The sequence below is a fragment of the Sinomonas sp. R1AF57 genome (assembly GCF_002224485.1).
In the GTDB taxonomy this organism is placed as follows: Bacteria; Actinomycetota; Actinomycetes; order Actinomycetales; family Micrococcaceae; genus Sinomonas; species Sinomonas flava.
Genome location: NZ_CP022463.1, coordinates 1,067,986 through 1,125,656, shown reverse-complemented (window position 1 = coordinate 1,125,656; position 57,671 = coordinate 1,067,986). Strand labels below are relative to the sequence as shown.

Here is a 57,671-nt window from a genome sequence, read left to right as displayed (position 1 = left end):
GTCGACCGCGTCGACCGGCGGGGCGCTATGGGTCGCCTGATTCGGGGCCGGCCGCGCCGCAAGGCCAGGGGCAAGCAGCACCCCCGCCACGACGGCAGCCACGAGGACGGTTCCCGAGGCGGCGGACGCGATGAGCGCACGACGCCGCCGCCTCGCCCCGGGTGCCCCGGCGCCCCCCGCAGCGTTGGCAGCCTCGGGCCCGGCAGTGGTCGGGTGTGGGCGCTGGACGGGCCGCCGTAGGGCAGTGTGGTCCTGCTCCCCGCGCAGCACCGTCGCATCCCCGCGCAGCACCGTCGCATCCCCGCGGAGCACGGTGTCGCCAGCGCCCAGCTGCACCGAATCGTCCGGTGCACGCGCCGAGTCGTCCCGCCCGGGCGCCGCATCGCCCCGCGGCACCGTGGGTTCGGCGAGGCCGGTCGTCGAGTCGTCCCTCGCCGCGGTCCGGCCGTTCCCTGTGCCAGGCCGAGTTCGAAGGACGGTGGAATCCTCCGCGGGCGGGGGCGCCGCAGCCGCAGTCTCCGGGGCGCGCTGGGCCCCTGCCCACGCGCGGGCGGCGCGCCCGGCGGCCGGGTCGGCCCGGCGCCCGGCCTCCTCGGCGCCCTGGGGGCTGATGGACACAATGCCGCGCACCCGGGTCTGCTCGAAGGCGGAGTCCGGGTCGTCGTCGTCCGTGGGTTCCTCGAGCACCTCGAACGGCGTCACGGAAAGGTTCAGCTCGCTCTGGATCCGCTGGAGCGCGAGCGCGAAGGTGTGGGCAGACGAGTAGCGGCCCTCGGGCGACTTGGACATCGCCGTGGACAGGACGAGCTCGAGGGACCCTGGCACGTCGGCCCGGCCGATCGGGGGGACCGGGGAGGAGTGGATGCGCTGGACGAGCGAGCGCTGCGAGTTGTCCCCGCCCGGGACGACGAACGGCGACCGTCCGGCGAGGAGCGTGTAGAGGGTGGCGCCGAGGGCCCACACGTCCAGGGCGACGCCGTCGACCGCGCCGCCGCGGAAGGACTCGGGCGGCGACCATGGGATCGACATGCCCATGTCGGAGTCCCCGCCGCCCTCGACAGTGCCCGAGATGCCGAAGTCGGTCAGCGCCGGGCGGTTGTAGTCGGTGACCAGGATGTTGGCGGGCTTGATGTCCCGGTGGGCGATGCCGGCCCGGTGCGCCGTCTCGACGGCCGAGGAGACCTGGATGCCGATGGCGAGCACCTCGTCGACGCTGAGCGGCTCGCGGCGGTAGCGGATGTCGAGGCTGGGCCGGGAGCAGTACTCCATGGCGAGGTACGAGTGGCCGTCGGCGGTGGTCTCGGCCTCGTAGATCGTCACGATGTACGGGTGCGAGGAGAGCTGGGCCATGAGGTTGGCCTCGGACTCGAACTGCCTGCGTGCGCTCTCGGTGCGAAGGTCTGAGACGAGGACCTTCACGGCGACCTTCCGGCGGGGCCGGTCCTGCTCGTACAGGAACACGTCCGAGAAGCCGCCCGAGCCCAGCAGGCTCAGGTAGCGGAAGCCCGGCAGCTGCGGCGGCGGCGCTGGCGGCCGTTTCGAGCTCACGGCACCGCCTCGAAGCGCAGCGTGACGCCGTCGCCGAGATCGGCGATGTCGCCGTCGAGCACGATCATCATCTCGCCCTGCGCGAGCCGCCGCGGTGCCTGCCCGGGCCGCTCCAGGACGGTCCCGTTGGTTGCCTTGAGGTCCCGCACCATGACGTGCCACCCCTCGAGGCGCACCTCGAGGTGGTTGCGCGAGATGTCGCCGGAGGGGCTCGCGACCGACACCAGCCGCGGCATGCCCCCGCTCGCCACCCGCGAGACGGACGGCTGCCGCCCGACCACGAGCGGCTGGCTCAGCTCGACCACCTCGCCGTTCGAGAAGCGGACCCTGCCCAGGGCTGGGCGCGGCAGCTGCTCGGGCTCGCCCGAGATCGGGTCGCCGCACGCGGCGCACTGGGCGTACGACGGCGGGTTCGCGTGCCCCTGCGGGCAGCGGCGTCCGACGACGAGCGGCCCCGTTCCGCGCTTGCCTTCGGACGACGCCGGCCGGGCCGCCTCGCCTGCCGGCCGGCCCTGGGACTCGGGCGGGACCGTGAGATCCAAGGCGTCGACGTCGCTGCGCATGACCGTCTCGCCGTCGTGGTCGCCGAACAGCTCGGAGGTGATGGAGCGCTCTGGAGCGGCGGGGCGCTCGGGGACGACGGGGCGCTCGGGCCGGTCGGCGGGGGCGCCCCACGGCACCGAATCGATGAGCGACGGCGGAGTCCAAGGCGCGTGCTCGGGGTCGGCAACGGGTTCAGGCCCGGCTGCCGGCTCGGGTTCGGGCGTGCCAGTGGGAGGCATGACCGTGGGTGCCACCGTGTCCGGGCCGAGGCCGATGTCGTCTCCGACATCGTTGTCGGGGACGGCGTCGGTGTCCTCGGAACGGACGGCAGCGTCCTCGACCGAACGCAGGACCGTGCTCCCCCACAGGTGGTCGTAGCCGGAGGTTGTGGTCGGGAGCTCCTCATCGGGGACCGCGGAGGGCGCCTCCGCCGCCTCGGGCGCCTCCGCCGCCTCGGAGGCCACCGTCATCTCGGGCGCCACGGTGGCTTCGGGAGCAAGAGTGGCGTCGGGTGCCACAGCGTCGGGCGCGACGGCGTCGGCGACGCTCGTCGCGTCAGGGGCCGGAGGCGCGGGCGCGTGTGCACTGGCCGAGACGACGACGGCGTCCGCTCCCACGGCACCGGCCAGGAGAGGGAGCTTCCGTCCCTCTTCGCCGTCCTGAGAGGCCGCGCCCCGCAGCTCGACCGCCGACCACGTCGCGAACGCGCGCTCGAGCCACGTCCCCACCTCGGCGCCGCTGACGCGTTCGGCGCCGGTCGGCGTCGTGACGGTGGCCTGGACGTCACCGCGGACGAGCAGCCGGAGCCGGTCCCCGTGCTCGGCGATGCCGAAGGACGGGAGCCGCCCCACGCCGAACTCCGCCGTCAGCGAGTCGAGGACGGCGTAGAGGTCTGCGCCCTCCGACGCGAGCGTCTCCCAGAGGCGCCCGAGGATGGCGTCCGGGAGCGTGGCGGGGACGAGGACGGTGAGGGACCCGCGCACGAGGAGCACGGCGTCGTGCCCAGGCCTGTACTCGCGATGGCCGCCGTGGTCACGCCCCGTCATCGGTCGCCCCTTCGTCTGGCCCATGCTCTATTGCCGGCCCTGCATCGGTGGCCGGCCCGGCGCAGTCCGCGTCGCGGTCCCGCGTGTCCTGCCCGGGGGCCAGTCGCGGCGCCGTCTCCGGCAGGCCGAGCTCGCTGGCGGTGTCACGGACATCCACCACGATGACGGTGACGTTGTCGCGTCCGCCGGCCTTGATCGCGGCGTCGATGAGGGCTTCGACCGCGTCCTGAGGGTGCTGGCGGGTCATGAGGACGCAGTGGATCTCCCCGTCGCGGAGCTCGCTGGTGAGTCCGTCCGAGCAGATGAGGAGCCGGTCTCCGTCCTCGACGGGCAGCAGCCAGAAGTCCGCCTCGGCGTCCTCCCCGGTGCCGAGCGCCCGCGTGACGACATGCCGCCGCGGGTGGACCAGCGCCTCCTCGGGAGTGATCTCGCCGGCGTCGACGAGCTCGCGGACCTCGGAGTGGTCCACGCTGATCTGGTCGAGCTGGCCCTGGGCCGAGAGCCGGTACGTGCGGGAGTCGCCCACATTTGCCACGAGCCAGTAGGGGACCGAGGAGATCTCGATCAGCACCGCCCCGGTGAGCGTCGTGCCCGCCCGGGCTCCCGTCGCCTCACGGATGCGCCAGTCGGCGCGCTCGATGATCTGCTGGATGTCCTGGGCGGAGGCGCTGTGCGTCCCGGGCTCGAGCTCGGGCGCCTCCCGGAGCGTGTCGACAGCGAGCTGGCTCGCGACCTCGCCCGCCTCGTGGCCGCCCATTCCGTCCGCGACCATGAACACGGGGTCCTGGGCCAGGAACGAATCCTCGTTGAGCTCCCGGCGCAGGCCCCGGTCTGTGCCGAATCCCACGGTGAGGGTCAGCCGGGGCTCCAGCTCGGACGAATGTCCCTCGGTCATGCGCGGCTCCTGCCCACAGAGAAGAAGTAGTCGCCGAAATGCACGACGTCCCCGGCGTCGACCTCCACCGGCTGACCGGCCGGGGCCGGCGACGAGCCGCCGTCACCCCGGACGATGCGCGTCCCGTTCGTCGACCTGCGATCCTGCACCCAGACCCTGCTCCCGTCGCTCCATACCGCCAGATGCGTCTTGGAGACGCTCTTCCCCGGGTCGTCCACCGCGAGGAGTTCCTGGACCGTCTCTTCCTCGTACCCTGCGGGGTTGCGGCCCACCAGCACCGGCCCTCGCAGCGCGACGCGCCGCCCGTCACTGAAGCTCAGCACGACCTCGTCCGCGCCGCCGGACCGCTCGCCCACAGCCCGGGAGAACCGCGTCTGTCCCACCTCGGTGTCGGGGTGCACCGCGGCGTCGGGTTGCAGGGCGGCAGAGTGCTGGCGGTCGGCGCGGGGCACGGACGACGGCGCGCTGGTCACCGGGGCCGCGCTGGTCACCGAGGCCGCACTGGTCACGGGGGCCGCGCTGGTCACCGGGACCGGGCTGCGCACCGGCATGGGCGAGGCCACCTCCTGCACGGCGGGGAGCTCGGGCCGCGGCGCGAACGAGGCGGGTCCATTGATGCCGCCGGTCGTGAGGGGGTCCCGCCCTGCCCGGACGTCGAACACGAAGGTGCGCGCGGCCTTGTCATGCCAGCCCTGGCGCTTGCTGTTCGGGTCGAACGCGTTGGAGACGAGGGCGAGCACGATTCCGACGAACGGGATGAGGCAGATGAGCCCGAAGACGAGGTTCCGGACGAACACCGCACCCCAGCCCGGGGCGAACCCCTCGAGGCTGCTCGTGCGCAGGCCGAGCATCGCCTGGCCGGGGGTCTTCCCCGTCTTCGCCTCCCACGCCCAGCAGAACACCCAGAGGGCGAGCCCGAGCACGCCGCCCACCACGTACCAGACGGTGGCGGCGAGGAGGGCCTGCTGGTCGGCGCTTGTCGGGTAGCGGCTGCCGGAGAGGCTCAGGAGGGACGCGGCCCCGAGCGCGAACGGGACGAGCTGCAGGAGCCACGCGATCCCGAGGTCGACGAGCTTCGCGCCCGCCCGTTTGCCGGTCGACGCATTGGCCAGCTCGAGATTCACCACGGTCCCCACCATCCCCTCACGTCGGTGCCCCTCACGTCCCGGCCGCTCGTGCGTCGGCACTCCCGGGACCGGGCCAGCTGCGTGCCGGCGTGGAGCCGGGGTACCGCAGGTGGGGCAGTAGAGCGCCCCCCGCCGGACCATACTGCCACAGGCGGCGCACACGTCAGCGCTCACGGCATCCCCTTCGTCGTGCCGCGCGGTCCGCGTCGCCGCGCCAGTGCCACGGCACGCCGGGCCGCGAGGAACACGCTGGCCTCGGCCACGAGCGACCGCGGCGAGTACTTGGCGCGCTGGCGGCGCCAGAAGCCCACCGAGCCGTGCATCCTCTCGAGCGAGCCGTCGACGTCGGCCCAGTACGCCTCGATCTCGGCCTCGCTCGGGTTCCCCGCCCCGAACACGGCGGCGTCCGCGCGGTGGGCGAGCGCCGTCGTCGTGCGTGCGGTGTCCGGGAACGCCTCCCCGAGGGCGACGGCGGTCTCCCGCCGCGTGCTGCGCGCGTCGAGGCTCGCGCCGAGGTCCGTCGCGGCGTCGGTGACCTCGCTCCAGCCGCCGCTCACGCGGTCCGCCGCGCGCTCGGCACCGAGGCGCCTGCGACGCCGGCGCAGCTTGAGCCACGCGATGAGCAGCAGCGGGAGCGCCAGCACGGCGACCGGGATGAGGCCGATGCCGATCACGGCGAGGATCGGGCCCAGGAGGAGCCAGAGGTCGTTCTTCTTCTCCTCGTCGTCCAGCACATCCGGGCGCGAGTCCGGCGGCAGCTCAACCGGGGCCTGGGGCGGGGGCGGGGGCTGGAGGACCTGGGGGCGCGGCTTCGACTGCGCCTGCGGGTCCGGCGGGATGGGGACGTTGTCCTTGGGCGGCGTCGGGTCGAAAGCAACCCACCCGTACCCGGCGAAGGCCACTTCGACCCACGCGTGGACGTCCTTGCCCTTGATCTCGAGCTTGGCGCCCGCGGGCTGCGGCTGCTCGGGGTAGAAGCCCATGACGACCCGGGCGGGAATGCCCAGTTCGCGGGCCATGAGCGCCATGGTCACCGCGTACTGCTCGTCGTCGCCGACCATCTGCTTGGCGGTGAGCATCGCCCGGAGCCTGCCGGCGCCGTGGCCGGACAGGCTCGGCACCTGCCCCTCCGCGATGAGTCCGTTGCTGAAGGCGCCGAACTTCTGGAAGTAGGACTCGAGGGTGCGCACCCGCTCGATCGGCGTCTGGCTGTCGGCGAGGATGTCCCCGGCCTTCGCCTGGAGCACCTGCGGCACGCCGTCGACCGTGGGCAGGGTCGTCTTGGCGAACTCGGCCTGCGCGAGCTGGGCGTCGTCGGGGCGCTTCGGCTCCTCGACCTGGACGGTGTAGCGGTCGCCGTCGGCGAGGCCCGCCGTGGTGATTGCGGTGTCCGTGAGCGGGTTGAAGTAGAGCCCCTCCCCCGCGGCGCTGTCCGGGTCCGCGAAGGCGATGCCCGTCGTCGTGCGCCCGCTGGGCAGGAAGTAGCCGCGGTAGCCGCCCACGGTGACGTCGAGCGCATAGCGGGTGCTGCCGGTGCCGGACGCGTCGGCGGCGGCGATCGACGCCGCGTCCCCGACCTTGGCGAAGCTGCCCGACCCGCTCTGGTCTACGTTCGCGACGGTGCCGTCGTAGGAGTCGAGCGCGGCCAGGCGCACGCGGCCGCCCTCGGGCAGGCCCGCGACCGTGAAGAGCGTCGTGTCGCGCTGGTCCTTCACGAGGCTGCGGAAGCCCGCGAGCGGACTGATGTAGCTGCGCGGGTCGAAGGGGGGCACGACCCGGTCGCGGAGCACGTCGCGCTGGGCGCCGGCCGTCAGCGCAGGCGCTGCGAGGAGGCTCAGCGCGGCGGCCACGGCGACCATGGCCGCGCCGAGTCCTGCCCGGCGGAGCCGGCTTGCCCTCGCCGATCCCGCGTCCGGCACAGTCGTCTCGCCGGAGACCACCTGGGTGGTCCGGCCCCGCTCTGCGTGCCGGCGGAAGGACGCCCAGATGACGCCGACGACGGCGAACGCGACGCCGCGCGGGAGGGCGAGGAACGCCTCGTTGGTTCCGAACGCGATGCCGATGGCGAACAGGGCTGCGAGCGGGAGCAGGGGCCAGTACGGCCGGCGCACGCGCCACGCGGTGAGGCCCGCGGCCAGAGTGCATGCGAAGGCGCTCAGGTAGGGGACCACGAGCATGCCGGCACCCGTCCCGAGCGGGGCGGCGACGGTGAGGTTGTCCTTCCACGACACGACGATCCCGAGCAGGAGCGTCCGCAGCGAGGCGAGGGTGGGCACGACGCCGGCGGCGGACTCGTCGGGGGTCGCGACAAGGCTGCCCACGAGGAGGTAGGCGAGGAAGGCGGCGGCCACGGTGACGAGGACGCCGAGCCGGAGCCGCGCCGAGGCGAAGGCGACTCCGAGGCCCAGGACGGCCCCCGCCACGCCCGCGAGCAGGTAGTGGAGATCGCCGCCGTACGCGAGGTGGAACCCCGCGATGGCGAGCCCCGCGAGGACGAGGATCGCCGCGGCGTCGACCGCCTGGCGGAGGCCCGCCCGCTCGGCCCTCATGCAGCGGCCTTCCGCAGCACGGGGGCGAGCTCGTCCAGGGCCCCGACGGTGAGGACGTCCAGGTCGGCGATGCTCGCACGGGCAGGGGCCGCTCCGGTGTGGCAGCGGATCGCGAAGGTCCGGATCCCCGGCGGGATCGCGGCGCCGGCCGCACGCAGCTGCGTGGGGGTCACGTGCGCACCGACCACGAGGAACACCACCGAGGCGTTCGGCACGGCGTCTGCGGCCATGCGGGCGGCGTCGACTGCGGTGGGCCGCATGGCTGCGGCCTCGAGGCGGGTCAGGTCGTCGAGGAACCGGCGGGGGCTGTCGGTGCGGAGGGGGCCGCGCTGCGTCAGTGCGCTGAGCTCGCGCTGCTCGGCGAGGGCCTGCCGCCCGATCGACCCGGCGACGGAGACTGCGAGCTCGAAGTCGTCTTCGTGCTCGTACTCGCCGAGGTTCGCCGAGAGGCACACGGCGAGGTGGGCCCTGCGGGTCTCCTCGAACTGGCGGACCATGAGCGTGCCGGTGCGGGCGGTGGTCTTCCAGTGGATGTGGCGGCGGTCGTCTCCGGGCACGTACTCGCGCAGGGCGTGGAAGGACACGTCGGAGCTGGCGAGCTCGTTCGTGGGCAGGCCCTCGAGGTCCCGGATGAAGCCCGCGGCGGAGGTTCCGAGCACGGTCGTGCGGGGGTGGACGTAGAGGTCCTGCGGGTCGGTCCAGGTCACCTGCCGGCGCAGGAGGCTCAGCGGATCCGCCCGCACCGAGCGCACGGGCCCGACGACGATCACGGCCCGCCGCTGCGTGGGGATGGTGAACAGCTCCTCGTGCGGGACGCCCGGACGCATCCGCGGGAGGTGGAACAGCGCCGTGACGGGGCCGACGGGGAGCTCGAGGAGCGAGGGCAGGACGGGGCGCTGGGCGGTGTTGACCACCTCGATGCTGCCGACGGCGTGGTCCCCGACCGCCACACGGGTGCGGGCGAGGTCGAGCGAGACGGCGTAGGTGCTGCGGCCGAGGACGAACGGCACCGAGACGAGGAACAGCGCGACGCCCAGCAGCGCGGCTGCGGTCGCCTCCTGCCATCCCCAGGCTGCGCCGGCGACGGCGAGCACCGCGGTGGCAGCGGCGACGAGCCAGCCGAGCGGGCTCACGGTCGACGCGACCGGGTCGACGCGCCTGCGGTACAGCGCAGCGGCGCGGGCAATCCAGGGCGTCGCGGCGAGCGTGACGAGCTCCCCTGCCTCGCGCAGGGGGCGGAGCCGGATCCGCACGGCGTCAGACGGCGGCGCGCGACTGCGGCGCTGCGACCTCGCCGAGGACGCGCTCGAGCACGCGCTCAGCGGTGACGCCGGCGAACTCGGACTCGGGGTCCATGACGAAGCGATGGGTCCACACGACAGGGGCGAGGTCCTTGACGTCGTCCGGGAGGACGAAGTTCCGGCCGTCGGACGCGGCCCAGACCTTCGCGGCGCGGACCATGGCGATCGCACCGCGCACGCTCACCCCGAGCCGGGTCTCGGGGGCGTTGCGGGTGGCCTCGCACAGCCGCGAGATGTACTCGAGGACGGCCGTGTCCACGTGGTTCTGGGCCGCCAGCTCGGCCATCTCCGCCACCGCGTGGGTCGTGATGATCGGGCTGAGGTCCCGGGAGCGGTCCTTGACCGAGGAGCCGCCCAGGAGGCGCACCGTCGAGGCGTGGTCCGGGTAGCCGATCGAGGTCTTGATGAGGAAGCGGTCCAGCTGGGCCTCCGGCAGCCTGTACGTTCCCGCCTGCTCGATGGGGTTCTGGGTGGCCATGACCATGAAGGGCCGGCCGGCGTCGTAGGTCACGCCGTCGACGGTGACGCGGGACTCCTCCATGACCTCCAGGAGCGCGGACTGGGTCTTGGGCGAGGCCCGGTTGATCTCGTCGGCGAGGACGATGTTGGCGAAGATCGGGCCCTTGTGGAACTCGAACTGCTGGCTCCGCTGGTCGTAGATCGTCACGCCGGTGACATCGGAGGGCAGCAGGTCGGGAGTGAACTGGATGCGGGAGTTGGTCCCCTGGACGGTGGCGGCGAGCGCACGGGCAAGGGAGGTCTTCCCGGTCCCGGGGGCGTCCTCGAGCAGGATGTGCCCCTCGGCGAGCATGGCGGTGAACGCGAGGCGCACGACGTGCTCCTTGCCGAGCACCGCCTGGCCGACGTTGGCGGCGAGCCGTTCGAAGGTCTCCGCGAACCACGCGGCCTGTTCGGTCGTCAACGTCATGAGTTCCCCCTGGAAGTGGTTGTTCCTGCGTCCGGCCGTGCGGGCCCCGAGCCCCGGCCGCGACGTCCCGGAACAGCCTAGTGGGTCCCCGCGGGGGCCCGCGATGGGGAGGCCTCCCCGTCCCGGCCGGCCCCGGGGGCGCCGGTCAGTCGAGCACGATGCCCGGGCCGGTCCCGGGTCGCAGCGCGACGGGGTGGATCTCCCCGAACCCGCGCACGAGCTGCGGGGCCTGCGGGTCGAGCACGAACCGCTCGTCCTCCCCGAGTGCCTTCGCCGTGATGTCGTCGATGAGCACCTGGCCCGGATCGGCGATGGCCGTCAGCCGGGCAGCGAGGTTGACGGTCGGACCGTAGATGTCCCCCAGCCTGGAGAGGACGCGTCCCCAGACCATCGCGACGCGGCACTCGGGCAGGATCTCGTCCTCCGCGAACTCCCTGGCCAGGGCGAGCGCGATCTGGGCCCCGGCCACCGGGGTCTCGGCGATGTAGAGGACTTCGTCGCCGATCGTCTTGACGAGCCGCCCGCCGCCCACCGAGATGATCTCCGCGCAGCGGTTCTCGAAGCGCTGCACGAGCTGGGCGAGGGTCTTCTCGTTCATGCGGCGGGACAGCGACGTGTAGGAGACGAGGTCCGCGAAGCCGACGGCGCGCGCGAGCGGCAGCGGCGCGTCGTCCTCGGAGCCGTCGCGGCCTTCGGCGCTGCGCTCGAGCCCGGCCTGGGCCCGCAGCGCCAGGCGCTGCACGCCCGCGGTGAGCTGCCGGCGCCACGAGTAGACCAGCATCTCCTCGAGCGGGCCGATGAGCTCCGGGATGCGGTCGATGAGGGCCCTTCGAGCCTCGGCGTCGGAGAGTCCCTCCGTGGAGACCATGTCCTCGATGAGGGCCTCGACCTGCCACACCACCATGCGGTCCGTCATCTGGCCGATGGCGCGCGTGACCGAGATCGCGGCGTCCTCGGTCAGGACCCCCTCGCGGACCAGGCGCGGCATCACCTTGAGGTGCTCGAGGTCGGCCTGGGTGAAGGCGAGGTCGTCGTCGGTGAAGTTGGGCATGCCCAGGGCCCGCCAGAGCTTGCGGGCCGAGTACAGCGACAGCCCCACCCCGGCCGCGACCTCGCGGCGCTTGAGGGTCCGCTCGCCGCCGAGCAGCATCGCCTCGAGCTCCTTCGGGGAGATGCGCCGCTCCGGGGGCGGCGCCGGCTGGACCGCGCGGGACTCCTGCTCGCCGAGATCCTGCTCCTCGAACGCCGGCTCGTCGTACCCCGCCTCGTCAGGCACTGGCTCCTCCATCACTCCCCTCCCCTCATTCATCCCTCAGCTCCCACGGCAGCGACTCGTCGGTGAAGTCCGTGATCGTCTCGTCGTCGTCGATGGGCACCCACTCGGCGGCGGGGAGCTCCTCGATGGCGTCGAGGACGAACTGCCGGAAGCGGCGCACCTGGGGCACATCGGTCAGGGTGAGCTGCGCCGCATGGCCCGAAGCCAAGGTTAGCGTCCCTGACCCGAGCATCCCTTGGAGGACGCCCTGCCGGACGTCCACGTCCCGGACCATCGACAGGGGCATTTCCCGGTCCATGCGGCGGAGCCCCCGCTGGCGGCGCATCACGCGCCGGCTCGTGAGGACGTAGCTCACGGACCGCCACGCGACGACCCGGCGCAGGCAGTACCCGAGCGCCACCCACGCCGCGAGCGCCACGGGGACGAGCGGGAGCCACGCACGGGTGGCGGGCGGCACCCACGGCCAGAGGCCCTCGAGCCGCCCTCTCCAGAGCCATCCGGCGGCGAAGGCCGCGGCGCCGCAGACGGCCACGAAGGCGACCGCGGGCAGCACGAGCATGCGCGGCTGGCGGCGCGTGCGGACGATGAGCTGCTCCCCCGGCGTGAGGATCCTACGCATAGCCGCCGGCGGCGGGGCGGAGGTGCACGACGTCGCCCGCCGCCACGGCGTGCCGCGCACCGTCGTCCTCGACCACCAGCAGGGCGCCGTGCCGGTCGAGCCCGGTCGCCCGGCCTTCCAGCATGCGCCCGCCCGGGAGCTCGACGCGCACGCGCTTGCCGAGCGTGACCGTCGCGTCCTCGACCTGGCCCGCGAGCCCCCGGCCGCCTGCAAGCGGGGCGTCGGGGTCGCCGTCGACCGCGCAGAACTGCCGGTACCGCCGGGCGAACGCGGCGAGGTAGGCGGAGAGGACCCGTTCGCGGGGCAGGTCGCGGCCGGTGGCCACACGGACGCTTGTGGCGGTGGGAACAGGCAGCTCCTCCTGCGCCTGGCCCACGTTGATCCCGGTGCCGAGCACGACGGCGGGCGGCTCCTCGTGCGCGCCGGGTGCCAGCTGGGCGAGGATGCCGGAGATCTTGAGGCCGTCGACCACGACGTCGTTGGGCCACTTGACGCTGGCCTCGAGGCCGGCGGTCTCGGCGAGGGCCTCGCGCAGCGCGAGGGCGGCGAGCGGCGAGAACCACGAGTAGCTCTGGGTCGGCAGGGGCCGGCCGGCGCGGTTGTGGGGCCGCAGGAGGACCGAGACGGCGATGGACGTGCCCTCCGGGGACTCCCAGTGCCGCTGGAGCCTTCCCCGGCCGGCGGTCTGGTGGCTCGCTGCGAGCGCGGCGAGGTCGCCCCACTCCTCGGGTGCCTCGGTGGCGAGCCGGGTGAGCTGGGCGTTCGTCGAGTCGGCCTCGTCGACGATCTCGAGCCGGGACAGTCCGGCCTCACGCGCGACGTCGATCCCGAGGAGCGTCCTGTCGAGGGGTCCGCGGGCCGGGGTCTGCGCGTGTTCGTCCATGCGTGAATCCTACCGACGCCGCCTCTGCCGAAGGCTGCGGCACCGCCAGGCACGGGGCAACTCAGAGGAAGATGTCGGGAACCAGTCGGTCCTCGGGCGCGCCGAGGCTGTAGGGCGAGAAGTCGGTGACGCCGGAGGCGCGGAGGACGTCCTCGTCGATGAAGAAGTTCCCCGTCGTGGCCCGCGGGTCCGAGCTGAGGACGGCGTGGGCGGCGTCGGCCACGATCTGCGGCGAGCGGCCCGCGGAGGCGAGGGCATCGCCGTCGGGCATCGCGCGGATCGCCGCGGTGTCGATGAGGGTCGCGGGCCACAGGGAGTTGACGCCGATCCCCTCCCCGCGCAGCTCCTCGGCGAGCCCGAGCGTGGTCAGGCTCATGCCGTACTTGGCCATCGTGTAGGCGAGGTGCCGGCCTGCCCACGCCGGGTCCAGGTTCAGCGGAGGGGAGAGCGTGAGGATGTGGGCGCCGCCGCGCGACGCCGCGGAGGCGCGCAGGGCCGGGAGGGCCAGCTTGGAGAGGAGGAACGTGCCACGGACGTTGATGTCCTGCATCAGGTCGTAGCGCTTCATGTCCACCGCGTCCGTGCGGGAGAGGTCGATCGCAGAGGCGTTGTTGACGACGGCGTCGATGCCTCCGAAGCGCGTCACCGTCGCCTCGACCGCGCGAGCCACGTCCTCGTCGCTGCGCACGTCGCCGACGATCGGCAGGGCGTGCCCGCCCGCGGCCTCGATCTCCTCGGCCGCGGTGTAGACGGTGCCGGCGAGCTTCGCGTGCGGCTGGGCCGTCTTGGCCAGCAGCGCGATGTTGGCACCGTCTGCTGCGGCGCGCTTGGCGATCGCCAGGCCGATCCCGCGGCTGCCGCCGCTCATGAGGATCGTGCGGCCGGACAGGGACGCGGCGGAGCCGGGTGTGATCGAGGTCATGGGGACAGTGTAGGCGATGATGTTACCAGCGAGTAACAAGCGGTCCGCGCGATACCGTCCCGAGGCGGCCCACCGCCGTCGTGCGCCACGCGACCGCAGCAGACAAGAAATTGTAGGGTTCCTACAGCCGCCCGCCACGGACGCCTCACTAGACTGAGGTGACGTGTCCGCCGGTTGTGCGGAACCTACAGAGCACCCCGAGGGCGCATGGACCGACAGCTGGAGAGAGCGTGACCCACGACCTGACCACGACCGCAGGCAAGATCGCGGACTTCCGCGACCGGCGGGCGGCCTCGCTCGCGCCCTCGGGCCAGGAGGCGATCGAGAAGCAGCACGCGCGCGGGAAGAACACCGCCCGGGAGCGCATCGACCTGCTCCTGGACGAGGGCAGCTTCGTCGAGTTCGATGCCCTCCGCACCCACCACTCCACCGCGTTCGGCATGGAGAAGAAGAAGCCGCTCGGCGACGGCGTCGTGTCCGGCTACGGCACCGTGGATGGCCGCCTCGTCGCCGTGTACAGCCAGGACTTCTCCGTCTACGGAGGCTCGCTGAGCCAGGTCAACGGCGAGAAGATCGTCAAGGTCCAGGAGTTCGCGCTCCGCAACGGCTGCCCGGTGGTCGGCATCAACGACGGCGGCGGCGCGCGCATCCAGGAGGGCGTGGCCTCGCTGGCGATGTTCGCGGACATCTTCCGCAACAACGTCGCCGCGTCCGGCGTCGTGCCCCAGATCTCCCTCATCATGGGCCCGTGCGCCGGCGGCGCCGCCTACTCCCCCGCCCTCACCGACTACGTGGTCATGGTGGACAAGACGAGCCACATGTTCATCACCGGCCCCGACGTGATCAAGACGGTCACGGGCGAGGAGGTGGACATGGAGACCCTCGGCGGCGCGCGCCAGCACAACGCCACGACCGGCACCGCGACCTACCTCGCCTCGGATGAGGCCGACGCGATCGAGTTCGTCCGCGAGCTCCTCGACTTCCTCCCCTCGAACAACCTCGTCGAGGCCCCCGTGCTCGAGTCCGACCAGGAGCTCGAGGAGAGCCCCGAGGACGCCGCCCTCGACACCCTCGTCCCCGACGCCGCCTCGCAGGGCTACGACATGCGCACCGTGGTCGAGGGGATCGTCGATGACGGCCACTTCCTCGAGATGCAGTCCCTCTACGCGCCGAACGTGATCATCGGGTATGGACGCATGGAGGGCCACACAGTCGGGATCGTCGCGAACCAGCCGATCCAGTTCGCCGGGACGCTGGACATCGCCGCCTCGGAGAAGGCTGCACGGTTCGTGCGCCACTGCGACGCGTTCAACGTCCCGATCATCACGCTCGTCGACGTCCCGGGCTTCCTGCCCGGCAAGGACCAGGAGTTCCAGGGCATCATCCGCCGCGGCGCGAAGCTCCTCTACGCCTACGCCGAGGCCACCGTCCCCAAGCTCACCGTGATCTGCCGCAAGGCGTACGGCGGGGCGTACATCGTGATGGGCTCCAAGAAGCTCGGCGCGGACCTGAACTTCGCGTGGCCCACGGCGCAGATCGGCGTCATGGGCGCCCAGGGCGCCGTCAACATCCTGTACCGCCGCGAGCTCGCCGCAGCCGCCACCGACGAGGACGCGACGGCCGCGGGTGTCGACGCCAAGCGCGCCGAGCTCATCCAGCAGTACGAGGAGGAGCTCCTGAACCCGTACCAGGCCGCCGAGCTCGGCTACGTCGACGCCGTCATCGCGCCGTCGGAGACCCGCGTCCAGCTGCTGCGCGGCCTCCGCGGCCTGCGCGACAAGCACGCGTCCATGCCCGCCAAGAAGCACGGGAACATCCCGCTGTGAGCACGCTCCAGAACGCCCAGGCGCACGACGGCGGGGACTCGGCCGCCGTCGTCGGCCCACCGCCGCTCTTCTCCGTCACGAAGGGGAGCCCGACCCCGGAGGAGCTCGCCGCGCTCACAGCGGTGATCGCCGCCGCCGCGCCCGCGGAAGCCGTCGAGGCCCCCACGGCCCCGACCCGGCGCGAGCGCATCCGCCAGGCGACCCTGCGCCCCAGGCACATGATCGCCCAGCGGCGCGGACGGCTCTAGCCCGAGCCGTCTCTGGTCGAGACGGCTCGAGCCGTCAGCGGCTCAGCCGGCGTCGAAGCGCTCGCCGGTGCGCTCGTCGTCGTCCGGCTCAGGCTCGCCGCCCGAGGCGTCGGCGCCTGACCCGCCGCCGGAGATGGCCTGGCTGACCTCGGTCGGCTGGCCGTAGGTGCGGTCCGGGAGCCCCCGCAGGGCGCGCATCACGTCCTCGTCCGCGCCGCTCTTCTCGGCGGCGGCGACGAGCGTGTTCCGGTGGGCCGGATAGTCCACGCCGGCAAGGAACTCCTGCGTCTGGCTGGGGTCAGAATTCTCTGGCACGGTCCACTCCTCACGTCGGTACCGGCCCGGCGGACGGCCGGACCGGAGGCATCTGCCGGGAATCTCAGCCTCCCCGGAACACCGCCTTCGTACCCGCCAGCCCTCCCCGCAAACGGCCAGACGCCCCTGCCCGGCGGATGCGCAGGCGTCCTTTCACAGCCACGGGACGCGGGATAGGCTCGACGGGTGACGCAGAACCGCGACGAGACCACCACGACCGCCGCCCACCGCGAGCCCACCGCCGTCGACTCGATCGCGGACAGCTATACCGCGCGTCTCCTCGAGCTGGACCCGTCGCTCGCCACCGAACTCGGCTTCCCCGGGCGCGAGACGGAGTACCCGGACTACTCCCCCGCCGGCCACGAGGCGAAGGCCACTCTGGCCCGCGCGACCCTCGCCGAACTGGACACCGCAACAGCGGCCGACCCGACCGATGAGGTCACGCTCGACGCGATGCGGGAACGCCTCGGGCTCGCCCTCGAGATCCATGACAGCGGCTGGAAGCTGGCACAGCTGAACAACATCGAGTCCCCGGCACAGGGCATCCGGGCGATCTTCGACCTCATGCCCACGGACACGGCCGAGCAGTGGCGCCACATCGCGGGGCGGGCGGCCAATGTCCCCGCTGCCCTCGACGGCTACCTCGCCTCGCTGCGCGCAGCCGCCGCAGACGGCCGGGTGGCCGCCGCCCGCCAGGTCCGCACCGTCGTCGGGCAGGCCCGCGCGTACGCCGAACCGGGCACGGGGTTCTTCGCCCAGCTCGTCGGGGACGCCCGGCTGGGACAGGCGCCGGAATCCGCGGCGTCGTCCACGGCGGACGACGGCGGCGCGCCCCTCCCGGACGACGTCGCCGAGGCCCTCTCCCGCGGCTGCGAGGCGGCGTCCCGGGCGTACGCGGCCTTCGCGGACATCCTCGAGGCCGAGCTGCTGCCGCCGGCACCCGAGAAGGACGCGGTGGGCCGCGAGCGCTACGCCCTGGCCTCGCGCGAGTTCCTCGGCGCGGCGGTGGACCTCGAGGAGACCTACGCGTGGGGCGTCGAGGAGCTCGACCGGCTCATCCGGGAGCAGGAGCGCGTCGCGGAGGAGATCAGGCCCGGCGCCTCCATCGAGGAGGCGAAGGCGGCCCTCAACGCGGACCCCGCCCGCCAGCTGAAGGGCACCGACGCCCTCCGGGCGTGGATGCAGCGCCTGTCCGACCGCGCGATCGCCGACCTCGCGGACACCCACTTCGACATCCCCGCGCCGCTGCGGACGCTCGAGTGCCGGATCGCCCCCACTCACGAGGGCGGCATCTACTACACCGGGCCGTCCGACGACTTCTCCCGACCGGGCCGCATGTGGTGGTCCGTCCCCACCGGCGACGACTCGTTCACCACGTGGTCCGAGACGACGACCGTCTACCACGAGGGGGTCCCCGGCCACCATCTGCAGGTGGGCACGGCGACGTACCGGCGGGACATGCTCAACGCCTGGCGCCGCACCATCTGCTGGGTCTCGGGCCACGGCGAGGGCTGGGCCCTGTACGCGGAGAAGCTCATGGAAGAGCTCGGCTACCTCTCCGATCCGGGCGACCGCATGGGGATGCTCGACATGCAGCGCATGCGGGCGGCCCGCGTGGTGTTCGACATCGGCGTGCACCTCGAACTCGCGATGCCCGGGCGCTGGGGCTCCGGGCCGTGGACGCCGGAGAAGGGCTACTCCTTCCTGCGCGCCAACCTGCCGATCAGCGAGGGCCAGCTGCGCTTCGAGTTCACGCGCTACCTCGGCTGGCCGGGGCAGGCGCCCTCGTACAAGGTGGGGCAGCGGCTGTGGGAGCAGATCCGCGCAGACCTGGCCGAGCGGGCGGAGACGGCCGGGCACGGGTTCGACCTGAAGGAGTTCCATATCCGGGCCCTGAACCTCGGGTCCGTCGGCCTGGACACGCTCCGCCGCGCGCTGCTCGGATGACGGCCAGAGGAACGTGAGAATGCCCACAGCCCGTGAGGGAATAGCGTAACAAATGCCCGGGAAGCCGCAGAATTCCGCGGCGCCTGGGCAGGAGCAGGCGTCACACTCGACGTCACATTTCGCAATACAACCTTCGTCTGCTAATAATCCTCCCCCTACGGTGTTCCGGTGAGCACCTCCACCAGCACCCAGACCGGCGCGCGCCGGCTCCCGAAGTGGGCCACAGCCTTCGGCCCGCAGATCATCGCGGCGCTCGTCGTCGGCGTCGCCCTCGGCCTCCTGGCCAAGTACACCGGGCACACGGCGAAGACTCCGAACGCCCTCGGCGACACCCTCAAGACGATCGGGTCCAGCTACGTCTCGCTGCTGCAGACCGCCGTCGTCCCCCTCATCTTCACCGCGGTCGTGAGCTCGATCGCGAACCTCCGCCAGGTCTCCAACGCGGCCCGCCTCGCGTGGAACACGCTCCTGTGGTTCGCCATCACGGCGTTCGTGTCCGTGCTGATCGGGATCGGGCTCGGAGTCGTCTTCCAGCCCGGCGCCGGCACAGGCATCACCCAGGAGGCCAAGTACACCGGCAAGACCGGCGACTGGTGGGCCTTCCTCACCGGCCTGTTCCCGAAGAACTTCCTCGGCCTCGGCGCCAGCTCCACGGTGGCCGACGGAGGCGCCGTCACCACGAGCGTGAGCTTCAACGTCCTGCAGATCCTCGTGATCGCGATCGCCGTCGGCGTCGCCGCTCTCAAGGTCGGCGCGAAGGCCGAGCCGTTCCTGAACCTCAACGCCTCCGCCCTGGCCGTCATCCAGAAGGTCCTGTGGTGGATCATCCGCATCGCGCCGCTCGGCACGGTGGGCCTCATCGGCAACGCCGTGGCCGTCTACGGCTGGGACACCATCGGCGCCCTCGGCAAGTTCACCGGCGCCATCTACGTGGGCCTCGTCCTCGTCCTGTTCGTCCTGTACCCGGTGCTCGTGAAGTCCCACGGCCTCTCGGTCAAGCAGTACTTCTCCGGCGTGTGGCCGGCCGTGCAGCTCGCGTTCGTCTCGCGCTCCTCGATCGGCACGCTCCCGCTCACGCAGCGCGTCACGGAGCGCAACCTCGGCGTCCCCTCGGGGTACGCGTCCTTCGCCGTGCCGCTGGGCGCCACCACCAAGATGGACGGCTGCGCCGCCATCTACCCGGCCGTCGCTGCGATCTTCGTGGCGCAGTTCTTCGGGATCAACCTGGACCTCAGCCAGTACCTGCTGATCGTGCTGGTCTCGGTCCTCGGCTCCGCCGCGACCGCCGGCACGACGGGCGCCGTCGTCATGCTCACGCTGACGCTCTCGACCCTGGGCCTGCCGCTCGCCGGCGTCGGCCTGCTCCTCGCCATCGATCCGATCCTGGACATGGGGCGCACCGCGGTGAACGTCGCGGGCCAGGCCCTCGTCCCGACCATCGTGGCCAAGCGCCAGGGCATCCTCGACGAGGCCCTCTACAACGCGCCGCGCCACGGGGATCCGTTCAACGACGAGTCGTCCACGGAGACGGCCGCAGAGGCCAGGGTCACCGACGCGCACGACGGCGAGCTGGCCGCCTCGCGCTGACGCCCGTCAAAGGGCCGGCTCGCCGCAGTGGGAGCCCGGCCCCGCGTTGAGGGGTCATATCCCTACTTTGACCGGCCAATGACTCGGCACGAGACGCCCTGTCGCGAATGAGACGTCCTCAGGCGATCTCCTTTGCGGCAGGGCGTCTTTGCGCGGGCGAGGAAATACGACCGCTCCTCGCAGGGACATGACCCCTCAAACTCAGCACTGCGCGGAGTGCAAACTTGCTCTCCGTGCAAACTTGCACGTAGTGTAATCATGTGACTGCCGAAGCCTCTTCCCGCCGCGAACTGAACAAGGCCGCGACCCGGGAATCGATCATCGCCGCCGGCCTCGACCTCGCCTCGTCGCGGGGCATCGGGGGATTCACCATCGAAGAGCTCGCCGAGGCGGCCGGCGTCTCCCGCCGGACCTTCTTCAACTACTTCGGCAGCCTCGAGGAGGCCCTCGCGGCCCCCACATTCGGGTTCCTCGACGCCGCCCTCGGCAAGCTGAGCGACCGGCCGGCCGGCGAGCCCCTCCTCGAGTCGGCCCTCCATGTGCTGACCGGCCTCGCCGACAACGAGCTCATCGCGCCGATGGCCCAGTCGTTCATCGTCGCGAGCGGCCACGACCCCGTCACACGCTTCCAGCTCCAGGCCTTCGACGAGTGCGGCGAGAAGATCGCAGCCGCCATCCGCGAGCGCACCGGCGGCTCCGGCCTGCCGGAGCTGTACGTGCGCGCCCTCGCCGGGTGCGTCATCGCCTGCGGCAAGACGTCCCTCGAGGTGTGGATGGCCGAGCGAGGCGGCGAGCTCACGCCGTCGTCCCTCGCCCGGCTCCGCGAGCTCCTCACCGACTCCATCACGCACCTTCAAGCCGGCTTCGCCGCGCCCTGAGACAGCACTCCCGCCCCGTCCCGCCCACTCACCCGCAGAAGGCTCCCCATGGCTACCCTCCTCTACCGCCTCGGCAGGTTCGCCTATGACCGCCGCTGGCTCGTCCTCGCCGTCTGGCTCGTGATCGTCGCCGCCGTCGGCGGCTCCGCGGCCGCGTTCCACGGCCAGATGACCAACAACTTCCAGATCCCGGGCACCGAGACCCAGCGCATGGCGGACAAGCTCAAGGCAGACCTGCCCTCAGCTTCCGGCGGCAGCGCGTCGATCGTGTTCGAGTCGCCCAGCGCCGCGTTCACCGACGCTCAGAAGCAGGCACTCAGTGCGAAGCTGAACGAGATCAAGGGCCTCGACGGCGTCCGCAACGTCACCGACCCCTTCACCACCCAGGCGCAGCTCGACGGCGCCGCCGCCCAGATCGCCGCCGGCAACCAGGAGCTCGCGTCGAACGAGGCCAAGCTCGCCGCGGGCGAGCCGCAGCTGACCGCCGCGAAGGCCCAGCTCGACGCGAACCGCGCCCAGCTCGACGCCGGTCAGGCCCAGCTCGACGCCCAGAAGAAGGCACTCGCCGCGCAGGGCCTCCCGGAGGCAGCGATCGCCCAGGCCACCGCCGCAGCCCAGGCGCAGCTCGACGCCGGACGTGCACAGCTGGCGGCAGGCCAGACCCAGTACGACGCCGGCCGTACCCAGGCCGACCAGGGCGCCGCGAAGATCGCCCAGGCCAAGGCCGACCTCGCCCTCGCCACACGGCAGGCCGACGCGGCGAAGGACATCCGCTTCGTCTCGAGCGACGGCAAGGCCGCGATCGCCTCGATCCAGTTCACCGGAGCCACCGACGGACTGCCCGCCTCGCTGCGCAGTGACATCCAGCGCATCGCCAACGAGGTTCCCGACGTCGAGGCGCACGCGAGCAAGGAGCTCACGCAGGACATCTCCTCGATCTTCGGCGCGTCCGAGGCGATCGGCGTCGCCGTCGCTGCGGTCGTCCTGGTCGTCATGCTCGGCACCCTGATCGCCGCAGGCCTGCCGCTCCTGATGGCACTGGCCGGCGTCGCGGTCGGCGTGGGCGGCACGTTCGCCCTCACGGGCGTCGTCCAGATGAGCTCTGTGACCCCGATGCTGGGCCTCATGCTGGGCCTCGCGGTGGGGATCGACTACTCGCTCTTCATCGTCAACCGCCACCGGAACCAGCTCCTGCGCGGCATGGACCCGCGGGAGTCCGTGGCACTCGCGACCGGCACCTCGGGCAACGCCGTCGTGTTCGCTGGCCTCACGGTGGTCATCGCCCTGGCCGCGCTCGTGGTCCCGGGCCTTCCGTTCCTGGCTGTCATGGGCCTGTCCGCCGCTGCCACCGTCGCGGTCGCGGTCCTCGTGGCCATCACGCTGCTGCCGGCAGTGCTCGGCTTCGCGGGGCGTCGGATCATCTCGAAGCGCCGCTGGGCCCGGGCCGATGAGGAGAACGCGCGCGCGGGCCACGAACTGGAAGAGGAACGCGAGGACCTCGCCGCGTCCAACCGCGGATGGGGCGCCTGGGTCACCCGGCACCCCTGGCTGTCCCTCGTCGCGTCCGTGGCGCTGCTCGGCGTGCTCGCCGTCCCCGCGGCCTCCCTGCGCCTGGCGCTGCCGGACGGCGGGTCGGAGCCCGTCGAATCGACCGCGTACAAGGCCTACGACGCCACCGGCCGGTACTTCGGCGCGGGCATGACCGGCCCCATCATCGTGGTCGGCGAGCTTCCCGCGGGCCTGGACGCGAACGCGGCGAAGGCCAAGCAGTACGACGTGGCCGACCAGCTCCGCTCCGTGGACGGCGTCGTCGCCGCCGTGCCGGCGACCCTGAGCGAGGACCGGCGCACCGCCGTCTTCCAGGTCATCCCGACCGACGGGCCGGCGAGCGCGAGCACCGTCCAGGTGGTGCACGACCTCCGCGCGAAGGGCTCCGACATCCAGTCCCAGACCGGGGTGACGATCGGCCTCACGGGCCAGACGGCGGCGAACGTGGACATCTCGGCGAAGCTCGCCGACGCCCTCCCGCCCTACCTGACGATCGTCGTCGGGCTGTCCTTCGTCCTGCTCCTGCTCGTGTTCCGCTCGCTCCTCGTCCCGCTCCTGGCCACGGGAGGGTTCCTCCTCACGCTCGGGGCCGCCTTCGGGTCGATCGTCGCGGTGTACCAGTGGGGCTGGCTCGGGCCGGTCTTCGACGTGACGCATCCCGGAGCGATCCTGAGCTTCCTGCCGATCCTGCTGATCGGCATCCTGTTCGGCCTCGCGATGGACTACCAGGTGTTCATCACCTCGGGCATGCGCGAGTCCTACGCCCACGGGCAGGAGGCGCATCTGGCGGTCCGGACCGGCTTCCACCACGCCGCCCGGGTCATCACGGCGGCCGCGATCATCATGGTCAGCGTGTTCGCGGGCTTCATCTTCAGCCACCTGACGATGGTCCGGCCCCTCGGCTTCGGACTCGCCCTCGGCGTGCTGCTGGACGCCTTCGTGGTCCGCATGACCCTCGTGCCCGCCGTGATGCGCCTGCTGGGCGGGGGCGCCTGGTGGCTCCCCCGCTGGCTCGACCGGCTGCTGCCCGACCTCGACATCGAGGGCGCCAAGCTGGAGCGCACGACGTCGGCCGCCCGCCCCAGCGCGGCCGGGGAACCGGAGCCCGTGGGCCGGTGAGCGCGGGCGCTGATCAGAGGCATTGAGGCTGACCTGCCGCAGGTCTATCCTGACGGCAGCAGGGCGGGCATCCCGGCGCACCTTCCGTGTGCGGGATGCCCGCCCTCGGCGCTTGAGACGGCGCCCGAAGCGGTACTGGACCCGAGGAGGTGCCGCGATGGCCGGCTCCGTGGACACCGCCCGCGAGGCTTTCGCCGGGCGGCACTGGGATGTCGCTGTGCAGGAGCTGGTGGCCACCGACGGGCGCGCTCCCCTCGACCCGCCCGACGTCGAGAGGCTGGCGACGAGCTACTGGATGCTCGGCCGCACCGCCGAGACGATTGCGGCCCTGGCCAGGACCCACGACGAGTACGAGCGCGCCGGGGATACGCGGGCGGCGGCCCGGGTGGGCATCTGGCTCGCGTTCTACCTCCTGATCCGCGCCCAGCCCGCCCAGTGCATGGGCTGGGCCGCGCGGTCCCAGCGGCTCCTCGACGAGCTTCCGGGTCCAACCCCCGAGCACGCCCTCGCCCTCACGCCCGGCGCTTTCGCCCTGGAGTTCAGGGGCGACCAGGCCCAGGCCGAGGCCCTCTTCCGCCGCGCGCTGAAGATCGCGAGGCCACTCGGGAACCCCGAGGTCATCTCGATCGCCGAAGTGGGCCTCGCCTTCTCGCTCGTCCGCTCGGGCGGGTTCGACGAAGCCCTCGGACTCCTCGACGAGGCCATCGCGATCATCGGGTCAGGGGCCACCGGTCCGGTCGCCGCGGGGATCGTCTACTGCCACGCGATCGAGTGCTGCCACCTGGCCTTCGACCTGCCCCGCGCCCGCGAATGGACCGCTGCGCTGGATGCATGGCGGATGGCGGAGGGACCCCTCGTGGAGTTCAGCGGGAAGTGCGACGCCCACCGGGCCGAGCTCTTCCGCCTCCACGGGGCGTGGGACGACGCGGTCCGCGCCGCGCACGAGGCGCAGGAGAAGTTCCGCGCGGGCGACTTCAGCGCGGGGTTCAGCTCGTTCTACGAGGAGGCGGAGGTCCTCCGCCTGCGCGGACGGTACGTCGAGGCGGACCGGGGCTACGCCGAGGCCCTCCGCTGCGGCTGGGACCCCCTGCCCGGCCTGGCCCTGCTCCGGCTGGACCAGGGGCGCCCCGCCGAGGCCCAGTCGCTGCTGCGTCGCTCGACCCTGAGGGACGACGGCGCCTACCGGCGCCAGCTGCTGGCGGCGACGGTCGAGGTCGAGCTGGCGGCCGGCGACGAGGACGCGGCCGCGGCAGCCTGGGAGGAGCTCTCGCGGCTCGCCGAGCAGCACGGGACGCCGTGGACCCGGGCCCTCGAGGCCGCAGCCGCTGCCAGGGTCCTCGCCAGCCAGGGTCGCAACGTCGAGGCGCTCGACGCCGCCGACCGGGCCTGGTCGCTGTGGTCCGAGCTCGGCGTTCCGTACGAGGTCGCCCGGTGCCTCGTCCTCAAGGCCCGTGCCTGCCTTGCCCTCTCGGACTCGGCTCCGGCCCGCCTCGGGCTGGCGCTCGCGAGGGACATCCTCGCCGAGCTCGGCGCGCGGCCGGCCCTGGACGGACTGCCGGCCGACGGCGGGCCGACCCGTGCCTCAGGCGGGCCGACGACGCCGCCCGCCCCGCCGCCGTCGGACGCGCCCCTGAGCGCGCGCGAGCTCGACGTCCTCCAGCTCGTCTGCGCGGGCCTGTCCAACCAGTCCATCGCGTCGCAGCTGTTCCTCAGCGAGCGCACCGTTGCGCACCACGTGGGCAGCATCCTCGCCAAGCTCGGAGTGCCGTCCCGCACCGCCGCCGCAGCCCAGGCCTTCCGGACGGGCCTCGTGGCACCTGGGCAGAAATAGCCAGTGCCCCTGGCGGCAACAATGGGCCGCGGTGCCGATTCGGGGGCGGGGCGCCCCGCGTACCGTCGAGGCATGGAAGCAGCGGTCCTCGCCGGAACAGTCTCCACGGCGCTCTTCGCGGCCAGCAACGCGCCGATGCTGGTCAAGGCCGCCCGGACGCGGAACCTCGCCTCGTACAGCCTGGCGAATCTCGTCCTGGCCAACGTGGCCAACGGGATCCACACCCTCTATGTCCTGAGCCTGCCCGCCGGGCCGATCTGGGCGCTGCACGGGTTCTACGTGGTCACGATGGCGTTCATGCTCGTCTGGTACGTCAGGTTCACACGGCGCCGCGAAGCCTCATCCGCCCGGCGGGCGCCTGCGGATGTGCTCCCCGCGCGTCCGCTGGCATGGACAGCGCCCCGAGCGCCGGGACTAGGCTGGCGCCGTGACCCTCCACGCAGCGCCGCTCACCCCGCCCACCCTCGTCCTCGCATCCAAGTCGCCCGCACGGACGAAGCTGCTCGAGGAAGCAGGCGTCCCCCATCGGATCCTCGTCTCGGACGTGGACGAGAACGCCGTCGCGTCCGGACATCCTGACGCATCGCCGGGGGAGACCGCGCTGCTCCTGGCCCGGGCGAAGGCCGAGGCCGTCGCTGCCCTCCCCGCCGCTGCGGGGACTCTCGTGCTGGGCTGCGACTCCGTCTTCGAGCTCGACGGCCAGGCCCTCGGCAAGCCGTACACCCCCGAGGTGGCCCGCGAACGGCTCGCCGCCATGAGCGGCCGCGCCGGCGTCCTCCACACCGGGCACTGGCTCGTCGACTGCCGCGCCTCGCACCACTCCCCCGCCGACGGCACGCACGACGCCGCCCCCTCGCCGGGCCGCGGGGCGCTCGCCTCCGCGGGGGTCGAGTTCACCCAGATGAGCGCGGCGGAGATCGAGGCGTACGTCGCCACGGGCGAGCCGCTCCACTGCGCGGGATCGTTCACCATTGACGGGCTCGGCGGCGCCTTCCTGGCGCGCGTCGACGGCGACCCCCACGCCGTCGTGGGCCTGTCGGTCTCGGCGCTGCGCGCGCTCCTCGCCGCGGCCGGGGTGAGGCTCACGGACTGGTGGGCCGCCGCCGTCGTGCGCTGAGGCCTGCCCCTCCAGTGCGACGGGCCATTTGTAGGAGACCTACAAAGGATCCTCGGCCGAGCCGCCGAATACCGCACTGATATGGGCGATTCCACCAAAGGAGCGCTAGGCTTCCGGCAGTACAGAACGGAGTAGCCTTGTCCCCCATTGCCGCCAGCAGGCCCCTCACGAAGGTGCTCATCGCCAACCGAGGCGAGATCGCCGTCCGCGTCATCCGCGCAGCCCGCGACGAGGGCATCGGCTCGGTCGCCGTCTACGCCGAGCCGGACCGCGACGCGCTCCACGTCCGGCTCGCGGACGAGGCCTTCGCCCTGGGCGGCACGAGCGCCGCCGAGTCGTACCTCGTCATGGACAAGATCCTGGACGCCGCCCGCGCCTCCGGCGCCGACGCGGTCCACCCCGGCTACGGCTTCCTCTCCGAGAACGCCGAGTTCGCGCAGAAGGTCATCGACGCGGGCCTGACCTGGATCGGGCCCTCGCCGGAGGCCATCGCGGCGCTCGGCGACAAGGTCCGGGCCCGGCACATCGCGGAGAAGGTCGGAGCGCCGCTCGTGCCCGGCACCGCGGACCCCGTCGCCTCGGCGGACGAGGTCCTCGCGTTCGCCCAGGAGTACGGCCTGCCCGTGGCGATCAAGGCCGCGTACGGCGGCGGCGGCCGCGGGATCAAGGTCGCCCGGACCATGGACGAGATCCCCGAGCTGTTCGAGTCGGCCGTGCGCGAGGCCACCGCGGCGTTCGGCCGCGGGGAGTGCTTCATCGAGCGCTTCCTCGACGCGCCCCGCCACGTCGAGACCCAGTGCCTGGCGGACGCGGCGGGCAACGTCGTCGTCGTCTCGACGCGCGACTGCTCGCTCCAGCGCCGCAACCAGAAGCTCGTCGAGGAGGCGCCGGCGCCGTTCCTCTCCGAGGAGCAGACCAAGCGCCTGTACGAGGCGTCCAAGGCCATCCTGAAGGAGGCCGGGTACCTCGGGGCGGGGACGTGCGAGTTCCTCGTGGGGCAGGACGGCACGATCAGCTTCCTCGAAGTCAACACGCGCCTCCAGGTGGAGCACTGCGTGTCCGAGGAGGTCACGGGGATTGACCTCGTGCGCGAGCAGTTCCGCCTCGCCCGCGGCGAGGAGCTCGGCTACGACGACCCGGAGATCCGCGGCCACTCCTTCGAGTTCCGCATCAACGGCGAGGACGCCGGCCGCGGCTTCATGCCCGCGCCCGGCACGGTCGAGACGCTGACCTATCCGACCGGGCCCGGCGTGCGCGTGGACTCCGGGGTCGTGGCCGGGGACGTCATCTCCGGCAACTTCGACTCGATGCTCGCCAAGCTCATCGTGTCCGGCTCGAGCCGCACCCAGGCGCTCCAGCGCGCGCGCCGTGCCCTCGACGAGCTCGTCATCACCGGCATGCCCACCGTGGTGCCGTTCCACGCCGCCGTCGTGCGCGACCCGGCGTTTGCACCTGAAGAGGGCCCGTTCAGCATCCACACGCGCTGGATCGAGACAGAGTTCGACAACACCATTCCGCCGTACCCGGCGGCTGCGGGCGCCGGGGCCGAGGCGGACGACGCCGGCGAGCGGCAGAGCGTCGTCGTCGAGGTGGGCGGCAAGCGGCTCGAGGTGACGATCCCGGCGGGGCTCTCGCTCGGCGCGGGCAAGCCTGCCAAGGCCAAGAAGAAGGTCCGCGGCGCGCGCGGCGCCGGCTCGTCCGCTGCCGCGGCCGGCGGCGACGCCCTGACCGCCCCGATGCAGGGCACGATCGTGAAGGTCGCCGTGGCCGACGGCGACGTGGTCGCCGAGGGCGATCTCGTCGTCGTGCTCGAGGCCATGAAGATGGAGCAGCCGCTCACCGCGCACCGGGCGGGCACGGTCCGCGGGCTGACGGCCCAGGCGGGCCAGACGGTCTCGGCGGGCGCGCTCATCGCCACGATCGAGGACTGAGCCGCCGACGGGGCAGATGTGCCCCGCAGACGCGAAAGAGGTGGCTCCTCGACGGGATTCCCGTCGAGGAGCCACCTCTTTGCTGTTGGGGAGCTCCGGTAGGGACATGACCCCTCACCCAGAAGGAGGATGAGGGGTCATTTCCCTAGACCGAGGTTCCTTGTCCCTACGCCGAGACGTTCTCCTCGAAGTCCTTGTCCTTGGTCTCCTTGGTCAGCCAGAGCGCGACGAGGGTTAGGACAGCCGAGATGGCGAGGTAGACGCCCACCCAGACGGTGTTGCCCTTGCCGAACTGCCACAGGGCGATCGCGACGAACGACGCCGGGGCCGCGCCCAGGACGGACGAGAGGTTGTAGGCGACCGCAGAGCCCGTGTAGCGCACGTTCGCCGGGAACAGCTCGGGCAGGATCGCGGCCATCGGTCCGAACGTGAGGCCCATGAGCGTGAAGCCGAAGATGAGGCCCACCATGGCCGCGCCCTTGCCCGGGCCGAACATCAGGCCCCAGGTGAGGCCGAACAGCAGGATGCCGACGGTGACCCAGATGAGGAACTTCCGGCGGCCGTACTTCTCGGCGAGCGGGCCGGAGAGCACCGTGAAGACCCCGAAGAACACGACGCCGAGGATCAGCATCCACAGGAACTCGCTGCGGTCGATCCCGAGGCCGGGCACGAACGTGGACGGGTCGAAGGCCTTTCCGGCCTTCTCGGCGGCGGCCCTGGCGACCTCGACCTTGTCGGTCGCGGTGCCGTACGTGAGGGTGAAGCTCGTGGTCAGGTAGAAGAGCACGTAGGTCGCGAGCATGATGAACGTGCCCGCGATGACCGCGCGCCAGTGGTGCTTGAACGTCGCGGCGATCGGGACCTTCGCGACCTTCTCCTCCTTGACGACCTTCTGGAACGAGACGCTCTCAACGAGCTTGAGGCGCACGTACAGGCCGATCGCGACCATGATGATGCTCGCGAGGAACGGGATGCGCCAGCCGAAGTCCATGAACTGCTTGTCGTCGAGGAACAGGTCCAGGACCACGAACAGCACGTTGGCGAGGATGAAGCCGATCGGGGCGCCCAGCTGCGGGAAGGTCCCCCACACGGCGCGCTTGTTGGCGGGCGCGTTCTCGGTCGCGAGAAGCGCCGCGCCGGACCATTCGCCGCCGAGCGCGAGGCCCTGGGCGAAGCGGAGCAGCACGAGGAGCAGCGGCGCGAGCACGATCCAGCCGGACGTCGTGGCCGGCGGGAGGAGGCCGATGAAGAACGTCGCGAGGCCCATGGTGAGCAGGGATGCCACGAGGGTGCCCTTGCGGCCCAGCTTGTCGCCGAAGTGGCCGAACAGGACCGAGCCGACCGGCCGCGCCACGAAGGCGACCCCGAAGATCGCGAACGAGGACAGGATCGCGTTGATGTCGGAGGAGTTCGGGAAGAAGAGCTTCGGGAACACGAGGACCGAGGCCGTGGCGTAGGCGTAGAAGTCGAAGAACTCGATCGTCGTGCCGATGAGGCTCGAGAAGATGACTCGGCCCCTCGTATTCGCCGCCTTGCCGGCTGAGGGCTCCGTCACCGCTGAAGAGGTGGACATGGTTTCGCTTTCACATGCTGGACCGTGGATTGACATCCGGTCCGGGATTTGAGTACAGGGCATCCTACGCCTTGGTAGTCCGAACATCGGACATCGAGTTCACTATGTGAGACGGGAAGCGCACGACGGCGGTCGCTCCCCCGCCGCTCACGGCCTCGCCTGCACCGGCGAGAGCCAGATGTCACAGCGTGTTTACAGCTGACGCCCACGGGCGAAACGCGGGATTTCTAGCGTGGAACCAATCCCAGATCCCGTCCCCCTCCAGGAGGAACCGTGAGCACTGAACCCCAGACCCCGCCGGCATCGTCGACCATCCGCACGTCGCCGCGCCCCACCGGGGAGGGCCTCCGCCTCGACACGCGCAAGGGCCGCTGGATCGAGCACTGGAACCCGGAGGACACCCAGCAGTGGGAGTCCGAGGGCAAGGCAATCGCCGGCCGGAACCTCCGCTGGTCCATCTTCGCGGAGTTCCTCGGCTTCGTGGTCTGGCAGCTGTGGTCGATCGTCGTGGTGCAGCTCCCGGGCGCGGGCTTCCAGCTGAGCACGTCCGAGACGTTCTGGCTCCTGTCGATGCCGAGCCTCGTGGGCGCGACCCTGCGCATCCCCTACACCTTCATGGTCCCGAAGTTCGGCGGCCGCAACTGGACGATCGTCTCGGCGATGCTCCTGCTCATCCCCTCGATCGGGCTGGCGGTGTGCGTCTCCAATCCGGCCACCCCGTTCCCGGTGCTGCTGGCCGTAGCGGCCCTCGCCGGGTTCGGCGGCGGCAACTTCGCCAGCTCGATGGCCAACATCACCTTCTTCTACCCCGCCCGTGAGAAGGGCTGGGCCCTCGGGCTCAACGCCGCCGGGGGCAACCTGGGCGCCGCCGTGGCCCAGCTCGTCGTTCCTATCGCGGTGAGCCTCACCGCGTCGGTGGTCTCCGCCGGGGCGGGGCTTGGCGTCGCCGGGCTCCTCTGGGTCCCGCTGATCCTCGTCGCCGCCGTCGGCGCGTACCGCAACATGGACAACCTCGCCAGCGCCAAGGGCGACCTGGCCGGCTCGGTCGCGGCGCTCAAGGAGCCGCACCTGTGGATCATGGCCTTCCTCTACATCGGCACGTTCGGCTCCTTCATCGGCTTCTCCGGGGTCTTCCCGAAGCTCATCAAGGACTTCTTCCCCGCGTACTCGTCCTTCGCCGTCGGCGCCGCCGCGCTCTCTCTCGCGTTCCTCGGCCCGCTCGTGGGCTCCCTCGCCCGCCCCTACGGCGGCAGGCTCGCCGACCGGTTCGGCGGGGCCCGCATGGCCGTCGCCGCGTTCGCGGCCATGGCGGTCATGACGCTCCTGGTCATCGTCACCCTGCCGCTGAAGAGCTTCTGGCTCTTCCTCGTCCTGTTTCTGGCCCTCTTCACGGCCAGCGGCTTCGGCAACGGCGCGACCTACCGCATGATCCCCGTCATCTTCAGCACCTCCAGCCGGGCCGCCCGCTCCGGCGCGGCCCCGGCGCAGACCGCGAAGCTCGCCGCCGCGGCCCTGGGCCTGATCTCCGCGATCGGCGCCTACGGCGGCTTCTTCATCCCGCAGGTGCTGGGGGCGTCCAGCTCGGCGACCGGCTCCTACGTGCCCGCGTTCTTCGGCTTCGTGGCCGCGTACGTCCTCATGCTCGCCGTGACGGCCTTCTGCTACCTCCGCAAGGGCAGCCTGGTCGCCACCACCAAGGCCTGACTCCATGACCCCACGCACCCAGACGCCCACCGCCACCCACTGCCCGTACTGCGCGCTCCAGTGCGCGATGTCGCTCGGCCCCGCCGCGTCGGGGGCGAGTGGCCCCGCGGGGGCGAGCGGCCCGTCGCTCGAGGTCGCCGGGCGCGACTTTCCCACCAACCGCCGCGGCCTCTGCCGCAAGGGCTGGACCGCCGCCGAGCTCCTCACGCACCCGGAACGCCTCACCGAGCCGCTCCTGCGCGGGGACGACGGCGAGCTCCGCCCCGTCTCGTGGGACGTGGCCCTCGAGCGGGCGGCAGCAGAGGTGCGGAAGGCCCAGGCGGCACACGGACCGGACGCGGTGGGCGTCTTCGGCGGCGGGGGCCTCACGAATGAGAAGGCGTACCTGCTCGGCAAGTTCGCCCGGCTCGCCCTTGGCACCTCGCGCATCGACTACAACGGCCGGTTCTGCATGTCCTCCGCAGCGGCCGCGGGGAACCGGGCCTTCGGCGTCGACCGGGGCCTGCCGTTCCCGGTGGAGGACCTCGGCGCAGCGGACACGATCCTGCTCCTCGGCTCGAACGTCGCCGAGACCATGCCGCCGTTCGTGCAGCACCTCGCGGGCGCCCGCGCCGCGGGCGGTCTCATCGTCGTGGACCCCCGCCGCTCGGCCACGGCCGCGCTCACGGCCGACGGCGCTGGCACGCACCTCGCACCCGCCCCGCACACTGACCTCATCCTCCTGCTGGGCCTGGCGCACATCGTCCTCAACGACGGCCTCCTCGACCGCTCCTATGTTGCCGAGCGTACCGAGGGCCTCGGCGCACTCATCCGCTCGGTGGCCCCCTGGTGGCCCGAGCGCGTCCAGGCCGCCACCGGGGTGCCGGCCACCCTCCTGCGGGAGACGGCGGGACGGCTCGCCCGCTCCGCGCGGACGGGCTCGTGCTACATCCTCACCGGCCGCGGCATCGAGCAGCACGCCGACGGCACGGACACCGTGACCGCCGCGATCAACCTCGCGCTGCTCCTGGGCCTCCCCGGCTCGGCGCGCGGGGGCTACGGCACCCTCACCGGGCAGGGCAACGGCCAGGGCGGGCGAGAGCACGGCCAGAAGTCGGACCAGCTCCCCGGCTACCGCAAGATCACCGACCCGGCCGCCCGCGCCCACGTCGCCCACGTCTGGAGCGTTCCCGAGGCCGCCATTCCCGGGCCTGGGGTGCCCGCCGTCGAGCTTCTGGCCTCCCTGGGCAGGCCGGCGTCCCCGGAGAAGCCGGGCGGCGTGCGCTGCCTGTTCGTGCACGGGGCCAACGTCGTGGTGTCGGCGCCCGATGTCACCGCGGTGCGCGAGGGGCTGGGGGCACTGGACTTCCTCGTGGTGTGCGACTTCTTCCTCTCGGAGACGGCCCGCGAGGCGGACCTCGTCCTCCCCGTGCTCCAGTGGGCCGAGGAAGAGGGCACCATGACCAACCTCGAGGGCCGCGTGCTGCGGCGCCGTCGCGCCGTGGATCCGCCCGCCGGCGCACGCAGCGAACTGTGGATCATGAACCGGCTCGCGGCGCTGCTGGACGCGCCGTCGAGCTTTCCCGACGACCCCGAGACGGTCTTCGAGGAGCTCCGCCTGGCCTCTGCGGGAGGGCTCGCCGACTACTCCGGCATCACCTACGCGCGCCTCGACGCCGGCGAGGCCCTGCACTGGCCCTGCCCCGAGGCCGCCCCGGGGGCCCCGCCGCACGCCGGGACGCCGCGGCTCTTCGCCGAGCGCTTCGCACACCCGGACGGACGCGCACGCCTGGTCGCCGTCCGGGCCCCCGCTCCCCTGCCGGCGGCCCCGACCGCGGGCGCCTTCACGCTCGCGACCGGGCGCCTCCTCGAGCACTACCAGTCCGGGGCGCAGACCCGCCGCGTCGGCGCCCTGGCCGCGGCCCAGCCCGAGGTGCGGCTCTCCCTGCACCCAGCGGCCGCCGCCCGGCTCGGGATTGCCGACGGCGCGTGGGTGCGCGTCCTCCGAGAGCGCGCCGTCGTCGTGGCCGCCGGCGACGGCCTTCCCGGGCCCAGCGCGAGGCCCGAACCGGCGGTGCTGGCGCGTGCCGAGCTGACAGCGGACATCCGCCCGGACACCGTCTTCCTTCCGTTCCACTTCCCGGGCCTCGCGGCGGCGAACCGGGTGACCGAGCAGGGCACTGACCCGATCTCGGGGATGCCCGAGTTCAAGACGACGCGTGTTGTCGTCGAACCCGCGGTCGTCGACCCAGCCGTCGCGGGGCAGCCCCTCCTCGCCTCCGCCGTCCCCTCCCACCGAGAGGAGCAGTGACCATGACTGCCCCGGCCCAGCAGCCCCAGCAGCCCGAGAGCAGGACCGCTCCAGGAGAAGCCCGGCCGCGGATCGTCGTCGTGGGCTTCGGCCCGGTCGCGGCGCGCTTCGTCGACGGGCTCCGCCCGGCCGCGGCGGCCGGCGCCGTAGAGCTCACCGTGGTGGGCGAGGAGCAGCAGGCCGCGTACAACCGGGTTCTCGTTGCAGACCTCGGGGTCGGGCGGACTCGCCTGGACGCGATGAGCCTCGCCGACGCGGATGAGCTCGCCGCGGACGGCGTGCGTGTGCTCACCGGGACGCGCGCTGCGCGCCTCGACCGCGCACGACGCCGCGTGGTCCTCGCCGACGGCACGACTCTGCCCTATGACCGCGTCGTCCTCGCGACAGGTGCCCGCGCCGTCGTGCCCAACTTGACCGGCATCAACCCGGACCCTCTCCACCCCGTCCTGCCACCGGGCGTCACCGCCCTGCGCGACCTGGCCGACGCCGCCCGGCTGGGCGAAGCAGTGGCCGGGCGGCGCCGCATCGTCGTGCTCGGCGGGGGCGTTCTCGGTCTGGAGGCCGCGCTCGCGGCGAGCGAGGAGGGCGCGACCGTCACGGTGGTCCACCACGGCGACCGACCGCTGGGGCGGTCCATCGACCGCGCCGGGGGCGCGACGCTCGCTGCCGCACTGCGCCGCCAGGGCGTGCGGATCGCCGGGAACGCGCGCTCCACGGGCATCGAGACCGGGCACGACGGCGCCTTCCGGGCGCTCCTGCTCGAGGACGGCTCTGCGGTCGACGGCGACCTGCTCCTGCTCGCGTGCGGGGCGCGGCCGCGGCGTGAGATTGCGGAGGGAGGGGGCCTCGCCGTCGAGGCGGGCATCCTCGTGGACCACGGGCTGCGCGCCCACCACACGGAGCACGTCTTCGCGATCGGCGACTGCGCCCAGGTGCGCTGCGCCGATCCGCTGTGCGCGGAGTGCGCCGCGGACGGGCGCGCCGGTGTCCCGAGCGGCCTCATCGCCCCGGGCTGGCGGCAGGCAGACTGGCTCGCGGCGCGCTTCCGCCACGAGCTCCTCGCCGACGCCGAGCCGGCCCCGCTCGCGGCGGAGAAGCCGGGCGTGATCCTGCTCAAGGCCCGCGGCATCAACCTCGCCGTCGCCGGGGACGTCATGGCCGACCCGTGGGACGCGTTCACCCTCGACGGCGGCGACTGCCCAGCGCACGGGGGGGCTCCGCTGCAGGTCTCCCTGTGGGCCGACCCCGAGCACGGGGGCTACGTCAAGATGGCCACGCGGGGCGGCGTCCTGGCCGGGTTCGTCGCGCTGGGGATGCCACGCGCAGCCGCCGAGCTGACGCTCCTGTTCGAGTCGGGCGCCGAGCTGCCGGCCGACCGCTCGGTGATCCTGCGCCTGGACGGGCCCGAGGCCGCGCTCTCCCCCACCGGTGCCCTTGGCGGCCCCGAGTCGACGCTGTGCCGCTGCGCCGGCGTGACGCAGGGCGAGGTGGCCACAGCCGTCGCGGACGGGTGCTCGACCGTCGAGGACGTCTCGAAGGCCACGCGCGCCGGAACGGGCTGCGGCGGCTGCCGGGATGGCGTGCGGGACCTCATCGAGCGGCACTTCGCGGCCGTGGCGGCCTGAGCAGGCCGAGGAGCGCATAGGCCGCCGCGCCGGCGAGGAGTCCCCAGAATGCCGACACGACCCCGAAGGCATTCACCCCGGACGCGGTCACGGCCAGGGTGATGACGGCGGCCTCGACGGCGTGCGGCGAGGCGGCGTCGTGCCTCACCGAGTCGACGATCGCGCCCTGGGTCGCCGCGAGCAGCGCGACGCCTGCCAGCACGGTCAGCAGCGTGGCCGGGACGGCGGCGACGAGCGCGACCGCCGGGGTGCTAAAGAGGCCGAAGAGGATGTAGAAGGCGCCGCACGAGATCCCGGCGATGTAACGGCGGGCAGGGTCGTGGTGGGCGTCGCGGCCGGCGCAGATGCCGGCGGTGATGGCAGCCAGGTTGATCCCGTGCCCGCCGAACGGCACCGACACGAGCCAGGCGACCGACGCCCCGCCCACCATGAGGCGGTCGCCGGCGGTGTAGCCGAGCTGGCGCATCATGGCGAGTCCCGGCGCGTTCTGCCCGGCCATGGTGACGACGAGCAGGGGCACCGAGATTCCCATGATGGCCGGCAGGCCGAAGGTCGGCGTGGTCCAGACGGGGCCCGCGAACTCCCACGCGAGGGTGGGCGCTGTCAGGCCGCCGGTTGCGGCCGCGAGCCCCACCCCGGCCGCGAGCGCCACGAGGACCGCGTACCGCGGGGTGAACCGACGCCCGAGGAGGAACGCCAGGACCAGGCCCCCGCCCACCACGGGCGCCTGCACGACGGCGGCGCTCGCCTTGAGCACGAACGGCAGCAGGACTCCGGCCAGGACCGCCGCGACGACCGGCTTGGGGACGGCGTCCATGATCCTGCCGAAGAGCCCCGTCACCCCGAGCACGACGGCAAGCCCGGCCGCGACGAGGTAGGCCCCGAGGGCGTCGCTGTACGAGTACTGGCCGAGCGCGGTCAGCAGCAGGGCGGCCCCGGGGACCGACCAGGCCACGACGACCGGCTGGCGCGTGATGAGGCTCAGGACCACGCACGTGATGCCGCTGGCGATCGCGATCACGCTGACCCACGACGTCGTGAGCTCGGCGCTGAGGTGGGCGGCCTGGGCGGCTTGCAGGACCACGACCATGGGGCCCGCGTAGGAGACGGCGACGGCGATGAACCCCGCCGCGATGGCCGAGAAGGACGTGGCCCGCAGGATGCCGAGGCGCTCGGCGGGCCGGTTCCTGGCCTCCGCCGATTGCTCCTGCCCTGCCGTGCCGGTCCGCTGTGCCCTCTGCTGTGCCGTGCTGCTCATCGCCGCCCCTTCGCTGTGACGGGGGCCACGGTAGCGGAAAGCGCGGATATGAGCTGATTCGTCCGGCGTCTCAATCGGCAGGAACCCGCTCGTGGGGAGCCGACAGATCAGGTGGCGCCTCCTCAGGAGGGCGCGTCAGGAGCCGACGATCTCCTCGAGCCCGCGCACCGACTCGGCGAGCGAGAGGTCGGGGTGCGCGGCGATGTACGGGAAGAGGAGCCCGTTCTCCTTGCGCAGGTGCAGCTGGAACGCACGGGCGATGGCGAACCCGACCGCGGCCGCCCGGGCGCCCTCGGCCGCCCTGAGCTCCTCGACGAGCCCGATGATCGCCTGGTGGTCCTGGAGCATGCCCTCGACGAGCAGGTGCCCCTTGTCCGTCCGTCCAGCGCCGCCGTAGAGCGGCCCCTCCTCGGCGACGGCGTGCGGGATCAGCTCGTCCTCGCACCATTCGACCAGGTTGGCCTTCTCGTCGTGCGCGGTGCCGACGTCGCCGGCCTCCACGGCGGCGACGATCGCCTCGGCGAGGGCCGTCACCCGCTCGAGCATGTGCGCGTGGTGGTGCTCGATCGCGGCCAGCGCCTCGTCGTCGGAATGAAGTTCGTGGTCTGCGTGCCCGTGTCCCATGGGCCCATCATCGAACCCCGCCACCGGCGGCTCAAGGGGCCAAGGGCCCGTGCTCCTGCCCGGCCGATGGCCCTGAAACCCGGGAGTTCGGGCATGTTTGCCATCAGCCGTCTGTACCGGTCCGGGCTAGAGCACGCTCGAACTCCTGTCGGTTGAACAAGTCGAAGACTCATGGAACACAAAACCCCCTCCCGTTGCCGGGAGGGCTTTTGTTATCGGCCTTTACCCTCCGAGGTGGTCCACAGCGTACTGCGCCTCTGCGGCGGTGAACTTTCCGCCGTACGGGCTGACAAGCTGGTCGTAGATAGCCACCGGGGACATATTCATCGTCTCCTGGTAGCTCTTGGCCGAAGCCAGGGCGTTGGCGTTGTAGTCTGCCTTCAGGTTATCCACCGCGTACTGGGCGGCTTCGGGCGCGAACTTCCCACCGTACGGGGATGTGAGCTGGTCGTAGATGCCCTGCTTGCTCATGTGCATCATGTTCGAGTAGGACTCGGCCTGCTTCAGCGCGGACTGGTACTCGGCGGGGACCTTCGGCGCCGGAGGCGGCGGTGGAGGTGCCGCCGGAGGGGCCACCGGGGCGGCTGCCGTCGACGGCGCTGGCGCCGCCGATGAGGCGGAGGTGGTGTCGACCGAGCTGCCCGAGCTGCTGCCACCGCCGCAGCCGGCGATGGCGAGGATGGCGGTGACGACGGATGTCGGGAGGATGAACCGCTTCTTCTTCCAGAATGGGCGCTTCGGCTTCTGCGGCTGCTGGCCCTGGGGCCTTGTTTGCTGCCAGTGCCGGCCCAACTGGGAATTGCAGGTACTCACGAGTGACTCCCCCAATTCTATTTGTGCTTGTAACGGTCCCCAGCACAAAGCCGCCACCCATTGGGCGGCGGCTTTCTTCGCGCTGGTGATGCAAGTATCCTCCACCCCGCATACACAGGAAAGTCTTAGTTAGGGTCTTAGCCATTGCTCTCCGTCGCACTTTGAGGCTCGCGGCGGCTCGCAAGTTCCTCTTGCGAACCGCGGGGTTCGACGCCGGCGTGGGCCGCGCGAATTGGCGACGGGTGGACCCGGTCCTGGATGTGCCGCTGTCGAGGGCCTCGATGGCTGGGTGCGCCGAATCCAGCGCTGCACGGCCCTCCACGGGGCCTCCGTCGAGCGGTCAGGCCCGGGCCTCAAAGTGCCCCATGCCGGCTCTGACGGCCGCATCGCATCCTGGCAGCGTTGACGGTGTCCGCGTGCGGCCCTGAGGGTGCCTCCTCACGGCTCTACTCGCGTCGGTCGCTGCGTTTGGCCGCTCGCTCGATCGCCGCCGCGCCCCCGGGCCTCTGCGCAAATCAACGTCTCCAGTGCTCCGGATGCTCGTTAGCCCTCCACTGGGCTTGTGTGTGCTGTGAGCTCACAACTTCGGCAGGCCCTACATGTGCACGTGCAGGCGCCGCGCGGCCTCCGCGAGCGAGCCGGACAGCGACGGGTAGACGGCGTAGGTGTTGGCGACGTCGTCGACGTGGAGCTTCTGCTCCACGGCCATGGCGAGGCCGAAGATCAGCTCGGAGGCGTTGGAGCCCATCACGACGGCGCCGATCACCGTCCCGGACCCCTTGCGGGAGATGATCTTGACGAACCCGTCGGTCGTGTTGCGCATCTTGGCCCGCGCGTTGCTCTTCAGGCGCAGGGTCACGACGTCGCCCGCGATCCTCCCAGCGGCCACGTCCGCCTCGGTGGCGCCCACCGACGCGATCTCGGGCGAGGTGAAGATATTCGAGGCGACGTGGTCGAGGTTGAGCGGAGTGACCTGGTCGCCGAGGATGTGCGCCACGGCGATGCGGCCCTGCATGGCCGCGACCGAGGCGAGCGCGAGCACGCCCGTGCAGTCGCCCGCGGCGTAGACGCTGGGCACCGAGGTGCGGGAGACGCCGTCGACCTTGATGTGCCCGCTCTCGGTGAGCGCCACGCCGGCCTCCTTCAGGCCGATGCCGTCCGTGTTGGGGATCGAGCCGACGCACAGGAGGCAGTGCGATCCGGTCACCTTCGTGCCGTCGCCGAGGGTCACGGCGACGCCGTCGCCCGTGCGCTCGACCGACTCCGCACGCGAGCGGGACAGGACCCGCACGCCGCGGCGCTCGAAGACCTTCTCGAGCAGTTCCGCGGCGTCCGTGTCGGAGCCGGGGAGCACGCGGTCGCGCGAGGAGATGAGCGTGACCTTCGAGCCGAGGCCGTTGTAGGCGGAGGCGAACTCGGCGCCCGTCACGCCGGACCCCACGACGATGAGCTCATCGGGAAGCTCGTCCAGACTGTAGATCTGCGCCCAGTTGAGGATCCGCTCGCCGTCGGGCCGCGCGGTCGGGAGCTCGCGGGGGTGGGCGCCGACGGCGACGATGACGGCGTCCGCCACGATGCGCTCGGTGCCGTCGGCGGTCAGGGCCTCGATGGTGTGGGGGTCCACGAGACTGCCCGAGCCCAGGACGACCCGCACGCCCTGGCCCTCGAGCCCGGCCCGGATGTCCGCCGACTGCTGGCGGGCCAGGCCGAGGAGCCGGTCGTTGACCACCTTCAGGTCCGCCCGGAGCGCCGAGCGGGTGAGGGGCGCGCCGTTGTCCGTGTCGAAGCGCAGGCCGAGGGCGGCGGCCGCCTCCTCGACGCGGGTCATGAGGTCGGAGGTCGCGATGAGGGTCTTGGAGGGCACCACGTCGGTCAGCACGGCGGAGCCGCCGAGCCCGGCGCGCTCCACGATCGTGACCTGGGCGCCGAGCGACGCCGCGACCGAGGCGGCTTCGTAGCCGCCGGGGCCGCCGCCCAGGATTGCGATATGGGGGGCCGCGAAATCAGGGTTCATCGTCACGGAGTACCATTCTGCCTTCCCTGCGTGCACCCATGCCATCGCGGGCGCCACTCAGCGGCGTGGTGTGCTGCACGGCACACTGCGGCGCGTGCCACAGGGGATGCAGGTTGGTAGGTTCTATCTGTGACGACAACCGCTCAGTCCGCCGAGCCCTTCGCGCTCGCGCAGGCCGCCGCCGACCACATCGCCAGCGCCACGGGCGTCGCCCAGCACGACATCGCCCTGGTCCTCGGCTCGGGCTGGGGCGGCGCCGCGGACCTCATCGGCGAGACCACGGCCACGCTCCCCGCCCACGAAGTGCCGGGCTTCTCGGCGCCTGCGGTCGAGGGCCACGTGGGCACGATCCGCTCGGTGCGCGCCGCGGACGGCAAGCGGGCGCTCGTCCTGGGGGCCAGGACCCATTACTACGAGGGCCGGGGCGTGCGCGCTGTGGTCCACGGCGTCCGGACCGCAGCGGCGGCCGGCTGCAGGGTCGTGGTCCTCACGAACGGGTGCGGCGGCCTCAACCCGGCATGGGCGCCCGGCACTCCGGTGCTCATCAGCGACCACATCAACCTCACCGCCACGTCCCCGCTCGAGGGCCCGACCTTCGTGGACCTGACCGACCTCTACTCCGCCCGTCTCCGCGCGGTCGCGAAGTCGGTGGACCCGAGCCTGACCGAGGGTGTGTACGTCCAGTTCCCCGGCCCGCACTACGAGACGCCCGCCGAGGTGCAGTACGCGAAGCGGATCGGCGGCGACCTCATCGGCATGTCCACGGCGCTCGAGGCGATCGCCGCCCGGCACGCTGGCCTGGAGGTCTTCGGCATCTCGCTCGTGACGAACCTCGCTGCCGGCATCAGCCCTGAGCCGCTGAGCCACGAGGAGGTCCTCGCGGCGGGCCGGGCCGCGGGGCCGCGCATCTCCCGCCTGCTGGCCGACGTGATCGCAGCGATCTGAGAGTCTTCGAGAAGGACACCACCCGATGAGCATCTCCCCCGCCACACTCGATGAGCTCCGGCCGCGCGCCGAGGCCTGGGCCGCCGCCGACCCCGACCCCGACACCGCAGCCCAGCTCCGCCTCACGGTGGCCCAGGCTGCCGAGGGCCAGCCAGCCGCCCTGCAGGAGCTCTCCGACGCCTTCTGCGGGACCCTCCAGTTCGGCACCGCCGGGCTGCGCGCGGCCCTCGGCCCCGGGCCGAACCGCATGAACCGCGTGACGGTCCGCCGCGCCGCGGCCGGCTTCGCCGAGTTCCTGCGCCGCCGGGTCGCAGCGCACGACGGCGCCGGCTCGCCGGAGTCGGGCGCGGCGCCGCGCGCCGTGGTCGGCTACGACGCGCGCACCAACTCCGATGTGTTCGCCCGCGACACGGCTGCCGTGTTCACCGCGGCCGGGATCGAGACGAGCCTCCTCCCGTCCCCGCTCCCGACGCCCGTCCTCGCGTACGCGCTCCGGGCGCTGGACTGCGACGGCGCCGTCATGGTCACCGCGAGCCACAATCCGCCCCAGGACAACGGGTACAAGGTGTACCTCGGCGGGCGGGCCGTCGAGGAGGCCGGCCGCGGCGCCCAGATCGTCGCCCCCATCGACGCCGAGATCGCCGAGCTCATCGCCGCCGTCGGGCCTGTTGGCGAGATCCCTCTCGCCGAGGACGGATGGGCCACGCTCCCGGCGAGCGTCGCCGCGGACTACCGCGACGCCGTCGTGCGCCTCGCGCGGCCGGACCTCTTCCCGTCCCGCCGCCTCAAGGCGGTCCTGACCCCGCTGCACGGGGTGGGCGGCGAGACGCTCCTGGGCGTGCTGAAGGCCGCCGGGTTCGATGACGTCTCGCTCGTGGGCTCGCAGGCGGAGCCCGATCCTGCGTTCCCGACGGTCGCGTTCCCGAACCCGGAGGAGCCGGGCGCCCTGGACCTCGCGCTCGAGGCCGCGCGCGAGGCCGGGGCCGACATCGTCATCGCGAACGACCCGGACGCCGACCGCTGCGCCGTCGCCCTCCCCGACCCCGAGACGGGCGAGTGGCGCATGCTGCGCGGGGACGAGGTCGGCGCCCTCCTCGGGGCGCACGTGGTGCGCCGCCTCGGCCTCGACGACGAGCACTCCCCCGAGCCCACCGGGGTGTTCGCGAACTCGATCGTCTCCTCACGTCTGCTCGGCAGGATCGCCCAGGCCGCCGGGGTGGCCCACGCCGAGACCCTCACGGGCTTCAAGTGGATCTCCCGCGTCCCGGGGCTCGTGTACGGGTACGAGGAGGCCCTCGGCTACTGTGTCGCGCCGGAGCTGGTCAAGGACAAGGACGGGCTCTCCGCCGCGCTCCTCGTCGCCGAGCTCGCCGCGGACGCGAAGGCCCAGGGCGAGACGCTCTTCGACCGGCTCGACGCCCTGCACGTGCTCCACGGCGTGCACCTCACCGACCAGCTGAGCGTGCGGGTGGCGGACCTCGGGCTCCTCGACGCGATGATGACGCGGCTGAGGGACAACCCTCCGACGGCCTTCGCCGAGTCTCCGGTGGAGTCCTCGGTGGACCTCTCGCTCGGCTCCGAGGCCCTCCCGCCCACGGAGGGGATCTCGTGGACCACACGGGACTCGACCCGCGTGATCGTCAGGCCCAGCGGGACCGAGCCGAAGCTCAAGTGCTACCTCGAGGTCATCCGGCCGGTGGACAGCTCGGCCGAGCTCGCCGAGGCGAGGAGGGCCGCCCGCGAGGCGATGGACGCTGCCCTCGAGGACCTGCGGGAGGCCCTGGGGCTCTGAGGCCTGCGCCCTAGCCTTCCTGCTTTCCCTGTTGGCCCAGGCGGTCCCGGACGGCCCGGGCGTCCACCCCGAGGCGGGACAGGAGCGTCGCGGCGGGGTCCGGTTCGGCGCCCTCGAGCAGGGCCAGCGCCAGGTGCCGCCCGGTGATCGTGCGGGACTTCTCGGCGGCCGCCTGCCGTGCCGAACGGGCAAGCACGTCCTTCGCCGCGGAGGTAAAGGGCAGCCGGCCGGCCTTCCCCACGGTTCCAGCCAGCGGAGCCTTCCCGGGGTCGACCCCGACCGCCGCGAGTGCCATGCGGTCCAGGTCCTCGTCGGCGGCACGGGCCGAGGCGAGGCTGGTCCCGAGGGCGGAGGCGCTCTCGGGGTCGTGCAGGAGTCCCAGGAGCAGGTGCTGGGTGCCGATGCGCCGGTCTCCGCGGCGTTCGGCCTCGAGGATCCCCTCGGTGACGGTGCTGCGCGCAGCAGCGGCGAATCGTTCGAACATCCCATCCGTCCCTTCGTCTCAGGGCTCGGCGCGCGTCAGCGGGCCTTGCCGTGCTTGACGTGGACGGACTGCCGGGACACCCCGAGGGCATCCCCGATCTGCTCCCAGGTCCAGCCGCGCTCGCGGGCGAGTGCGACATACCGGGCCTCGGTCACCTCGGCGAGCCGGTGCAGCGCGCCGACCGCGCGCAGGCCCACTGCGGGATCGTCGGAGTCGAGGGAGCGTGAGAGCTGCTGGTCGTCCACACGTGTCAGTTTAGGTTGACACAGGAGCTGTGTCAATCCAGACTGACACGAGTGGCTCAGGCCGCGATCTGGACGATTCCGTCCACCACGCGCGCCGGGAACGCAGCGATCGGGGCGCCGGGGGCGTCGAGCCGCTCGCCCGTCGCGAGATCGTAGACCTGCTTGTGCAGCGGCGAGGCGATGGTGTGGCGTTCGCCGCGGGAGCCGACGATCCCGCGGGCCATGACGTGGGCCTCGGTCGCGGGATCGCGCTGCTCGACGGCGAAGACCTGGTCCGTGGGAAGGCGGAAGAGCGCCACCTGGCGGCCGGCCACGAGCGCCGCCTCGCCCCAGTTGGGCTCGAGGTCGTGCAGGCTGCACACGCTGTGCCAGGCAGCGCCGGCGGGCTCCGGTCCGAAGTCGGCGTCGCGGAGATCAAGGGGGGCAGGTGCTGTGATCGTCATGCCCTCAACGCTACGGACGGGGGCGTTTCATCCGGGTTGAAGCCGTGTCACGGCCGCGTAAAACCGGGCTCACCGCCGGCGAAACATGCCCGTGACAGTGAAGTTAATCGGCCGTTACACGCGGGCAACTGAGGCGAAATCGCCAGTTCCTAGGCTGATGTCAGCTCCCCTGATCCCGCCGGTCCACCCGGCCCCCTCTCTACGGAAGGCACCGACCGTGAGCAGCACCAGCCCGATCGAGACCCCCACCTCCGGTTCCATCCCCGCGAAGCGCCGCGTCGTCGTCGTGGGCGGTGGCCCCGCCGCACACCGGTTCGTGGAGGCGATGGCCTCCCGCGGCCTCGGCCGCTTCGACGTCACCGTGCTGACCGAGGAGGCGCACCTCCCCTACGACCGCGTGGCCCTGTCCAAGGCGCTCACCGGCGACCCTGCCGACGTCGACCTCACCCTCGGCGACGCCTCGCTGTGGGAGACGCCCGGCATCACCCTGCGCACCGGAGCGCGCGCGGTCCGCGTCGACACCGTCGCCAGAACGGTCCTCACACGGACCGGCGAGGCGCAGGAGGCGCACCCCTACGACGAGCTCGTGCTCGCCACCGGCTCGAACGCCGCCCGGCTCCCGATCCCCGGCGCCGACCGCTCGTATGTGTACCGCACCCTCGAGGACGTCTGGTTCCTCCGCGCGGAGATCCGCAGGCTCGCCGAGGCCCTCGGCCGCCCGGCCCGGGTGGCGGTGATCGGCGGCGGCCTCCTCGGCATCGAGGCGGCGGCGGGCGCCAAGTCCCTCGGCGCGGACGCCGTCATCATCGACGGCTCGCCGTGGCCCATGAACAGGCAGCTCGACGAGGGCGCCGGCCAGGCGCTCACCCGGCTGATCGCCGCCAAGGGCTTCACCGTCCACGGCGGCGTGTTCCCCTCGGAGGTGCTGACGGACGACGCCGGGCTGGTCACCGGCGTGCTCATGGCCGACGAGCGCGTGGTCCCCGCGGACCTCGTCGTGGTCGCCATCGGGGTGCGTCCCCGCGACGAGCTGGTCCGGGCCGCGGTCGAGGAAGCCACCGCTTCCGGAGAGGGCTCGGCGCCGTTCGAGCTCGGCCCGCGCGGCGGCGTCGTGGTCGACGAGACCTGCGCGACCGGCGCGCCGAACGTGTGGGCGATCGGCGAGGTCGCGAGCTTCGGCGGTATGTGCCTGGGCCTCGTGGCCCCGGCCAACACGATGGCCGAGATCGTGGCGGACCGCCTGCACGGCGGGGGGGCGACCTTCCCCGGGTTCGACACGGCGACCAAGCTCAAGCTCTCCGGGGTGGACGTGGCGAGCTTCGGCGACGCGTTCGCGGCCGCGCCGGGCGCGCTCGAGATCGTCTACGCGGACCCCGCCCGCGGCGTCTACCAGAAGATCGTCACGACCGACGACGCGCGCACGCTCCTCGGCGGGATCTTCGTCGGCGACGCCTCCCCCTACCTGAGCCTCCGCCCGCTCCTGGGCCGGGAGCTCCCCGCCGAGCCGGGCGCCTTCCTGAGCGCCGCCGGCGGCGGCGATGCGCCGGAGACCGAGCTTCCCGACGACGCCGTCCTCTGCTCGTGCAACAACGTCGCCGCGGGGACGCTGCGCGATGCCGTGAACGGCTGCGGGACGTGCGAGGGGCAGGAGCCGGTCCAGGACGTCGCGGGCCTCAAGGCCTGCACCCGCGCCGGCACGCAGTGCGGCTCGTGCGTGCCGATGATCAAGAAGCTCCTCGAGGCCGAGCTCACCAAGTCCGGCGTCACCGTCTCCAAGGCCCTGTGCGAGCACATCTCCCTGTCCCGCCAGGAGCTGTTCGACCACATCCGCGTGGCCCAGCTGACCTCCTTCGAGGAGATCATGTCCCGCTTCGGGACGGGCGCCGGCTGCGACATCTGCAAGCCCACCATCGCGTCGATCCTGGCCTCCCAGCACTCGGCCTACGTGCTCGACGCCGGCCGCGGCACGCTCCAGGACACCAACGACCGCGCGCTGGCGAACATGCAGAAGGACGGCACCTACTCGGTGGTCCCGCGCATCCCCGGCGGCGAGATCACGCCGGAGAAGCTGGGCGTCATCGCCGCCGTGGCCCAGAAGTACAACCTGTACACGAAGATCACGGGGGGCCAGCGCATCGACATGTTCGGCGCGCGCCTCGAGCAACTCCCCGACATCTGGGCCGAGCTCATCGCCGCGGGCATGGAGTCCGGGCAGGCCTACGGCAAGAGCCTGCGCACGGTGAAGAGCTGCGTCGGCTCGACCTGGTGCCGGTACGGCCAGCAGGACTCGGTGGGCATGGCCATCCAGCTCGAGCTGCGCTACCGGGGCCTGCGCAGCCCGCACAAGCTCAAGCTCGGCGTCTCCGGCTGCGCCCGGGAGTGCGCCGAGGCCCGCGGCAAGGACGTCGGCGTCATCGCCACCGCCGACGGCTGGAACCTCTACGTCGGCGGCAACGGCGGCGCGACCCCCGCACACGCGCAGCTGCTCGCCAAGGACCTCGACGACGAGACGCTCATCAAGTACATCGACCGCTACTTCATGTACTACATCCGCACCGCGGACCGCCTCCAGCGCACCGCGCGCTGGCAGGAGGAGCTCGACGGCGGGCTCGAGCACGTGCGCCAGGTGGTCGTCGAGGACTCCCTCGGGATCGCGGCCGAGCTCGAGGCCGCCATGGCCACGCACGTCGAGCACTACGAGGACGAATGGGCCGCGACCCTGAAGGACCCCGAGCGCCTGCGGCGCTTCCGCTCCTTCGTCAACGCCCCCGAGGCCTCCGACGAGTCCATCGTCCACGTCGCCGAGCGCGACCAGATCCGGCCCGCCACGGTGCAGGAGAAGGTCTCCCTCGGCGCGACCATCCCGCTCCGGGCCGCGGCCGTCGCCGGCGCCGCCTCGAAGGAGGGCTGACATGCAGCTGAACCTGAACCTGTCCTTGTCCCTGCGGGACTTGCCCGTCGTCGTCCTCGGCGGAGCCGACGCCTCCCGCCAGGCCCTCGCGCGCTACCGGAAGGCCGGGGCGAAGATCGCGTTCTTCGACTCCCCCGAGGCCTACAGGGCCGCGGTGGCCCTTCCCGGGCGGCCGGCCCTGGTCGCCGTCGTGGGCGGTCCCGACGGCCACGACGGGACGCACGACGGCGACTGGTCGCCCGTGCTCGACCACTACCGCGCGCTCGGGGTGCCCCAGGTCAGCGAACCCGCCGCCGGCCCGCGCGGCCACGTCACACTCGTGGGCGGGGGCCCGGGCTCCCGCGGCCTGCTCACGGTGGACGCCGTCGAGGCCCTGCGGGACGCCGACGTCGTCCTGTTCGACAGGCTCGCCCCCTGGCGCGAGCTCGAGGGCCTCACGACGGCGCGGCTCATCGACGTGGGCAAGCTCCCCGGCCACCACAGGGTTCCCCAGGACGAGATCAACCGGCTGCTCGTCGACTACGCGCTGTACGGCGTCGACGGGCGGCCGGCGAACGTGGTCCGGCTCAAGGGCGGGGACCCGTTCGTGTTCGGCCGCGGCGCCGAGGAGGCCGCGGCCTGCGCCGAGGCCGGCGTCCCCGTGCGGGTGGTGTCCGGCATCTCGAGCTCGATCGCGGTGCCCGCCGCGGCAGGCATCCCGGTCACGCACCGCAACGTGAGCCACTCGTTCACCGTCATCTCCGGCCACGCTCCCCTCACCGACGCCGAGCACCTCCACCTCGCCGGGCTCGCCGCCGAAGGGGGCACCATAGTCGTGCTCATGGGCGTCGCGAACCTCCCGCACCTCGCCGCCGGGCTGCGACGGGCGGGGCTCTCCCCCGCCACGCCGCTCGCCGTCGTCGAGCGCGGTCACCAGGCCGGCCAGCGCACCACGGTGACCGAGCTCGGCACCGCCGAGCCGGACACGGCGGCGTGCGGCAACCCCGCCGTGATCGTGGTCGGCGAGGTCGTGCGGGCCGCGGCGGCGACCGGGCTCGCGGGCGGCGTCACACGCGAGGACCTCGAGGGGTTCGCGTCCGCGTTCATGATGGAATCGTCGTCAGGCACGCGCAGGTGAGGCACATGGACGGAGCAGTGGCAGTGGCGTCTGAACCCGAGGTCGGGACCGAGCTCACGACGGCGCTCAAGGGCTTCCGGGTGGGCGTCACCTCGCACCGCCGCGCCGAGGACCTGATCCAGGCCCTCGAGAGGCGCGGCGCGGAGGTGCTCCACGCCCCCGTGCTGACAATCGCACCCGTGGACCAGGACCTCGGCGTCATCGAGGACACCCACCGCACGATCGCCGCCAGGCCCGACCTGTGCATCGTCACGACCGCGTACGGCATGCGGCGCTGGCTCGAGGTCGCCGACGCCGCGGGGCTCGGCGACGAGCTCCAGGCGACGCTCAGCGCCGCGCGGCTGTACGTGCGGGGGCCCAAGGCCCGGGGGGCCGTGCGCGCAGCCGGGCTCGCCGACGTCGGCATCTCCAACGACGAGACCACGGCGACCCTCGTCGACCTGGTCCTGCGCGACGCGGGCGGCCGGCTCGACGGGCAGACGGTTGTCATGCAGCTGCACGGCTACACGGACCGCGTCCAGCTCGACCGGCTGCGGGACGCCGGCGCGGAGCTCATCACCGTCACCCCGTACCGCTGGGTGCGGCCCGAGGGCGGCGACCGGCTCGAGGCCCTCATCGCCGCGGTCTGCGCCGGGGAGCTCGACGTCGTCACCTTCACGAGCGCGCCCGCGGTGGACGCGCTGTTCAGCACCGCGCACGAGCTCGGGGTCCACGCCCAGCTGCTGGCCGCCTTCCGGCAGCGGGTGGCGACCGCCGCCGTCGGGCCCGTGACGGCGGCCCCGCTCGAGGCCGCGGGGCTGCGGCCCTGGGTGCCGGACCGGTTCCGGATGGGCGCGCTCATCAAGCTCGTCACGGACAACCTGTCCCGGCGGAAGGTGCGGCGCCTCGAGACCACGGCCGGTCCTGTCGAGCTGCGCGGGCGGACCATGGCGATCGCCGGGGACGAGCTCATCCTCCCCCCAGCCGCGATGCTCCTGTTCCGCGCGCTCTTCGACGCCGGCGGCGCCGTCGTGCCCCGCGAGACCCTCGCGCGGCTCGTCTCGACCACCGCGTCCAACCACGCGCTCGACATGGCGGTGAACCGGCTGCGTGCCTCCCTTCCGGACGGGGAGCTCATCCAGACGGTCGTGAAGCGGGGGTACCGGCTGCGCGTGGTGGGCTAGGGGTTCGGCGCGGGGCGCGGTGTGCCAGTATGGGGTGCACCGGTACGCCCTGTACGACCCCGACGGAAAGGACGCTGACGTGTCTTCCGAGCCTGAGCTGAGCCCCGCGGACCTCGCCGGCTACATCGACCACACCCTCCTGAAGCCGGAGGCGAGCGAGGCCGACATCCTGAAGCTGTGCAGCGAGGCCGTGCAGTTCGGCTTCAAGTCGGTGTGCGTGAATCCGGTCTGGGTCAAGACGGCGACGAAGGCCCTGAGGGGCTCAGGCGTGCTCACGTGCGCCGTGGCGGGCTTCCCGCTCGGGGCGACCCCGACCGACGTGAAGGTCTTCGAGGCCCGCGGTGCGACGCTGGACGGCGCGGACGAGGTCGACATGGTGATCAACATCGCCGCCGCCCGGGCCAATGACCGCGGCGCCCTCGTCGAGGACATCCAGGCCGTCGCGGAGGCCGTGCACGGAAGCTCGTCGATCCTGAAGGTGATCATCGAGACCTCGCTGCTCACGGACGAGCAGAAGGTGCTCGCGTGCGAGGCGGCAGTGGAGGCGGGGGCGGACTTCGTGAAGACGTCCACGGGCTTCAACGGCGGCGGCGCGACGGTCGAGGACGTCAGGCTCATGCGCGCCACGGTGGGTCCCGACCTCGGTGTCAAGGCGTCCGGCGGTGTGCGAACCGCCGACGATGCTCGGGCTATGATTGCTGCTGGTGCCACGAGGATCGGAGCCAGCTCCGGCGTGGCCATCGTCTCCGGCCAGCCAGCCGCCGGGGGCTACTAGTCGCACCGAAGAGGGAGAGAAGATGGACGAGTCGAAGAAGCGCCCGCTCGAGAACGAGAACACCATGGGCGGGAGCATCGTGATCTTCGCGGTCCTCATGGTCGTGTTCCTCGTCGGCCTCTACCTCGTCCAGTTCCTCGACTTCACCAGCGTGTGGCCCATGGCGGCGCTGATCCTGCTCTTCGCCCTCGCGTACTTCATCCCGATGACGTTCCTCGGCCGCTCCGACGCCGGCGGAGACCACCGCTGACCTCTCGGGTACACCAGACCCCCACCCACGGCGTCTCGGGTACGCGAAATGCCCGGCCGGGCCATGACCGGTCGGGCATTTCGCATCTCTCCATCGATTGCACCTTGCGTTCGCGTACCCGAAATGCGCGTCCTGTGGATAACCTCGGCGGCCGTGCGGGCGTCTGTGGCTCAATGAGCCCATGCCTCGTGAGCCCCTGCCGCCGTCCTTGGCCGCCGCTTCGTTCACGGCGGACGAGGCGCTCCGCCTCGGCGTCGACAGGCGAAGGCTGAGCGCGGATGACCTGTTCATGCCGAGCTGCGGCATCCGCACCCCAGAGCTAGCCCGGCAGACCCTCCTCCAGCGGGCAAGGCCGTACACCGCGCTCCACCGCACGACGGCGCTCACTCACCTCAGCGCCGCGATGGCGCACAGGATCCCGCTCCCGGCATGGGCGCAGGACGCGACGCTCCTGGACCTTTCGCGGGCGGGCACGCCCGACGACCCGAAGCACGAACGCCTGGGCCAGCCCCGGCGCGCCGAAGTCCGAGGGCACCGTCTGCGGCTGAAGGACGACGAGGTCATGTCGCTGGAGGGAACCCGCATCACGACTCCGTCCAGGACGTGGCTGGACCTCTGCTCAGTCCGGCGCCTGACCATGGACGACGTCATTGCTGCCGGCGAGTACCTCGTCTCGGAGCACGAGCGCGCCTACTACCCCCGGACCGCAGTCGTGCCTCTTGCCGATCTCCGCTCGTTCGTGGAGAGCCGGCATCGCGTGGTCGGGCTCGGGCGGGCGCGTGTGGCGCTCGAGCTCCTGGCCGTCGGTGTCGACTCGCCCCAGGAGTCCTACCTGCGCCAGATGCTCGAGCGGGCCGGGCTTCCGCTGTTCATCCCCAACTGCCCGGTGACCGACCCCTGGGGCGTGACCCTCTGGGTCGATCTGGGGAACCCGAAGTTCCGTGTCTCGGTCGAGTACGAGGGCGAGCACCACCTGACCGATCAGCAGAAGGCCTTCGATGCGGTCCGTGACCGGCGCACGCGCGCGGCGGGGTGGCTCCAGGTGAAGATCACCAAGGAGGACATGGCCAAGGGCGAGGCGTACGTCGTCGCGAAGGTCCGCGAGGCCCTTCGGGCCCACGGCTACAGGGGCTGAACCCCTGAGTCCCTCGGCAGCGAATGTTGAGATTTCGCGTACCCGAGACGCAATTCACCACGATTTCGCGTACCCGAGACGGTGTGAGGGCGGGTTTGGCGTACCCGAGAGGGTCAGGGGGTGAAGATCGCCTGCACCACCTGGTCGGCCCAGTCGAGGATCTCGCCGTCGGCGAGGTCGTGCCCGCCGATGGGGGCGGTCTTGGGCTTCGGGATGAGCACCGCGTTGAGCGCCGGCTTGTACTGGGCCCCCTTGTACATGCGCGTGAGCCGCATCTGCTTTGACTCGGGCAGGTCCGCGGGCGCGAACCGCACCATGTTCCCCTGGAGGGCGACGTCGGTGAGCCCGGCCGCGCGGGCCCGCACCCGGAAGCGCGCAACCGCTGCCAGGTTGGCCACGGGCGCGGGCGGTTCGCCGTAGCGGTCGGTGAGCTCCTCCATGACCTCGGCGATCGCGGCGTCGTCGTTGGCGGCGGCGAGCTTGCGGTACGCCTCGAGCCGGAGCCGCTCCCCCGGCACGTAGTCGTGCGGGAGGTGGGCGTTGACGGGCAGCTCGATCTTCATCTCGGCCACCTTCTCCTCCCCCTCGCCGCGGTAGTCGGCCACGGCCTCCCCCACGAGGCGGATGTAGAGGTCGAACCCGACGCCCTGGATGTGGCCCGACTGCTCGCCGCCGAGCAGATTGCCGGCGCCGCGGATCTCGAGGTCCTTCATGGCCAGCTGCATGCCTGCGCCGAGCTCGTTGTGCGCTGCGACGGCCTTGAGCCGCTCGAGCGCGACCTCGCCGAGCGGCTTCTCGGACGGGTACAGGAAGTAGGCGTAGGCGCGCTCGCGCCCGCGGCCCACCCGCCCGCGCAGCTGGTGCAGCTGCGAGAGTCCGTAGGAGTCGGCCCGGTCGATGATGAGCGTGTTGGCGTTGGAGATGTCCAGACCGGTCTCGATGATCGTGGTGCACACGAGCACGTCGAAGCGCTTCTCCCAGAAGTCCACGATGATCTTCTCGAGCCGGGACTCGGACATCTGCCCGTGCGCCACCTCGACCCGGGCCTCGGGGACGAGCTCCCGGATCGCCGCGGCCTGCTTCTCGATGGAGGACACGCGGTTGTGCACGAAGAAGACCTGCCCCTCGCGCATGAGCTCGCGCCGGATCGCGGCGGAGACCTGCTTGTCCGTGTACGGGCCCACGTAGGTGAGCACGGGGTGCCGTTCCTCGGGTGGGGTCGCGAGCGTGGACGTCTCGCGGATGCCCGTGAGCGACATCTCGAGCGTGCGCGGGATCGGCGTGGCGGACATCGCGAGGACGTCCACGTTGGTGCGCATCTTCTTGAGCGCCTCCTTGTGCTCCACGCCGAAGCGCTGCTCCTCGTCGATGATGACGAGTCCGAGGTCCTTGAACTCGACCTCCTTCGACAGGAGCCGGTGCGTGCCGATCACGACATCGACCGATCCGTTCTTGATCCCCTCCAGCGTCTCCTTCGCCTCGGCGGCCGTCTGGAACCGGGACAGCGCCCGCACCCGCACCGGGAAGCCGGAGAACCGCTCGGAGAACGTCTCGAAGTGCTGCTGGGCGAGGAGCGTGGTCGGCACGAGCACGCCCACCTGCTTGCCGTCCTGCACGGCCTTGAAGGCGGCGCGGACGGCGATCTCGGTCTTGCCGTAGCCCACGTCACCCGAGACGAGCCGGTCCATGGGCACCTCGCGCTCCATGTCCGCCTTGACCTCGTTGATGGTGGTGAGCTGGTCCGGCGTCTCGATGTACGGGAAGGCCTCCTCGAGCTCGCGCTGCCACGGCGTGTCCGGCCCGAACGCGTGGCCCCGCGAGGCCATCCGGGCGGAGTACAGGCGGATGAGCTCCCCCGCGATCTCCTTGACCGCCTTCTTGGCCTTGGACTTGGTCGCGGCCCAGTCCGCCCCGCCCATCTTGGAGAGCGACGGCGCGTCCCCGCCCACGTAGCGGGTCACCTGGTCGAGCTGGTCCGTCGGCACGAAGAGCCGGTCCCCCGGGGCGCCGCGCTTGGCCGGCGCGTACTCGAGGACCATGTACTCGCGCGTCGGGGCCGCGCCGGGCGCGCCGCCGGACACCTTGCGCTGCACGAGCTCCACGAACTTCCCGATCCCGTGCTGCTCGTGCACCACGAAGTCCCCGGCGTGGAGCGAGAGGGGGTCGACGGCGTTGCGCCGCCGCGAGGGCATCTTCCGCATGTCGCGGGTGCCGGCCGCGCTCGCGCGGCCGAGAAGGTCCGCCTCGGTGAGCAGCCCGAGCTTGAGCCCGTCGAGGACGAATCCCTTGCCCGTGGGGGCCTTGGTGATCTCGATGATGCCCGGCTCGGGCCCACGGTCGAGGCCCTCCACTCGGCTGCACGGGATGCCGGCGTCGTGGAAGAGCTCGGCGAGGCGCTGTGCGGGGCCGGGGCCGTCGGTCGCGACGACGATCCGCCACTCGTCGCGCACCCGGGAGCCGATGAACTCCATCATCTCGGCCACGTCCCCCTGATACCCGCGGGGCTCCCGCGCGGCGATCGTGACCACGTCGACGTCGAGCACCGTCTCCTCGTCGACGCCCAGCGAGGTGATGGACCACCACGAGACCCCGTGGCCCTGCGCGTCGGCGCGGGTCTGGGCGAGCGTGCGGAACGAGGCGTCCTCGAGCCGCCCGGCGTGCTCCGCGTCCTCCCCCGACCCCGCGCCGCCGGCGAGGCTGACATCGAGGGGCGCGGCGCCGCCGTCGGACGCGGTGGCCCACGCCGCGGCGAGGAACTCCTCGTTGGTCGCGGCGAGGTCGTGCGCGCGGGCGCGGACCCTCTCCGGCTCCATGACGAGCGCGAGCGAGCCCTCGGGCAGCTCGTCCATGAACGGCACCATGCGGTCCACGAGCAGCGGAGCGAGGGACTCCATCCCCTCCACCGCGATGCCGCCGGCGATCTTCTCGAGCATCTCGGCGGCGGCGGGCAGGCGGTCCTTGAGCCGGGCCGCGCGGCTCATGACGGCTGGGCTGATGAGCAGCTCGCGGCACGGCGGGGCGTAGAGGGACGTGGGGTGGTGGATGCCGGGCCCGGTGAGCGAGCGCTGGTCGGCGACGGCGAACCAGCGCATCTGCTCGACCTCGTCGCCGAAGAACTCGATGCGCACCGGGTGGTCCTCGGTGGGCGGGAAGACGTCGATGATGCCGCCGCGCACGGCGAACTCGCCGCGGCGGGTGACCATGTCCACCCGCGCATAGGCCGCGTCCGCCAGCGCATGCACCACATCGTCGAACGGCGCGTCCTGCCCTATCGCGAGGGAGACGGGCGCGAGGTCGCCCAGGCCTCCGACGAGCGGCTGCAGGACGGCGCGCACGGGGGCGACGACGACCCGCAGGGGCTGCCCAGCGTGCGTCTCGGGGTGCGAGAGCGCGCGCAGGACGGCGAGGCGGCGGCCCACGGTGTCCGAGCGCGGCGAGAGCCGCTCGTGCGGGAGCGTCTCCCAGCTCGGGAACAGCGCGACCGCGCCCACCGGCAGGTACGCGCCGAGCGCTGCGACGAGGTCCTCCGCCTCCCGCTCGGTAGCGGTCACGGCAAGCACGACGCCGCCCGCCTCCGGAAGGCTCTCCAGCACCTCCGCGACGATCACCGGTCGCAGGCCGGCCGGTGCGGCCACCTGGAGGTCCTGGCTGCGCCGCGCGGCGGGCTTGGAGGCGTACTCCCGCAGCCGCGCGAGGCTTGCGTCCTCGCCCACGGCGCGGCGGAGCCCGTCGAGGGCGGGCAGGCCCTCAAGGCCTGAGGGACGCAGAACGTCGACGGTCACGGTGGGCTCCTCACGGAAGACAGCAGGACAGCACAACAACCCCGGCACTCGCTGAGGCCGGGGGTGTTCCCAGCTTAGCCAACTCCACAGGCGATGGCAGGGCCGGCGGCCTAGCATGGGACGCGTGGAGACGACTCCTTCCCGGCCCGTCCGGCCCGGCGCCCGGGCCGCGCGCCGTCGGGCCGCCCTCTGGGCCGGAGCCCTCGCGTACCTGGCCGGGGTCGCCGCCGTCGTGCTCTGGCCCGCCCCCGTGGACCGTCCGGCGGCGGGCAGCCTCGCCCGGATGTTCAGCTGGCTCCACCGCCACGGGGTTCCGGGCTGGTTCGGGTACGGGCAGTTCGAGTGGCTGGCGAACGTGGCCTTCTTCGTCCCGTTCGGCGTGTTCGCGGTCCTGCTGGGGTTCCGGGCGTGGGTCGCGGTCCTGGGCGGGTTCGCCGCGTCCTGCGCGGCGGAAGCGGCGCAGTTCCTGTTCCTGGCCGAGCGGACCGCGTCCTTCGCGGACATCGCCGCGAACACGATCGGGGCACTGCTCGGCACGCTGGCTACGGTCGCCGTCGTGCGCCGCAGGCCGACGGCGCCGAGGCCCGCTGGGCGGTCCGACAGCACTCCCGCACGGCCCTAGGATGGTCTTCGGCGCTCCTCGCGCCCCTGCGACCGGTGCGCCGCGAGCGCCCGGTCGGCCCCCAGCCTCTCTAGGAAGGACCACCTTGGCACTTTCAGCCAGCACCACCCTGAACTACCCCGTCGACCGCGTCGCCGCCGTGTTCGCGGACGAGGCATTCCAGCGCCACGTGAGCGAGCTCGTGGGCGGCCGCCTCGAGTCGTTCACGCTCGACGGCGACGTTGCCGGCGCCTTCACCGCCACCGTGGTCCGCCAGCTCCCGACCCAGCGCCTGCCTGAGATCGCCCGCAAGGTCGTCGGCGAGTTCGTCAACGTCACGCAGACCGAGACCTGGGCGGCGCCCGAGGCCGACGGCTCGCGCCAGGCGGACATCACCGTCAAGGTCGCCGGCGCCCCGGTGGACGTGGCCGCCGTCCAGCGCCTCGCCGCCGAGGGCGGGGCCACCCGCGTCGAGCTCAACGGCACCGTGAGCTCCTCCGTCCCGCTCCTGGGCGGCAAGATCGCCTCGGCCGCCGAGCCCATGGTCGGCAAGGCCCTCAACATCCAGGCGACCCAGGCCGAGGCGTGGCTCGCCGGGGAGACCGTCTGATGCAGCTCCCCGTCGCCCTGTCCTGGCTGCTCATCGTGGCCGGCGTGTGGAACCTCGTGGTGTGGCCGCAGTTCCTCCGCCGGGTCATGAAGGATCCGCGGGCACGTGACGAGCAGGGCCGCCCGACGCGGTTCCTGACCGTCCACCTGTTCCTCGTCGCGATCTCGGTGACCCTCGGGGTCGCGGTCGCGATCGTGGGAGTCAGGGCGCTCGTCTCCTAGGAGCGGCCGTCAGGCGAACCGGCGCCCCAGCCACTGCGCGACGCGGTGGCTGGGGCGTTCGACCATCCAGTGGAACGCCGCGGCGACGGCCAGGGACACGGCCAGGCCGACCGGCATGGAGACCCACAGCGCGGCCGGGCCGATGGGCGTCTGCGCGGGCAGGAGCGGACCGATGAGGTGGTACGCGGCCACCACGATCGGCTCGTGCGTGAGGTAGAGGCTGAAGGAGACCGCGCCGAGCCAGGCCGCGGCGCGGCCGGAGAGCGCCCGCACCGCCGGGCGCCAGTGGAGTGCGACGACGACGAGCGCCACTGCGGCGGCCGACAGCGAGATGTGGGCGGCGGGCGAGCCGGATCCCACGACCCAGGGCAGCCACAGGCCGACCACGCCGAGGGCGGCGACGGTGGGCATCATCCACCGGGGAAGGCGCGCCACTGTGGCCGCGAGCTCCTCGCGGTGCGCGGCCAGCAGCGCTCCGAGGAGGAACAGGGGCAGGTCGCGGACGAACCCGTTGACGGTGGTGGTCCCGACGCCGACCAGCGCGGCGGCGGCGGCCCACTGGGCCCAGCGCATCCAGGGAGCACGGGCGGCGCGGTGCAGGGAGACGGCGACGAGCACGTAGGCGGGCAGCAGCAGCGAGAACCACATCTCCCAGCGCAGCGACCACAGGGGCGGGACCACGAGGCCGTCCGTGAACAGGAGCGTCGCATCGCCGAGGATCCGCTCGGGCGTTACCCCTGCCCCCATCGCGTCGATCCAGCCGCTTCCGGTCTTGGGGCGCGGGACGACGGCCCAGAGCGCCGCGGCGAACGCCACGGCCGCCCAGACGGGCAGGTAGAGGCGGGCGAGTCGCTTGGGGTAGTACGAGCGCCAGGACGGCAGCCGGTCCGCAGGCCTCGTGAACGGCAGCGTGAGAACGAAGCCGGAGAGCACGAAGAAGAGGTAGACCGCGCCGGTGCCCTCCCACAGCACGTGCAGGGGCGTCGTGACGAGCCACCACTCCCACGAGCCCGGTGCTGCGCTGCCGGACTGGAAGCCGGTCTCGGCCAGCCGTGGGACGGTCAGCAGCGTGTGGCAGACCAGGACGACCAGAGAGGCCACGCCGCGCAGGCCGTCAAGCGAAGCCAGCCGTGACGAGGGCGGAGCGCCCCGAGTTCCCTCCCGCGCCCGAAGGCTCTGCTCGCGTTCCTGTGGGCCCCGTGAAGTCGTCGTCACCATCTGCATAGGCTGTCAACTTTACCATTTCGTAATCTTCGAAGGCCCTGAGAACCGCCTGTAGACTGGCTTCCGGTGTGCCGGGAAGTCTGGTCGG

The 57,671-nt window shown here is 72.4% G+C and carries 45 protein-coding genes (1 of these 45 running past the window's edge); 23 read left to right on the top strand and 22 right to left on the bottom strand.

What is annotated here, in order from left to right; genetic code table 11:
- The 11 genes from CGQ25_RS05105 to CGQ25_RS05055 form a co-directional block, all read right to left on the bottom strand.
- Positions 1-1,548 carry the 5' portion of a serine/threonine-protein kinase gene (locus CGQ25_RS05105; protein ID WP_208712106.1) on the bottom strand. It extends 276 nt beyond the left edge of the window, so 1,548 of the gene's 1,824 nt are visible here — the first part of the coding sequence; it begins with the start codon at positions 1,546-1,548; its stop codon lies off the left edge, out of view.
- Positions 1,545-3,137: an FHA domain-containing protein gene (locus CGQ25_RS05100; protein WP_208712105.1), complete on the bottom strand. Its 1,593-nt coding sequence runs from the start codon at positions 3,135-3,137 to the stop codon at positions 1,545-1,547. The genes CGQ25_RS05105 and CGQ25_RS05100 overlap by 4 nt, the downstream gene beginning before the upstream one ends.
- Positions 3,124-4,032: a PP2C family serine/threonine-protein phosphatase gene (locus tag CGQ25_RS05095; RefSeq protein ID WP_208712104.1), complete on the bottom strand. Its 909-nt coding sequence runs from the start codon at positions 4,030-4,032 to the stop codon at positions 3,124-3,126. Before CGQ25_RS05095 ends, CGQ25_RS05100 begins: the two co-directional genes overlap by 14 nt.
- The gene (locus tag CGQ25_RS05090; protein WP_208712103.1) at positions 4,029-5,159 is read right to left on the bottom strand and encodes an RDD family protein; all 1,131 of its coding nucleotides are present in this window, start codon (positions 5,157-5,159) and stop codon (positions 4,029-4,031) included. Before CGQ25_RS05090 ends, CGQ25_RS05095 begins: the two co-directional genes overlap by 4 nt.
- Positions 5,160-5,329: 170 nt before the next feature.
- Positions 5,330-7,708, bottom strand: coding sequence for a transglutaminase domain-containing protein (locus CGQ25_RS05085; protein WP_208712102.1), 2,379 nt, complete (start codon positions 7,706-7,708; stop codon positions 5,330-5,332).
- Complete coding sequence (locus CGQ25_RS05080; protein ID WP_369802297.1) at positions 7,705-8,961, bottom strand: DUF58 domain-containing protein; 1,257 nt, start codon at positions 8,959-8,961, stop codon at positions 7,705-7,707. The genes CGQ25_RS05085 and CGQ25_RS05080 overlap by 4 nt, the downstream gene beginning before the upstream one ends.
- A gap of 4 nt (positions 8,962-8,965) precedes the next feature.
- On the bottom strand, positions 8,966-9,937 hold the full coding sequence (locus CGQ25_RS05075) for a MoxR family ATPase (protein WP_208712101.1): 972 nt from the start codon (positions 9,935-9,937) through the stop codon (positions 8,966-8,968).
- A gap of 145 nt (positions 9,938-10,082) precedes the next feature.
- Positions 10,083-11,213, bottom strand: coding sequence for an adenylate/guanylate cyclase domain-containing protein (locus tag CGQ25_RS05070; RefSeq protein ID WP_369802296.1), 1,131 nt, complete (start codon positions 11,211-11,213; stop codon positions 10,083-10,085).
- Positions 11,214-11,238: 25 nt separating this feature from the next.
- Complete coding sequence (locus CGQ25_RS05065; protein WP_208712099.1) at positions 11,239-11,832, bottom strand: PH domain-containing protein; 594 nt, start codon at positions 11,830-11,832, stop codon at positions 11,239-11,241.
- Positions 11,825-12,715 carry a biotin--[acetyl-CoA-carboxylase] ligase gene (locus tag CGQ25_RS05060; RefSeq protein ID WP_208712098.1) on the bottom strand — a complete coding sequence of 297 codons (891 nt, stop codon included), beginning with the start codon at positions 12,713-12,715 and terminating at the stop codon, positions 11,825-11,827. Before CGQ25_RS05060 ends, CGQ25_RS05065 begins: the two co-directional genes overlap by 8 nt.
- 61 nt (positions 12,716-12,776) lie before the next feature.
- Positions 12,777-13,637, bottom strand: a complete 861-nt coding sequence (locus CGQ25_RS05055) for an NAD(P)-dependent oxidoreductase (protein WP_208712097.1) — start codon at positions 13,635-13,637, stop codon at positions 12,777-12,779.
- Between the two features lie 230 nt (positions 13,638-13,867).
- Between CGQ25_RS05055 and CGQ25_RS05050 the strand changes: the two genes are divergently transcribed.
- Positions 13,868-15,463, top strand: a complete 1,596-nt coding sequence (locus CGQ25_RS05050; protein WP_208712096.1) for an acyl-CoA carboxylase subunit beta — start codon at positions 13,868-13,870, stop codon at positions 15,461-15,463.
- Positions 15,460-15,711 carry an acyl-CoA carboxylase epsilon subunit gene (locus tag CGQ25_RS05045; RefSeq protein ID WP_208712095.1) on the top strand — a complete coding sequence of 84 codons (252 nt, stop codon included), beginning with the start codon at positions 15,460-15,462 and terminating at the stop codon, positions 15,709-15,711. Before CGQ25_RS05050 ends, CGQ25_RS05045 begins: the two co-directional genes overlap by 4 nt.
- Positions 15,712-15,753: 42 nt before the next feature.
- On the opposite strand, the gene CGQ25_RS05040 is transcribed toward CGQ25_RS05045, so the two are convergent.
- Positions 15,754-16,026, bottom strand: coding sequence for a DUF2795 domain-containing protein (locus CGQ25_RS05040; RefSeq protein WP_208712094.1), 273 nt, complete (start codon positions 16,024-16,026; stop codon positions 15,754-15,756).
- Positions 16,027-16,212: 186 nt separating this feature from the next.
- Between CGQ25_RS05040 and CGQ25_RS05035 the strand changes: the two genes are divergently transcribed.
- The 7 genes from CGQ25_RS05035 (at position 16,213) to CGQ25_RS05005 (ending at position 27,984) form a co-directional block, all read left to right on the top strand.
- Complete coding sequence (locus tag CGQ25_RS05035) at positions 16,213-17,973, top strand: DUF885 domain-containing protein (protein WP_208712093.1); 1,761 nt, start codon at positions 16,213-16,215, stop codon at positions 17,971-17,973.
- 168 nt (positions 17,974-18,141) lie between these two features.
- Complete coding sequence (locus CGQ25_RS05030; RefSeq protein ID WP_208712092.1) at positions 18,142-19,560, top strand: dicarboxylate/amino acid:cation symporter; 1,419 nt, start codon at positions 18,142-18,144, stop codon at positions 19,558-19,560.
- 260 nt (positions 19,561-19,820) lie between these two features.
- Positions 19,821-20,438: a TetR/AcrR family transcriptional regulator gene (locus CGQ25_RS05025; RefSeq protein WP_208712091.1), complete on the top strand. Its 618-nt coding sequence runs from the start codon at positions 19,821-19,823 to the stop codon at positions 20,436-20,438.
- Between the two features lie 48 nt (positions 20,439-20,486).
- Positions 20,487-23,105: an MMPL family transporter gene (locus CGQ25_RS05020; RefSeq protein ID WP_208712090.1), complete on the top strand. Its 2,619-nt coding sequence runs from the start codon at positions 20,487-20,489 to the stop codon at positions 23,103-23,105.
- 157 nt (positions 23,106-23,262) lie between these two features.
- Positions 23,263-24,936 carry a helix-turn-helix transcriptional regulator gene (locus CGQ25_RS05015; RefSeq protein ID WP_208712089.1) on the top strand — a complete coding sequence of 558 codons (1,674 nt, stop codon included), beginning with the start codon at positions 23,263-23,265 and terminating at the stop codon, positions 24,934-24,936.
- A 427-nt stretch (positions 24,937-25,363) separates the two neighbouring features.
- Positions 25,364-26,053 carry a nucleoside triphosphate pyrophosphatase gene (locus tag CGQ25_RS05010; protein ID WP_208712088.1) on the top strand — a complete coding sequence of 230 codons (690 nt, stop codon included), beginning with the start codon at positions 25,364-25,366 and terminating at the stop codon, positions 26,051-26,053.
- Positions 26,054-26,190: 137 nt separating this feature from the next.
- Entirely contained in the window at positions 26,191-27,984 is a 1,794-nt protein-coding gene (locus tag CGQ25_RS05005; protein ID WP_255405584.1) for a biotin carboxylase N-terminal domain-containing protein, read from the top strand.
- Between the two features lie 166 nt (positions 27,985-28,150).
- Here the strand turns inward: CGQ25_RS05005 and CGQ25_RS05000 are convergent, their stop codons facing one another.
- Positions 28,151-29,557: an MFS transporter gene (locus CGQ25_RS05000; protein ID WP_208712087.1), complete on the bottom strand. Its 1,407-nt coding sequence runs from the start codon at positions 29,555-29,557 to the stop codon at positions 28,151-28,153.
- A gap of 312 nt (positions 29,558-29,869) precedes the next feature.
- Between CGQ25_RS05000 and CGQ25_RS04995 the strand changes: the two genes are divergently transcribed.
- Genes CGQ25_RS04995 through CGQ25_RS04985 form a run of 3 tightly spaced genes read left to right on the top strand, consistent with a single transcriptional unit; the run spans position 29,870 to position 35,176 of the window.
- A complete protein-coding gene (locus CGQ25_RS04995) occupies positions 29,870-31,261 on the top strand; it encodes an MFS transporter (protein WP_208712895.1) in 1,392 nt (463 codons plus the stop codon).
- A gap of 4 nt (positions 31,262-31,265) precedes the next feature.
- Entirely contained in the window at positions 31,266-33,551 is a 2,286-nt protein-coding gene (locus tag CGQ25_RS04990; protein ID WP_208712086.1) for a molybdopterin oxidoreductase family protein, read from the top strand.
- Between the two features lie 2 nt (positions 33,552-33,553).
- Positions 33,554-35,176 carry an FAD-dependent oxidoreductase gene (locus CGQ25_RS04985; protein ID WP_208712085.1) on the top strand — a complete coding sequence of 541 codons (1,623 nt, stop codon included), beginning with the start codon at positions 33,554-33,556 and terminating at the stop codon, positions 35,174-35,176.
- Here CGQ25_RS04985 and CGQ25_RS04980 read toward each other — a convergent pair.
- The 4 genes from CGQ25_RS04980 to CGQ25_RS04965 all read right to left on the bottom strand — a co-directional run bounded on the left by CGQ25_RS04980 (position 35,142) and on the right by CGQ25_RS04965 (position 39,891).
- A complete protein-coding gene (locus tag CGQ25_RS04980) occupies positions 35,142-36,434 on the bottom strand; it encodes a benzoate/H(+) symporter BenE family transporter (RefSeq protein ID WP_208712084.1) in 1,293 nt (430 codons plus the stop codon). The genes CGQ25_RS04985 and CGQ25_RS04980 overlap by 35 nt on opposite strands.
- Positions 36,435-36,569: 135 nt before the next feature.
- The gene (locus CGQ25_RS04975; protein WP_208712083.1) at positions 36,570-37,058 is read right to left on the bottom strand and encodes a hemerythrin domain-containing protein; all 489 of its coding nucleotides are present in this window, start codon (positions 37,056-37,058) and stop codon (positions 36,570-36,572) included.
- A 222-nt stretch (positions 37,059-37,280) separates the two neighbouring features.
- On the bottom strand, positions 37,281-37,871 hold the full coding sequence (locus CGQ25_RS18435) for an Ltp family lipoprotein (protein ID WP_255405582.1): 591 nt from the start codon (positions 37,869-37,871) through the stop codon (positions 37,281-37,283).
- Between the two features lie 595 nt (positions 37,872-38,466).
- The gene (locus CGQ25_RS04965; protein ID WP_208712082.1) at positions 38,467-39,891 is read right to left on the bottom strand and encodes an NAD(P)H-quinone dehydrogenase; all 1,425 of its coding nucleotides are present in this window, start codon (positions 39,889-39,891) and stop codon (positions 38,467-38,469) included.
- Between the two features lie 123 nt (positions 39,892-40,014).
- Here CGQ25_RS04965 and CGQ25_RS04960 point away from each other — a divergent pair, with 123 nt between their 5' ends.
- On the top strand, positions 40,015-40,830 hold the full coding sequence (locus tag CGQ25_RS04960; protein ID WP_208712081.1) for a purine-nucleoside phosphorylase: 816 nt from the start codon (positions 40,015-40,017) through the stop codon (positions 40,828-40,830).
- Positions 40,831-40,855: 25 nt separating this feature from the next.
- Positions 40,856-42,622: a phospho-sugar mutase gene (locus tag CGQ25_RS04955; RefSeq protein WP_208712080.1), complete on the top strand. Its 1,767-nt coding sequence runs from the start codon at positions 40,856-40,858 to the stop codon at positions 42,620-42,622.
- 10 nt (positions 42,623-42,632) lie between these two features.
- Here CGQ25_RS04955 and CGQ25_RS04950 read toward each other — a convergent pair whose 3' ends face one another.
- Genes CGQ25_RS04950 through nirD form a run of 3 tightly spaced genes read right to left on the bottom strand, consistent with a single transcriptional unit; the run spans position 42,633 to position 43,794 of the window.
- A complete protein-coding gene (locus CGQ25_RS04950; RefSeq protein WP_208712079.1) occupies positions 42,633-43,106 on the bottom strand; it encodes a Clp protease N-terminal domain-containing protein in 474 nt (157 codons plus the stop codon).
- Positions 43,107-43,141: 35 nt separating this feature from the next.
- Entirely contained in the window at positions 43,142-43,351 is a 210-nt protein-coding gene (locus CGQ25_RS04945) for a helix-turn-helix domain-containing protein (RefSeq protein WP_208712078.1), read from the bottom strand.
- A 56-nt stretch (positions 43,352-43,407) separates the two neighbouring features.
- Positions 43,408-43,794: a nitrite reductase small subunit NirD gene (gene nirD, locus CGQ25_RS04940; RefSeq protein ID WP_208712077.1), complete on the bottom strand. Its 387-nt coding sequence runs from the start codon at positions 43,792-43,794 to the stop codon at positions 43,408-43,410.
- A gap of 325 nt (positions 43,795-44,119) precedes the next feature.
- On the opposite strand from nirD, the gene nirB reads away from it, so the two are divergent.
- The 6 genes from nirB (at position 44,120) to CGQ25_RS18430 (ending at position 51,145) form a co-directional block, all read left to right on the top strand.
- The gene (gene nirB, locus CGQ25_RS04935; protein ID WP_369802320.1) at positions 44,120-46,705 is read left to right on the top strand and encodes a nitrite reductase large subunit NirB; all 2,586 of its coding nucleotides are present in this window, start codon (positions 44,120-44,122) and stop codon (positions 46,703-46,705) included.
- A gap of 13 nt (positions 46,706-46,718) precedes the next feature.
- Positions 46,719-47,822, top strand: coding sequence for a uroporphyrinogen-III C-methyltransferase (gene cobA, locus CGQ25_RS04930; protein WP_369802319.1), 1,104 nt, complete (start codon positions 46,719-46,721; stop codon positions 47,820-47,822).
- 5 nt (positions 47,823-47,827) lie between these two features.
- Positions 47,828-48,985, top strand: a complete 1,158-nt coding sequence (locus CGQ25_RS04925) for a uroporphyrinogen-III synthase (RefSeq protein ID WP_208712074.1) — start codon at positions 47,828-47,830, stop codon at positions 48,983-48,985.
- Between the two features lie 79 nt (positions 48,986-49,064).
- Complete coding sequence (gene deoC / locus CGQ25_RS04920) at positions 49,065-49,760, top strand: deoxyribose-phosphate aldolase (RefSeq protein ID WP_208712073.1); 696 nt, start codon at positions 49,065-49,067, stop codon at positions 49,758-49,760.
- Between the two features lie 22 nt (positions 49,761-49,782).
- Positions 49,783-50,010 (top strand): hypothetical protein, encoded by a 228-nt coding sequence (locus CGQ25_RS04915; protein WP_208712072.1) that lies wholly within the window; start codon positions 49,783-49,785, stop codon positions 50,008-50,010.
- A 181-nt stretch (positions 50,011-50,191) separates the two neighbouring features.
- Positions 50,192-51,145 carry a hypothetical protein gene (locus tag CGQ25_RS18430; RefSeq protein ID WP_255405579.1) on the top strand — a complete coding sequence of 318 codons (954 nt, stop codon included), beginning with the start codon at positions 50,192-50,194 and terminating at the stop codon, positions 51,143-51,145.
- 113 nt (positions 51,146-51,258) lie between these two features.
- Here CGQ25_RS18430 and mfd read toward each other — a convergent pair whose 3' ends face one another.
- Positions 51,259-54,927 carry a transcription-repair coupling factor gene (mfd, locus tag CGQ25_RS04905; protein ID WP_255405578.1) on the bottom strand — a complete coding sequence of 1,223 codons (3,669 nt, stop codon included), beginning with the start codon at positions 54,925-54,927 and terminating at the stop codon, positions 51,259-51,261.
- 124 nt (positions 54,928-55,051) lie between these two features.
- On the opposite strand from mfd, the gene CGQ25_RS04900 reads away from it, so the two are divergent.
- From CGQ25_RS04900 to CGQ25_RS04890, 3 genes are all read left to right on the top strand, one after another.
- Entirely contained in the window at positions 55,052-55,549 is a 498-nt protein-coding gene (locus CGQ25_RS04900; protein WP_208712070.1) for a VanZ family protein, read from the top strand.
- Between the two features lie 85 nt (positions 55,550-55,634).
- On the top strand, positions 55,635-56,138 hold the full coding sequence (locus tag CGQ25_RS04895; RefSeq protein ID WP_208712069.1) for a DUF2505 domain-containing protein: 504 nt from the start codon (positions 55,635-55,637) through the stop codon (positions 56,136-56,138).
- On the top strand, positions 56,138-56,359 hold the full coding sequence (locus CGQ25_RS04890) for an SCO4848 family membrane protein (RefSeq protein ID WP_208712068.1): 222 nt from the start codon (positions 56,138-56,140) through the stop codon (positions 56,357-56,359). The genes CGQ25_RS04895 and CGQ25_RS04890 overlap by 1 nt, the downstream gene beginning before the upstream one ends.
- Before the next feature lie 9 nt (positions 56,360-56,368).
- On the opposite strand, the gene CGQ25_RS04885 is transcribed toward CGQ25_RS04890, so the two are convergent.
- Positions 56,369-57,577, bottom strand: coding sequence for an acyltransferase (locus CGQ25_RS04885; protein ID WP_255405577.1), 1,209 nt, complete (start codon positions 57,575-57,577; stop codon positions 56,369-56,371).
- Between the last annotated feature and the right edge of the window lie 94 nt (positions 57,578-57,671).

Coding starts and splice junctions, on each gene's coding strand:
- CGQ25_RS05020 (WP_208712090.1), top strand. CDS start 20,487: ATGGCTACCCTCCTCTACCGCCTCGGCAGGTTCGCCTATGACCGCCGC.
- CGQ25_RS05085 (WP_208712102.1), bottom strand. CDS start 7,708: ATGAGGGCCGAGCGGGCGGGCCTCCGCCAGGCGGTCGACGCCGCGGCG.
- CGQ25_RS05100 (WP_208712105.1), bottom strand. CDS start 3,137: ATGACGGGGCGTGACCACGGCGGCCATCGCGAGTACAGGCCTGGGCAC.
- CGQ25_RS05055 (WP_208712097.1), bottom strand. CDS start 13,637: ATGACCTCGATCACACCCGGCTCCGCCGCGTCCCTGTCCGGCCGCACG.
- CGQ25_RS05095 (WP_208712104.1), bottom strand. CDS start 4,032: ATGACCGAGGGACATTCGTCCGAGCTGGAGCCCCGGCTGACCCTCACC.
- CGQ25_RS04915 (WP_208712072.1), top strand. CDS start 49,783: ATGGACGAGTCGAAGAAGCGCCCGCTCGAGAACGAGAACACCATGGGC.
- CGQ25_RS04925 (WP_208712074.1), top strand. CDS start 47,828: ATGGACGGAGCAGTGGCAGTGGCGTCTGAACCCGAGGTCGGGACCGAG.
- CGQ25_RS04950 (WP_208712079.1), bottom strand. CDS start 43,106: ATGTTCGAACGATTCGCCGCTGCTGCGCGCAGCACCGTCACCGAGGGG.
- CGQ25_RS04985 (WP_208712085.1), top strand. CDS start 33,554: ATGACTGCCCCGGCCCAGCAGCCCCAGCAGCCCGAGAGCAGGACCGCT.
- CGQ25_RS05075 (WP_208712101.1), bottom strand. CDS start 9,937: ATGACGTTGACGACCGAACAGGCCGCGTGGTTCGCGGAGACCTTCGAA.
- CGQ25_RS05015 (WP_208712089.1), top strand. CDS start 23,263: ATGGCCGGCTCCGTGGACACCGCCCGCGAGGCTTTCGCCGGGCGGCAC.
- CGQ25_RS04990 (WP_208712086.1), top strand. CDS start 31,266: ATGACCCCACGCACCCAGACGCCCACCGCCACCCACTGCCCGTACTGC.
- CGQ25_RS05000 (WP_208712087.1), bottom strand. CDS start 29,557: ATGTCCACCTCTTCAGCGGTGACGGAGCCCTCAGCCGGCAAGGCGGCG.
- nirB (WP_369802320.1), top strand. CDS start 44,120: ATGGCCTCCCGCGGCCTCGGCCGCTTCGACGTCACCGTGCTGACCGAG.
- CGQ25_RS04975 (WP_208712083.1), bottom strand. CDS start 37,058: ATGGGACACGGGCACGCAGACCACGAACTTCATTCCGACGACGAGGCG.
- CGQ25_RS04955 (WP_208712080.1), top strand. CDS start 40,856: ATGAGCATCTCCCCCGCCACACTCGATGAGCTCCGGCCGCGCGCCGAG.
- CGQ25_RS05065 (WP_208712099.1), bottom strand. CDS start 11,832: ATGCGTAGGATCCTCACGCCGGGGGAGCAGCTCATCGTCCGCACGCGC.
- CGQ25_RS18430 (WP_255405579.1), top strand. CDS start 50,192: ATGCCTCGTGAGCCCCTGCCGCCGTCCTTGGCCGCCGCTTCGTTCACG.
- CGQ25_RS05060 (WP_208712098.1), bottom strand. CDS start 12,715: ATGGACGAACACGCGCAGACCCCGGCCCGCGGACCCCTCGACAGGACG.
- CGQ25_RS04890 (WP_208712068.1), top strand. CDS start 56,138: ATGCAGCTCCCCGTCGCCCTGTCCTGGCTGCTCATCGTGGCCGGCGTG.
- CGQ25_RS04980 (WP_208712084.1), bottom strand. CDS start 36,434: ATGAGCAGCACGGCACAGCAGAGGGCACAGCGGACCGGCACGGCAGGG.
- CGQ25_RS04885 (WP_255405577.1), bottom strand. CDS start 57,577: ATGGTGACGACGACTTCACGGGGCCCACAGGAACGCGAGCAGAGCCTT.
- nirD (WP_208712077.1), bottom strand. CDS start 43,794: ATGACGATCACAGCACCTGCCCCCCTTGATCTCCGCGACGCCGACTTC.